Source organism: Cognatundibacterium oligocarboniphilum, assembly GCF_013377855.1.
Classification (GTDB): Bacteria; Pseudomonadota; Gammaproteobacteria; order Burkholderiales; family Burkholderiaceae_D; genus Undibacterium; species Undibacterium oligocarboniphilum.
In genome coordinates this window covers 519045-576715 of sequence record NZ_JABXYJ010000001.1, presented here as the reverse complement: position 1 = coordinate 576715, position 57671 = coordinate 519045, and the positions used below count along the sequence as shown (strand labels likewise).

Below are 57671 nucleotides of genomic sequence, written 5' to 3'. Positions count from 1 at the left end.
AGAGTAAAAAATGGCAATTATTGAAGTAAAAGTTCCTCAGCTGTCTGAATCTGTTGCAGAAGCGACTTTGCTGACCTGGCATAAAAAAGTCGGCGAGGCAGTAGCTCGTGACGAAAACCTGATTGACGTTGAGACAGATAAGGTTGTACTGGAATTGCCTGCACCGGATGCAGGTGTGATTACCCAGATTATCAAGGGTGACGGCAGCACAGTGGTTGCCGGTGAAGTGATTGCAATTCTGGATACAGCGGCGACAGCTGGTGCAGTTGCTGCAGCAGTTGCTTCCGCTCCGGCGGTCGCGGCTTCTGCTGATGCCAAGTATTCTGCTGGCGTGGCGATGCCTGCCGCAGCAAAAATTCTGGCAGAAAACGGTTTGTCCGCTGGTCAGGTGGATGGTTCCGGTAAAGATGGCCGCGTGACCAAAGGTGACGCATTGGCTGCCGTGGCTGGTAAAGCTGCACCAGCCGTAGCACCGCTGGCTGCGCCGGTCGCAGCGAAACCTGCTTTGCAGCAAGTTGCGGCACCAGCTATGGCCAGTTTGGGTGATCGCCCTGAAGAGCGTGTTCCTATGAGCCGTTTGCGTGCCCGTATCGCCGAACGCCTGGTGCAGTCTCAATCCACGAATGCCATTCTGACGACGTTTAACGAAGTCAACATGGCGCCGGTCATGGAGCTGCGCAACAAGTACAAGGATAAATTTGAAAAGGAACATGGCGTCAAGCTGGGCTTCATGTCTTTCTTCGTCAAGGCAGCAGTTGCAGCCCTGAAGAAATACCCGATCATCAATGCTTCCGTTGATGGTAATGACATCGTCTATCACGGTTACTTCGACATCGGTATCGCAGTTGGCTCACCACGTGGATTGGTGGTTCCTATCCTGCGTAATGCGGATCAGATGACGATCGCTGATATTGAAAAGAAAATCGTTGAATTTGGTGCTAAAGCCAAAGACGGTAAGCTGACACTCGAAGATCTGACTGGCGGTACTTTCTCGATTTCTAACGGCGGCACTTTCGGCTCCATGCTGTCTACGCCGATCATTAACCCACCGCAATCAGCGATTCTGGGTGTGCATGCGACGAAAGACCGTGCTGTGGTCGAGAATGGCCAGATCGTGATACGTCCTATGAACTACCTGGCGATGTCTTACGATCACCGTATCATCGACGGTCGCGAAGCTGTTCTCGGTCTGGTGGCGATGAAAGACGCGCTCGAAGATCCGGCCCGTCTCTTGCTGGATCTGTAATCAGCCATCATCATGAACATCGCTGACGAGATCAGGCGTCTGCACGAACTGCATCAGGCTGGCGCACTGACTGATGCAGAGTTCGCGCAAGCCAAGGCGAAGCTTCTGTCCGCAGAGGCAGAGGCTTCATCCACCCATAACGCTGCCTATTCAGGCCTGGATAGTTCGCTGGAACAATTAAATCGTTTTCGCCGTTCCACCACTGATTGCTGGCTCGGCGGAATTTGTGGCGGCCTGGGGAAATTCACAGGATTGGAATCCTGGATATGGCGCTTGCTGTTCGTTCTTTTTACTTGTTATTTCGGGGCGGGTCTGGTCATCTATGTGATGGCGTGGATTTTCGTACCGGAAGAGGAATAAGACAGAATAGACGTTTTGTCAGCTGATGTTCCCATCGCATCATCAGAATTAATCAGAAACAGGATAAGCTCATGAGCAAACAATTTGATGTCGTCGTGATCGGCGGCGGCCCTGGCGGCTATATCGCGGCGATCCGCGCTGCGCAACTCGGTTTTTCTACTGCATGTATTGATGCATGGACCAATGACAAAGGTGGTCCGGCACCGGGCGGCACTTGCACTAACGTCGGTTGCATTCCATCCAAAGCCTTGCTGCAATCGTCTGAACACTTCGAACACGCTGGTCATGCGTTTGCTGACCACGGTATTTCGGTATCTGGTCTTGGTATCGATGTGGCGAAAATGCTGGGCCGTAAAAATACCATTGTTAAACAAAATAATGACGGCATTCTTTTCCTCTTTAAAAAGAATAAAGTCACTTTCTTCCATGGTCACGGCTCTTTCGTCAAAGCGGATGCTGCTGGTTACGAAATCAAAGTCGCTGGTAAAACCGAAGAAACGATCACTGGCAAGCACATTATCGTAGCCACCGGTTCCAATGCGCGGGCATTGCCTGGTGCTCCGTTCGATGAGAAAGCCATTTTGTCCAACGAAGGCGCATTGAATATTGCTGAAACACCGAAAAAACTCGGCGTTATCGGTGCTGGCGTCATCGGTCTGGAAATGGGCAGCGTATGGCGTCGTCTTGGTGCTGAAGTCACCGTACTGGAAGCACTGCCGACTTTCCTCGGTGCAGTGGACGAACAAATTGCCAAAGAGGCGAAGAAGCTGTTCGATAAACAAGGTCTGAAAATCAATCTTGGCGTGAAGATCGGCGAGATCGTCAACAGTGGTAAAGACGTCACCGTCAATTACACAGATGATAAAGGTGCAGAACACAAGGCTGTTTTCGATAAACTGATCATTTCCATCGGCCGTACACCAAACACTAACGGTCTGAATGCCGGAGGTGTTGGCCTGACGCTGGACGAACGTGGTTTCATCGCTGTGGATGCCGATTGCAAAACCAATCTGCCTAACGTCTGGGCGGTTGGTGACGTCGTGCGCGGTCCTATGCTGGCACACAAGGCAGAAGAAGAGGGTGTTGCTGTTGCCGAGCGTATCGCCGGTCAGCATGGTCATGTTAACTTCAACACGATTCCGTGGGTGATCTACACTTCTCCGGAAATCGCATGGGTCGGTCGTACCGAGCAGCAATTGAAAGCGGATGGCGTTGCATATAAGGCGGGTACCTTCCCGTTCATGGCGAATGGCCGCGCACGTGCGCTGGGCGATACTTCCGGTATGGTGAAGTTCCTTGCTGATGCAAGTACTGATGAAATCCTCGGTGTGCATATTGTCGGCCCGATGGCTTCCGAGTTGATTTCTGAGGCGGTCGTGGCGATGGAATTCCGTGCTTCTTCGGAAGATATCGCCCGTATCTGCCATGCGCATCCTTCTTTGTCGGAAGCGACCAAAGAGGCGGCACTGGCAGTCGATAAACGTTCGCTGAATTTCTGAGCGACGCTCTGACCGATCAGGGATTCATGGACGGGTTAATACTCGTCCATTTTTTCTTGGGCAATGCCGGTGCTCCATAATGGAGATGGGTGCACAGACTGTTCCGGTGATCACCTTTTCCCAACCATGTTATCTGTGCTGGTTTTTTTAGCACAGGTGGCAGTGAGAAATACAAATGATGGATGTACAACAGTTTTATCAGGAGGCCCTGACCCAGCGCGGATTCAAGGCCGATGAGGCGCAAAAACGCGCTGTTGACCGCTTGCAACTCGCTTATGAGTCATGGGTTGCCTATAAAGGGAAGCGGGCGAATAAACTGACCAGATTGATTACCCGCCCCGAAGTGCCGCGTGGCGTCTATATGTGGGGCGGTGTTGGGCGAGGTAAATCTTTCCTGATGGATAGTTTTTATTCCGTCGTGCCGGTAGTAAGGAAAACCCGTTTGCATTTTCATGAGTTTATGCGCGGCGTTCACCGCCAGCTCGATGAACTTAAAGGTATGGCTGATCCGTTAGATGAAGTGGCGCGCCGCATCGCTAAAAAATACCGGCTGATCTGCTTCGACGAATTCCATGTCTCCGATGTGGCGGATGCGATGCTGTTGTATAACTTGCTGAAAGCTTTATTTGAAAATGGTGTGTCTTTTGTCATGACCTCCAATTATCAGCCCGATACTTTGTATCCGGAAGGTTTACATCGTGACCGTATGCTCCCCACGATCGCTCTCCTGAAAGAGAAGTTGGATGTTCTGAACGTGGATTCCGGTAATGATTATCGCAAGCGTGCGCTGGAGCAGGTACAGGTCTATCTGACGCCTTTGAGCGCGGAGACCGATAAGGCCTTGCGCGACACGTTTGCACGTGTGGCGGACACGAAGGATGAAGATCCGCATGTCGATATCGAAGGGCGAACTCTGAAGGCGTTACGTCGCGCCGGTGGCGTGATCTGGTTTGATTTCCATACTTTGTGTGGCGGACCGCGCTCGCAAAACGATTATCTGGAAATTACCAGCCGTTTTCACACCGTGATTTTGTCATCGGTACCGCGCATGTCTGCTGCCATGTCGTCAGAAGCCCGTCGCTTCACCTGGCTGATTGACGTTTTTTACGACAACAAGGTCAAACTGATCATGTCAGCGGAAGTGGCGCCGGAAGAATTGTATACTCAGGGTACTTTATCGAATGAATTCCACCGGACGGTTTCACGCATCATCGAGATGCAGTCCAGGGAATACATGGATGCCGATCAACGCCAGTTAGCCGATGCGATAGTCTGATGAAACTGAATTCCTTATTCATACGTGCTGTATGGTGCTGCGTTGCTGTTTATCCTGCACAGTGGTCGTATGCGGGAGAGCAGCCGGATGAGCTGAAAATCATTGCGGTTCAGGTACATGCGATGGACACACAATACCCCGTCAACAGCATTCATACCAACGAAGAAGCTGAAAGCATCGTCACGCAAAGTGAAGCTTTGCAGCAGCGTTTACAAAATTGGTATGTATCGGCTGAACGTCATTGCTATGATTTGTTTTTTGTAAATAATTGCCTGAAACAAATTAAAATCGACCGCCGGCAGTATTTGCCGACTCTGCAACGCATGGAAATCGAAGCGAAGGCCGTGCAGCGCCAGTTGCGGATCATTGCCCGCGATCAGGAGCTGGCACAGAAACAGACGAAATAAATCGCCCAAATTCACTATGATTTAAAAAAAGGGGGAGTATCTCCGGATTTCAGCCTTATTCCTTGAATAATGCTGGTTTTTTTTGGATACTCCCCCTTAGTATGTGGATGGATTTCTTCGGGTAAATCATCTGCCCAGTTTGCTCAGAGTGCTGCCAGACGATGTAATGCCTCGTGTAAAGTGGCGTCCTGCTTGGCAAAACAGAAGCGCACAATTCTCGACTCTTTTCCTTGTTGATAAAAAGCGGAAACCGGAATCGCCGCAACGCCGGCCTCAGTGGTCAGCCAGCGCGCAAAGTCCAGTTCCGACAGGGAGGAAATCGCACTGTAATCAACACTTTGGAAATAGGTTCCGGCGCATGGCAATAAGCGGAAACGAGTCTTTTGCAGACCTTGCCGGAATAAATCCCGTTTTTTCTGATAAAAACCAGACAGTTCCAGATAAGGAGCCGGATTTTGCATGTAATGCGTCAGTCCGGCCTGCATCGGAGTATTGACGGTAAAGACGTTGAACTGATGCACTTTGCGGAATTCCGCCATCAAAGCTGCCGGAGCAGCCACATAACCGACTTTCCAGCCTGTTACATGATAAGTTTTTCCAAAACTGGAAATAATATAGCTGCGCGCAGCCAGTTCCGGATAGCATGCCAGCGATTCATGACGCATACCGTCGAAAACCATGTGTTCGTACACTTCGTCAGAGGCAATCAGTAACCTGGTGCCGCGCACAATCTCGCAGAGTGCGCTGATATCTGCCGCTGTCATGACAAAGCCGGTCGGGTTGTGCGGTGAATTCAGCATCAGCAGACGGGTTTTGTCACTGATTTTGGCTTTAATCTGCTCCCAGGGAATGCTATAACCTTGCTCTCCCAGTTCCATACTGACCAGTACCGGAACGCCGCCTGCCAGACGGATCGAGGGAATGTAGCTGTCATAAGCCGGTTCAATCACAATGACTTCATCACCTGGATGGACACAGGCCAGCAGCGTGGTCAGGATGGCCTGGGTTGCTCCGGCTGTCACCGTGATTTCGGTGGCAGGGTCGTAGCGCTGGCCATACAGGCTGACGATCTTATCGCTGATCTGTTGTCGGAAAGCAGGCAACCCCGGCATAGGCGGATACTGGTTCAGACCTTCCTGCATGGCGCGCGTGACTGCTGCCGGCAAGGCCGGATCGCAGTCAAAATCGGGAAATCCCTGCCCCAGATTAACGGCTTTTTTCTCTACTGCCAATGCAGACATGACTGAGAAAATTGTGGTGCCGACTTCTGGTAATTTGGAAGAAGGAAGAAAGCTGACAGTCATAGTGGGTGCAGATTTATGTTCAGGCTGTGGTATCAGGGAGAACACTCCGGTGCAGGCACCGGAGTCGCCAGAAATGCTTATTTGGTACCGAACAGGCGATCACCCGCATCACCCAGACCGGGCACGATATAGCCGTGTTCATTCAGGCATTGGTCGATAGAAGCGGTAACGATCGGGACATCAGGATGGGCTTTCTGCATGACCTTGATGCCCTCTGGTGCTGCCAGCAGGCAGACAAACTTGATGCTTTTGGCGCCACCGCGTTTCAGGCGTTCGATCGCCGCCGCTGCAGAATTACCGGTTGCCAGCATCGGATCAACCACAATCACCAGACGCTCGGCAATGTCTTCAGGGACTTTGTAATAGTATTCGACAGGTTCCAGTGTTTCCGGGTTGCGGTACAGACCGATATGACCGACACGCGCATTGGGCAGCAGATCGAGCATGCCATCCAGAATACCGTTGCCGGCGCGCAATACAGAAATGACGCACAGTTTTTTGCCACTGATGGTCGGTGCGTCAATAGTCTGGATCGGCGTTTCAATCCGGGTAAATTCAATCGGTAAATCCCGCGTGACTTCATAAGCCAGCATCTGACTGATTTCCCGCAATAAACGCCGGAAATTATCTGTCGGCGTATCTTTGCTTCGCATCAGCGACAGTTTGTGCTGTATCAGCGGGTGTTTAATTTCAGTAACTAATTCGTTCAAGATCTTTCTCCGGCATATTGATGTGACCCGTATTTTACGTCCCTCAGGCGAGGATTGGGATGCCTGCTGATTCCGGAATGCAGAAATAAGGGGGTTTTCTGCCTTTGCTCGCAGGATTGTTTGATTTTCCTTCATCGATAATTCAGGTTAGGAAGTTCCGGAAGCGCCAGGCCAGTGTCTTCGGAGAACGACTCTCAAATTCAGGAGCAGGATATGGACAGTCATCAGTCAATGTTAAATCAGTTTTCTTTAGGGGGACTCACGCTGGACAGGGGTGTCGATCCTAAAGAAGATTACTCGTCCTCGTCTGATGTGCTGGAGTCGAATTCCCGTATCGATGTTAAAGGTATCCGCGAAGCGATCGCCCGGGTGGAAGCCGAAGCCAGGGCAACTGTCGCTTCAGAAACCCGCTTGAAAGCAGAAGCCCAGGCCAGAGCACTGGCTGAATCCCGCGCTCAGGCAGAAGCGGAAGCTGCCGAGCTGGCACAGAAAAAACTGGCATTGGAGCAAGATGCTGCCAACAGCATGCAGGCCCGTTTGCTGGCTGAAAAACAATCCCAGGCAGCCGCAGCCGCTCGAATCGCTGCCAATGAACAGGAAGCTCGCAATCTGCAGGAAAGGGCGCAGATGGAAAATCGGGCAAAAGAACAGTCAGAGTTGCGTCAGAAACTGGAGCAGGAAGCAAAAGCCCGCGCTGAAATGCAATGGAAGGCAGAATCAGACATTGCAGCCCGTGCTCAGGCCGAGGTTAAGCAACTGAGTCAACAGACGGAAACTGCTCGCAACTGGGCAGCAGAGCGTTTTGCTGCATCCGAGGGAGCGCGGCAGCAGGCCGTGGAGCGTGCCCGCGCTGACGCCCGCATCGCCGAACTGGCACGGGAACGCGAGAAACGCGAACGAGAGGCTCGTGAAACGGCGGAAATGCTGGCGAAAGTCCGTCACGAAACCTTACAGACTGCAAAAGAGCGGGAGCAGGCAGAAGCAATGGCACTTGAACTTGCCATTAATCGTGCGCCGGTTGAGGCGCGTGCCAAAGAAGATGCCTTGGCACGGGTTGCGATTGAACAGGAACAGGAAGCGATTGCTCAGGCGCGCATGGAGTCGGAACGCCGCGCAGCAGAGGCAATACAGTTGCGTTTGCAGGCCGAACAGGAGCTGCAGGTCGCTGCTGCAAAACGGGAACAGGCTGAAAAAGTCGCTACAGCAACAGCGCAGGCTCGTAAAGAAGCCGAAGAAAAAATCCGTGAAGCGACTGAGTCCCGTATCCGTGCCGAACGTGAGCTGCAGACGACGGCGATGAGTCGTATCGAAAGTGAGCAGCAGGCAGATGTTCAGGCACGAGTCCGTTTGCAGGCAGAAGCGGATGCGGCAGAAGAAGCTCGTCAGCGACGCATCGCAGAACAGGAAGCAACCGAAATAGCACGGCAGCGTGCTGTGGAAGAACAGCGCGCGGCCGCGCTGGCAAAAGAACGTTCCGAAATGGAACGTATTGCCGTACAGGCGGCACGTGAGCAGGCTGATGCAGAGCAGCAGGCATTGAGCGCTGGTGCTTTTCAGGCAGAGTTGCTGAAGCGTGCCAATGCTGCTGCGGAACTGAAGGTTAAAAAAGCACAGGAATTGCTGCGGGCTGAAAAAATGCGTGCCGAAGCTGAACAGAACGCAGTCCGAGCGCTCGAATTGAAATGCCAGGCGGAGCGCCAGCATGCCGAAGAGGTGGAGGCTCGCGCAAAGGCAGATCAGGAATATGCAGAATTGCTGCGAATGAAAGAAGCCGCCGAACGTGCAGCCAGAATTGCGCAGGAAACAGAATGTGCAGCTGAGAAAATTGCCCTGAAATCCGCGATTGAGCAAGCCGGTCTGCAGCAGAAAATGGCAGAGGCAACTGTCAAGAAAAGCCAGGATGTGAGTCAGTTATTGCGCGTTCAACAGCAACTGGCTGAGGATGAAGCAAAAACCATCGAACTGCTGGATGAAAAACTGGAACTGGAACGTCGTCGTGCAGAAAAAGTTCAGCTGGCGTTGAAAGCTGCTGAGGAAAAACTCGCTTTGGAACAAGCTGCCCAGAAGGAAGCTGAAGCCAGATTTCAGGCAGAAGAACAAATGAAAGCGCTTGCAGCTGCCAAAGAGTATGCCGAACGTGAACTGCGTCTGGCGCAGGAAGAAAAAGCAGCCGCAGAGCGTCAGGCATTGCAGCAAGCTCAATTGCAGAAGGACATGCAGCGTAAAGCTGCTGCACTGGCAGCACTGAAAGAAAAACAGGCATCTGAAATCGCAAAAGCTGAGCAGGTCAGGGCAGAGGCGGAAAAACAGGCAGCCCTCGCAGCGCAGGAAAAACTGGAAGCAGAAAAAGCGACTGCCGAGCAGGTGATTGCACGCGCACATGCAGACCGCCAGCATATGCAGATGCTGGAAAGCCGTCGTCAACAGGAGGCCGAAGTCCGTGCATCGCGCATGGCGTTGATACAGGCCGAACAGTTACGCCTGCAAAAAGTACAGGAGCATGCTGAATTGCAAAAGCAGGCTGCCAGTACAGCACAGATCAAAGTGACAGAAGCTGAAGAGTTGGGAAAAGTGTTGCGGCAGCGGGCCGAATCTGAAAAACGGGCACTGGCATTGGTTCAGCAAAAGCTGGAAGCGGAAAAGCAACTGACTGCTGAACTGCAGGCAAAAGCAGAAGCAGAACAGATGGAGCGTGATCAGCACTTGCAACGTGTGCAGGCTGAACAACTGCTGCGCACAGCTATTGAAGTACGTCTGGCGGAAGAGCAGAAACTGGCAGAACAACAAAAAATGCAGGCAGCGGCAGAGCAACAGGCGGCGCAGGCGGCGGCAGAGAGGGTCAGGGCCGCAACTCAGCTGACGCGTCTGGAACAGGAGAAGGTGCAGGCACAACAGCAGGCGGCGGCGGCGCTGGCACAGCAGGCAGAACTTCAGGAGCAGAAAGTAAAGGCCGATAAACTGGCCGCGGCGGCAGCAGCGGAATTACTCGCTGCCGAGCAGTCAGCCTGCGCTGCAGCGCAATCCAAAGCCATTGCCGAACAAGAACAGGCAAAGCTGGCCGCAGCACGTGCGCGTGCTGAAAAAGAAGCTGAAGCGTTGATGCAGGCCAGGCTGGAGGCAGAAAAAACTTTACATGCACAGGCAGAAAATTATGCTGCCAGCCAGCATAAAGCGCATCAGCTGGTAGTAGAAAAAAATCGGAAAATTGCCGAATTAGATCGCGTGCTACAACAGCGTTCCGCCGAAGAAGCCCAGTTGCTGGTGAGTACAGAAGCAAGATTGGAGGCTGAAAAAAATGCACAGGAACATTTGCAGAGCCGTTTAGTCAGTGAGCAGCAGGCAAGCGAGTTTGCAGAGGCGAATGCGCGTGCGCAGCAGATTGTCCGTCTCGCTGCCGAAGCAACGCTGGCCGCCGAAGAAGCACTGCATCAGGAACTAGCGGCCCATGCAGATGCGGCAAAACTGATGGAGACCCTGAGTATCCAGCGTCTGGAACAAGAGCAGCAGCTGGTTGTGGCGCAACAGGCGCGTATTCAGGCCGAGCAGGAATTAATGGCCGTGCTGACCGCGAAGCAGCAGGCGGAGCAGGCAGCGAAGGATGAGGCGGCTGCACGCATCCAGGCTGAACAGGAACAACTATTCTTGTTGCAGCAACGTGCGGCTGCAGAATCAGAGGCGAAACAGATCGCCGACCATCTGAATGCTGCTGAAAAGCAATGGCTGGCGCAGGCTGCGGAAGAAGCATTCATTAAGAGGGAAGCTGCCGCTGCGCTGGAACAGAAAACCGGTTTGCTGAAGGAATCTGTCCGTCTTGAACAGGAACGCCTGGAAACCGAGCAGCAGCTGAGTCAGGAGCTCAAGGCAAAACTGGCGGCAGAACAAACTTTGGAACTGGCTGCCCGGCAACGGCTGGAAGATGAGCAAAAATCGGCAGCATTGGCTATTTTGCGGGCAGAGGAAGAGCAGCGGGCGCAACAGGCTGCCGCACAGCAGGCTGAGATTGAGCAGGCATTGTTTGCCAAATCAGCCGAACATGCAGAAGCCCAAAAAATCGCCATGCAGGCAGCGGCAGATAAATTGCAGGAAGCTGAGGCGCTGGCGATGATGGAAAGCCGCCGTGCGGCGCTGGAACTGGAAGCGCTGAGTCTGCTGCGTCGGAAAGCAGTTGCTGAACAGCAGGCGCTTAGTGCGGCAGAACAACATCGGCTGGCTGAACGGGAATATCTGCAGGCAGCGGAATTACGTGCCCAGGCAGAGCAAAATGCCAGCGTTGCCATGCAAAAGAAAACTGCGGCAGAAAAAGAAGCGGCAGAACTGGCTGCATTGCAGGCGGCGACCCAGCAGGAAGCGGCGATCGCTGCACAGGCGCAGGCAGATGAAATGCTGACCGCACAAAGGCTGGAGGCACAAAATATTGAGCTGACTCAGCACCATATTGCGGCGCTGCAGTTGCAGCAACAGCAAGAGCAACAGGCCATAGAGATGAAGCAGCAGGCGTTGCTGGCAATTGATCAAAAAATGGAGGCGGAAGCATTGATTTTGCAGGCGTCCCGCGAACGCTTGCAGGCAGAACAGGCACTGGCAGCGCAGAGTGTTGCGCGTGCCCGACAAGAGCAAGAGGCCAGCGCACTGGAACAGCAAAAGCTGGCTCTGGAGCAGGAATTGTCCGCTGCACAGGAAGCGCGTGCAGAACAGGCAAAAATCGCGATTGCTGAACTACAAAACCGTTTGGCGATAGAACAGGAACAAACGACGCTTGAGACACAGCGGATCGCAGCAGAGCAAGCCCTGGCTAAAGACCTGGCTGCGCGTCTTCAGCTTGAGCAGTCTCTGCTGGAAGAGTTGCAGCGAAAAGAAGAAGCTGAAGCAGGATTTGCGGATCAGCTTTTGAAGCAACGGGCTGAAATTTTCGCCAGCCAACAGGCGCTGGAGCAGGCTCAGCAGACTGTATTGCGTATGTCTGCTGAAGAACAGGTTCAGCAGGAATCGAATGCCCGGTTGCAGCAACAGATTGAGCAACTTGCAGAACGCCAGTTGCAGCACAAGGCAGATGCAGATGAATTGAAAAAGAAACTGGAATCACAGGAAAGCGCGATCCAGTCTGAGACGGAGCAATTGCAGCAGCAGTTGGATGCGGAACACCGGGAAGCCGGAATCCTGGCTCAGGCATTGATGGCAAAACTGCGCAGCAATCAGTCCGACAGTGAATCCTGGCGTTTGCAGGCTCAGCAAATGCTGGCGATCGCACCAGTTGACGTTCCTGCTGAATTGGCGTCAGCGTCAATGGAAGAAGTCAAAGCGGCTGAGAAATTCCGTTTCCGTCTGCGTCCATCTGTGCTGGCAGGGCTGGTACTGTGCGCCGGAGCATCCGGTGCCATCGGGTGGACTCATGTGTCGGTTCATCTTCCGTTTGCCAGCGCAGTAGCCGCAACAGCGCCAGCGGTAACTGTTCATGCACCTGCGACATTGCCTGTCAGAGCCAGTGTCGGAGCGCCTGCATTGCAGATGAGTTATCAGTTGACGCAGATTGCACCTGGGGACAAGCGTCAGCCAGCTGTCCAGCCGCAACAGGCAGTTAAAGCAGAAACGGCACAGGATGCGGATAGAAAGACACGGTTACAGCTGGCGATGAATAACAGCAGATAAGTCGTCGCATCTGAACAAGTTCAGGCGAGTTGCTGATAGAAAAAATCCCGGCACTGACCGGGATTTCTATTTGGTTTTCATTTCAGGAAAGATCATGACTGCGACAAATCCTTTGCGTTCATGATTGTAGATTCTTAATCTGCCGCGGTGACGGCGAATAATACGGTCGACAATGGCCAGGCCCAGACCGGAACCATTGGCCTGACTCCTGGAGGCATCCGCCCGGGTGAATGGTTTCAGCAGGCGATTCAGGTCATCGCTCGGAGCGCCGTCGCCATAATCACGGAAGCTGATCAATACACCCTGTTTTTTTCCGCGGTTTTTGTGGCTGCACTGGATTTCCACCACGGTATTGAGTTTGTCCGGATTTTTTCCGTAGCGACATGCATTTTCAATCAGGTTACTGAACAGACGCCGTAGTTCCGTTGCATTTCCGGCCACGTATTGCTCTGGTGCGATCGAAGTACGGATATGCAGATAATTAACCCGTGCATATTCATGAATCACCTGCTGTAATAATTCACTGACATTGATCGGATCAAAGCGCAGGCTTTCGATCGGCTTGGCATAGTCCAGGAACTGATTAATGATGGCATCCATCTGGGACAGATCAGACTGCATGCCTTCCCGGGCGGACTCATCCAGATTTGCCAGTTCTACTTCGAGCTGCATGCGAGCGAGCGGGGTGCGCAAGTCGTGGGAAATCCCTGCGAGAATGATGGTACGGTCCGTGTCTATGCGTGCCAGATCTTCCACCATCTGATTAAAACTGGCGTTGGTTTCTCGAATTTCTTTGGGACCACGTTCTGGCAACGCTGGCGGCTCTTTGCCCTGAGCCAGAAGACGGGCAGCATTGCTGAGTCGCGACAATGGTTCGTTGATAAATTTGGAAATGGCTGCAGCGCCCAGCAAGGTGATCAGCAGAGTTGATGTGATCCAGCTGATGACGGGAAGTGTGCTGGGCGGATCCAGCTTGTCCTCATCGAGTTGCAGCCAGTAGGCATCCCCTTCAATGTCAATACTGATCCAGAATGCCTCAATACCATTAACGTTGCGGGCGAAGCGGGTTTCTTTACCCAACCTGGATTTTAGGAGATCACTGAATTCCGCCAAAAAAGCGCTTGAATCCAGCGCTTCCACCACATCGCTGTCTTTTAAGGTATAGATTCGTATACCTTGATTATGGGCGAATTCAAGCAGCAGTTCTTTACGTTTTTCGGGAGCAGCATGGGTTAATGCTGCGCGGGTGATATTGGCAATAGATACGATCTGCGAGGTCAGCTGTTCTGCGCGCGGCGTGCGTTCCAGGGTTCTGAAACTGATAAACCATATCGTCATGCTCGACATGACCAGCATGGCAAGTAAAAAGAACGTGCGCCAGAAGAGGCCGCTGCGCAGCCATTCAAGACTGTTCAGATAAGAGCGCATACGGAAATCCGGAAGGCTTATTCTTTCGCTCCGTCAGGAATGAAAACATAACCTAAACCCCAGACGGTCTGGATATAGAGGGGATTTGACGGATCCGGTTCAATCAGTTTTCTTAATCGTGAAATCTGAACATCCAGACTGCGGTCAAAAACCTCATACTCCCGGCCTCTGGCAAGTTCCATCAGTTTTTCGCGGGACAGCGGCTGACGTGCATGGCGTGCAAAAACTTTAAGAACGGAAAATTCACCGGTTGTCAGGGAAATTGTTTCGTTTTTCTTTTTCAGCGTACGGGTTCCCAGATCGAGCACGAAGTCGCCAAATGAAAATGTCTGCGGTCCGTCGGATGGCGCACCCGGTAATTCGTCCGGCACTTTTCTGCGTAATACGGCATTGATGCGGGCAACCAGTTCACGTGGATTAAACGGTTTGGGCAGGTAGTCGTCTGCCCCCATTTCAAGGCCGATAATCCGGTCAACTTCCTCGCCTTTTGCCGTGAGCATGATGATCGGCGTGCGGTCTCCGGCACCCCGCAGGCGGCGGCAAATAGCGAGACCGTCTTCACCGGGTAGCATCAGATCAAGCACCAGCATGTCGTAACGTTCACGCATCCAGAACTTATTCATGGTTTGTGCATTTTCTGCACCAACAACATAAAAACCTTGTTCGGTCAGATAGCGTCGCAGCAGCTCACGCAGCCGTAAATCGTCATCAACGACCAGAATTTTTGCCTTAGGCGGGCTGCTGGGAGCAGCAGTGGTATCAGTGTTTGATTGGAGAGTGTTCATAATATTGATGGTACTGGCATCGTTGCAGCTTGGAAACCTGTTAAAGGCTTGACTTACAAAGTGTTACACACTTTACTCAAGGGGAAAATTAACTTCTGACGAGCTCCATTACACTGAGCAGGCTTATCCGCTGCTATTGTCCTTCGGCGGAGACTCATCATCCTTGAATTTAAAACGAGAGCGGAAATGCTTCAAGCGGCAATGCTCTTTCTCAGATAATACTATCAATTTTTGATCGCCTTAATGAACAATACTGCTGTCAAGGTCTTCGCCGCTGGCATCATTCTGTTATGTCAGATAAATGCGATTGCTGGTGATGGTGTATTCCGGATAGCCAGTTTCTGGCCAAATGCCCTATCTCAGGGGAAAAATGGGCATTCCGATCCCCAGAAAAGAGCCGTAGTGCGCGACCCGCATCTGTCCAGACCAGCCGGTTTTGCCAAAAAGGATGAAATTGATAAACAGTGTCATCAAGGAGATGCTGCCACGATGCCTGGTTGTTCCCGATTGCAGGAAGTGAAGAAAAATAAACTGAATCCGGACGAGCGTCGCGCAATGCGACAGCAGATTCAGGACATGGAGCGTGAAATTCAGTCTGGGAAAAAATAATGCACGGTGTGATGAGGTCGCTGAATAGCATCAGCGACGGTGTTGTTTCATAATTTTCTGCTGTTCGCGCTGCCAGTCCCGTTCTTTTTCCGCATCTCGCTTGTCGTGCTGCTTTTTGCCTTTTGCCAATCCGATCTGGCATTTGACCCTGCCTTTGCTGAAATGCATATTCAGCGGCACCATCGTATAGCCTGAACGTTCAACTTTTCCGATCAGCTTACTGATTTCAGCGGCGTGCAATAACAGTTTCCGGGTACGGACGGAATCCGGGTGAATGTGGGTTGACGCGGTTGGTAATGCGCCGATGTGCGCGCCAAACAGATAAATTTCCCCGTTACGAACGATGACATAGGCTTCTTTCAGTTGCAGACGTCCGGCACGGATTGCCTTGACTTCCCAGCCTTCCAATACAATGCCGGCTTCGAATTGTTCTTCGATAAAGTAATCGTGAAATGCTTTTTTGTTATCGGCGATGCTCATTTATGAGGGGATGTAGATTGGTCGATCAGTCTCGAAATTGGTAAAGGTAATTTCGGTCTGACAATGACTCGGTTAAAATGCGGACTTGGAATTTTACCAAATGGTTTATCTCAATGGCAGTTGTGCATAAGACAGTTTTTATCGGATACAGCGCAGCGCAGATGTTCGCGCTGGTTGACCGGGTGGAGGATTATCCTCTTTTTTTGCCTTGGTGCGGGGATGTGACTGTGGCGGAACGTTCGGAAAATCATCTGACGGCAACACTGAACATTAATTATCACGGTATCAAACAAAGCTTTACAACCCGTAATGTGAACCAGGCACCGCATTCAATGCAGATGCATCTGGTCGAGGGACCGTTCAGGCATCTGAGTGGCAACTGGAAATTTACAGAGTTACGCGCGGATGCATGCAAAATTGAATTCGATCTGAATTACGAGTTTTCCAGCAAATTACTTGAGCACTTAATTGGGCCTGTCTTCAGCAAAATTGCCAATAGCTTTGTGGATTCTTTTTGCGCACGTGCGGAGACAACTTATGCCTGAAATTGCAGTGCAGGTTTGTTATGCCTCTGTAGAAGGTATTTGTATGCTGAATGTTCGTCTGCCGGCAGGCACCACTGTTTATGATGCGATACAGGAGAGTGGTGTAGTCCGGACTTTTCCTGAAATTGATATCAGCATATTGAAAGTTGGTGTTTTCGGGAAATTAAAAGAGTTATCGACCGTTTTGCATGAGGGGGACAGGGTGGAAATTTATCGCCCTTTGTTAGCCGACCCGATGGAAGCCCGGCGTCGGCGTGCCAGAAAGCATCGTCAGGAAAAAATCTGATTACTCAAAGGTATATTTATTTGCAATCAGAGAGTGCTTTTTTAATATCAGCAACTTCTTTTTCCCGCTGACTATCTGTCAGGTAACTGCGCTCCCCGTTTTTATCGGCCGTGGTGACGCGCACACCGGAGTCCAGTATTTTCTGATAATTTTTTGCACGCTCGCAATTATTGGCTTTGTCTGCATTGGCCTGCTGTTCGTCGGTTGCTTTTTTATCTTTGATTGCCTGCTCTGCGCGACGTTTATTGAAATCCTGATTTTTTTCCGCTGTGGTCATTGGTTTTGCGGGTGCGGAGGCAGCATCCTGTGCGTTGCTGCTGTCAGTTTCTGTTTTTGAAATCGGTGTACCCCCTTTGATGATGCGGTTCTTAGGGACGGATACCGGCGGGGGAGTATCTGAAAATTGTTTGTTTCCTTTTTCATCAACCCACACATATTGGGCATTGGCTGCAGGGCAGGCGAGCATTCCAAGCATGATCAGTGCGGCGATCCGGTAAGTGAGCATATAAGTTCTCGAAAGAAAATGAATAAATAAGAGTTTTACATGCAGAGAGACGAGTTCGCAAGTTTTCTGTATAATTCGCTTTTGCGCCTATAGGAAATACTATGCGTTTACTTCAAAAAGCACTCACGTTCGATGACGTGCTGCTCGTCCCAGCGTATTCGAATATTCTCCCAAAAGACACCTCCCTCGCGACGAAGCTGACGCGAAATATCCATCTGAGCATACCTCTGGTATCTGCCGCCATGGATACCGTGACCGAAGCACGACTGGCTATTGCTATGGCACAGGAAGGCGGGATCGGCATTATCCACAAAAATCTGACTGCCAAGGAGCAGGCTCGCGAAGTCGCGAAGGTCAAACGTTTTGAGTCTGGTGTGCTGCGTGATCCGATCACGATTCCACCGAGCATGAAAATCCGTGAAGTGATCGCTTTGTCGCAGCAGTATGGCATCAGTGGTTTTCCGGTTGTGGAAGGCAAAACCGTGGTTGGTATTATCACTAACCGTGATCTGCGCTTTGAGGAAGAGCTGGATGCGGAAGCCCGCGCCAAGATGACACCACGTGAAAAGCTGGTTTGTGTGAATGAAACGGCTGATCTGGCAGAAGCTAAGCGTCTGATGAATAAACACCGTCTTGAGCGCGTGCTGGTGGTCAATGATGCGTTTGAATTACGTGGTCTGATTACTGTGAAAGACATCCAGAAATCAACCGAGCATCCTTTTGCATCTAAAGATGATCAGGGAAAGCTGCGCGTCGGCGCAGCCGTCGGCGTTGGTCCTGACAATGAAGAACGCATTGATTTGCTGGCAAAAGCTGGCGTAGATGTGATTGTGGTCGATACTGCACACGGCCATTCTAAAGGCGTGCTGGATCGTGTCCGTTGGGTAAAAGATAATTATCCGCACATCGAAGTCATCGGCGGAAATATCGCAACAGCCGCAGCAGCGTTGGCCTTGGTTGAGCACGGTGCGGATGCGGTGAAAGTCGGTATCGGCCCTGGCTCGATCTGTACCACGCGCATTGTTGCCGGCGTCGGCGTGCCGCAGATTTCTGCCATTGCCAATGTCGCGAATGCCCTCAAGGGCACAGGCGTACCATGTATCGCAGACGGCGGTGTGCGTTTTTCCGGCGATGTGTCCAAAGCGCTGGCAGCCGGCGCATCGACTGTCATGATGGGCAGCATGTTTGCCGGTACCGAAGAGGCACCGGGCGAAGTGATTCTTTTCCAGGGTCGCAGCTATAAATCTTATCGTGGTATGGGCAGCCTGGGTGCGATGGCGGACGGCTCTGCTGACCGTTATTTCCAGGATTCTGCGAATAATGCCGATAAACTGGTTCCCGAAGGTATTGAGGGACGTGTGCCTTATAAAGGCAGTGTTCTGGCAATCCTGTATCAACTGGTTGGCGGTGTCAGGTCTTCGATGGGGTATTGCGGTTGTGCATCGATTGATGATTTACATACCAAGGCTGAATTTGTAGAAATCACTTCTGCCGGTATGCGTGAATCTCACGTACATGATGTTCAGATCACGAAGGAAGCACCTAATTACCGGGCTGACTGATTCTTAAACAATTTGTCCGGAGCGCTTTATGCCCATGAGTATGGCGGATTTGGGATCAACAACATTGCAGGCCAATTCTGGTTTTGATCGGATTCTGGCAGAGAAAATGGAAACCAAAGTCGCCCGCTTTGAGCGTCTGGGCATCAAGTTGTTTTCTGTCGCAAATTGTTTTCTGACTTTTGGTTCAGTGACTGGACGTTCGGGGTTGAGTGAACACTCGATCACGGAAATGGAGGCCGTATTTTCCGATGAGCATCCTCTGACGGATACATTTGTTGTCATTCCCGACTTGCTGGCCGATCCACGCGATGGCACACATAAACACGTCACCGGAGCACCTTTTATCCGGTTTTACGCTTCGTTTCCCATTCTGGGGCAGGATGGTTCGTTGCTTGGATGTTTTCGCTTGCTGGACTACCAACCACGAACGCTGGACGAAGAGCAGCATTTGTTACTGTCTGATCTGGCGACAGCGATAGAGCATGAGCTGGCGCTGAATGTGATTTGTCATAACCAGCTTGAACTGGTGAAGCAAAATCGCCGCCTGAAACGGGATTCTCTGATTGACCCATTGCTGGGAACCTGGAATAAGGTTGCGATTGTCAGATCGCTCGGTATTGAGATGGAGCGTTGCGTCAGATCGGATAAACCCTTGTCGCTGCTGTATTTGCTGCCGGATCAGATGGCTGGAATGCGGCAGCAGCACGGACAGATCACATCAGATCAGTTGTTGGTGCGGATGGTGAGCCGGGTACGTTCCTGTATACGACCATTTGATGCCTTGGGGCGCTTCGGTAATGATCAGTTACTGGTTGTTTTACCCGGTGCGTCCCGCTTGGTAGCCACGGCAGTGGCTGAACGGATACGTTTGTCGATCATGACGCATCCGGAGAAGGTTGAGAGTGAAGAAACTGCTGTCACAGTTTGTATCGGCGTGGTTTCTTCGGATATTTTCCCGGACGTCGATCCGGAAACATTAATCAGCTTAGCTGAAAAAGCCCTGCTTTCTGCAAAGAATGCGGGAAACAATACTGTTGTTCAGGCAATGCCCGGCCAACCTGACATGATGATTTGATTTATGCATTCAAAAATTCTAATCCTAGATTTCGGCTCCCAGGTCACTCAACTGATCGCCCGTCGCGTGCGCGATGCAGGAGTTTTTTCCGAAGTTCATCCTTACGACATCAGCGATGAATTTATCCGCAATTACGGCGCTGCCGGTATCATTTTGTCGGGTGGTCCGAGCAGTGTGACTGAGGGCGATACTCCGCGTGCGCCGATGGCGGTATTCGAAGCAGGTATACCGGTGCTGGGTATTTGTTACGGTATGCAAACCATGGCAGAGCAGCTTGGCGGTAAAGTGGAAAACGGACTGGTGCGTGAGTTTGGTTACGCCGAAGTCCGTGCCCATAGCCATACAGCTTTATTGAATGGTATCAATGACTTTGTGACGCCGGAAGGTCATGGCATGCTGAAGGTCTGGATGAGTCATGGTGATAAAGTCAATGAGATGCCGCCCGGCTTTAAACTGATGGCATCTACAGACAATTGTCCAATTGCCGCGATGGCTGACGAAGAGCGCCGTTTCTACGCCGTCCAGTTCCATCCGGAAGTCACGCATACGCTGCAGGGCGAAGCAATTATCGGCCGTTTTGTGCATGAAATCTGTGGCTGCAAGTCGGACTGGAATATGCCGGATTACATCGCAGAAGCTGTTGCCGCAATTCGTGCGCAGGTTGGTAGCGACGAAGTCATTCTTGGTTTGTCCGGTGGTGTCGATAGCAGCGTTGCTGCGGCGCTGATCCATCGTGCGATCGGAGATCAACTGACTTGCGTGTTTGTCGATCACGGCTTGCTGCGGCTCAACGAAGGCAAGATGGTGATGGATATGTTCGCCAAAAATCTTGGCGTCAAAGTCATTCATGTTGATGCGACTGCTCAATTCATGGGGCATTTGGCCGGAGTTACTGAGCCTGAAACCAAACGCAAGATCATTGGCCGTGAATTCGTTGAGGTGTTCCAGGCAGAATCAGCGAAATTAAGCAACGCTAAATGGTTGGCGCAAGGCACGATTTATCCCGACGTGATCGAAAGTGCGGGCAAAGGGAAAAAAGGTTCGCATACGATCAAGAGTCATCACAATGTCGGCGGCTTACCAGATACGCTGAACCTGAAATTACTGGAACCTTTGCGCGAATTGTTCAAAGATGAAGTGCGTAAACTCGGCGTTGCTTTAGGTCTGCCACACGGTATGGTGTATCGCCATCCGTTCCCGGGGCCGGGTCTTGGTGTGCGTATTCTCGGCGAAGTGAAAAGGGAATTTGCTGATCTGTTGCGTAAAGCCGATACGATTTTCATTGAGGAATTACGGGCTAATTTCGTTGATCCGCACGCCGAAAAACCAGTCAGCTGGTACGACGCAACAAGTCAGGCATTCGCGGTTTTCCTGCCGGTGAAATCGGTGGGTGTGATGGGCGATGGTCGTACTTATGATTACGTCGTGGCATTGCGCGCAGTGCAGACGCAGGATTTCATGACCGCACACTGGGCACATTTGCCACATGAGTTGTTGGGCAAGGTTTCCAACCGGATTATTAATGAAGTACGTGGCATCAACCGCGTGGTTTACGATATCTCCGGCAAACCACCGGCAACGATAGAATGGGAATGATCCCGCGTCTGGCATCAGCAGGCAGCTGATGGCACTAAAACACCCGTAAGCCCGCGTCACTGCGGGCTTTTTTGCTTTTTGGTCTGGCATTGGCTGGCATCTTCAAGCACCGGCAAGTACGCTTTTCTTACGGTATGGCGGGTGACGCTATCTGTTTCAATATCATGAGCAACACCAGATACCATGCCATGATCTTTATGGCTGTGCATGGCATTGAAAGTTCTTAACTTATTGATTTGTAAGTGGAAAAATCTTTTTTTTCTCACTAATTTTGATCATGGTATTTTGAGCCTGGATAGGACGAATGCCATGCTGACTGATACCAAACTGCGCAACATCAGGCCGCAGGACAAGCTCTACAAAGTCAACGACCGCGACGGCCTCTATGTGGCCGTCACACCGGCCGGAGCGATCTCGTTCCGCTACAACTACTCGATTAACTGCAGGCAGGAAGTCATCACCTTCGGTCGCTATGGTATCGGGGGTAGATCTGTCAATTTAGCAGGCTTGAATACGAGGAGTTTGAGCGCGGTTCAGCCCTCGAAAACAGGTAGTACAGGCATGCGGTTTTCTCCAGAATGAGTTGGGCATGGGAAAATTCGATAGATCCGAAAACTGCTACCATGGCAGTGGCGGCCTGCAACAGAGTGCAGCGTTAAGGATCAGTGCGCTCTGTCATAATAAAATTCCTGTTTTGAAAGAGCTTCAATGGTGCAGCCAGGGATACAGAGCCAACCCGATCAGGGCAGCGCCCGCCACAATGAAGGGTTCTTGCAGCTTCTTATATTTCCACAAAATGACAATCGTGACGAGCGCCATCAAGGCCGTCGGAATGTCCATGATGGAGCGTTTGGCAATGACGATAACTGACCCTGTGATGGCGCCCACAGCTGCCGCCGTCACGCCGTCCACGAAGGCGACGATGGCCGGTAGCTTTCCGTATTTCTTGAAATACGGGGCCGGGATGATGGTGAACAGATAGCATGGCAAAAAGGTGCCGAGCGCCGCCACGCAAGCACCGGGAAAGTCTGCGACCAGGTAACCGATAAAGCCCACCGTTATGACCACCGGGCCAGGGGTGATCATAGCTACGGCAACGGCATCTACGAATTGCTTTTCATTCAGCCAATGGTGTTCCGTCACCACCCCGCCGTAAAGGAATGGAACGATGGCCAGGCCTGAACCAAAAACGAAGGCGCCAGCCTTGGCGAAGAACACACCGATTTGCATTAGCAAGGACCAGTCAAGCGAGGCCAGGAGTCCGCTTGTTTGTGCGAGATCAATCGACGTGACGGCTGCCAGGCCATCACCGCCCCAGCGTTTGGGTGGCGCACGCCATAGCCAGTTTGCCACCCCGGCAACCAGAAATAACCAGGCGATTTCAGATTCGGTGATGACGGTCGCGGCAGCCAACACCAGGAAGATTGTCCACAGCAGTTTGTCCTTCCCCACGCTTTTAATAGTCAGCTTGTGAGCACTGATCGCAATGATGCCAATGACTGTAGCGCCAACGCCGTAGAACACGGACTGCATCCAGGTCAATCCGCCAAAGCGGCTGTAGGCCCAACCGAGAGCTACCACCATGAAAAAAGAAGGTAATACAAAAGCCAATCCCACCAGTGTTGCGCCCATAGTGCGGTAATGCACGTAGCCGAGGTAAATCGCCGTCTGTGCGGCCATCGGGCCGGGGGCAAGTTGCGCTAATGCCAGACCCTCTTTGTAGTCCGCCTCGGTAATCCAGCCGCGTTGTTCCACCAGATCGCGTCGCATGTAACCGACCAAGGCAACCGGGCCACCGAAGCCCAGTGTTCCCAAGCGCAAGAAATACAAAATGAGTTGCCACAAGGTGTAGGGTGGTTTTACGGCCAATGCGGATGTTTCGCCTTCTGACTTGGTTACGTCAATCATGTTTGGGTTTCCGTTTGTGGTTCTGTATCTAACTGGAAGGTGGTCAGCAGCCCGTCAAATACAGTACTGGCGGTGGCCAATAGCTGATCGTCATGGGTAATAGCTTCTCGCAGGCCTGCAAGAACGCTTTCAATCCCTGTTGCTTCGGGGGGCTGTAAACCGCCTATGTCGAGGTAATGTACGAGTGCCCCCATCCGAGTGAGTGCGGCTTGTTCTAGTCCAAAGCTCGCTACGAGCACTTCAAAGGTGACACGGGCGCCGACATGACTGAACGTCGCACCGTCAAAGTCGAAACCGAGAGCATCAGCGGGACAATTGCTGGGAGTGTCTAGCCACAGTAAGCTTGCTTGTGGGTCGATGAAGCGTCGAATCAGCCATGCACTGGCGAGGCGGTCAACCCATGGGCGGCAGCGCGTAGCCCATGTTCGGCCTTGGTAGTCACCGATGAACAATCGGGAAAGCGCTCCTTCGATCGCCTGCGGTTCATCAGGTGCCAGCGTGCGTGCGCAAGCCAGTTCAAGTTCCTGCAGGGCAGCGCCGACCTGACGTTGTGCTTCGCCAGGGAAAAAATCGATTTCTATGAGGTTGCCAAATGTCTTGCGGAGCTTTCGTGTTTGCTTGAGCGTATCTTGTACCGTGTCTGTAGACATGGTATCGCGAGCTTTTGTGATATCGATCAGCAGTGTTGCGTAGTCCTCGCTGCGGTCAAACAGATCAATGAAATATGAGTCGGCTGGCTCCTCTATACGCAACACCAAAGCCGTGCCGCCGCCATCTCTAACGTCCGTCGCAAGTCTATTCAATGTGGTGCGGCAGGTCTCTCGCTCGGGCATCAAATAGACGCCGTCGCGCAACACGGCAGCACCGGATGCCTTAAGTACCCGCCACGCACGCATGCGCACAGTGGCGTTTTCCGTGGGGAGGCTGGTGATGAGGGATAGCCAATTATTCATGAAATTAACTCTACAATAATGTAGAGTTAATTTCAAATTTATTTTTAAAAATCACTTCACCCAAAGCGTGTTACTAGCAGTCGCCGGCAGGCGACGTGGTGTGGAACTCGTGCAGTGCCACCATATCTGCACGATTTCACAAAATTGGCTAAGTCACTGCCACGTATGTACTTACGGATTTTCTTGGTTGCCTTCGCATGGGTGCCGTGATTTTCATTGCATGTTCAGGAATTTTTTTCTGAGTTCGAGCCAATCGAAATTTGGTCTATCTTTGCTGATGAATGCGGGGATATCCTGTCTGGTAACCTAGGGGCATGACAAGTGGCAAGCAGATCTTAAGTCCTTGATTTCACAAGATTTTTGCTATTATGTTTTTGAGTTGCCTGATATGGTTTCGGAACGATGTCGTGATCAGAATTCGATAGGTGAGGCAAGGAGGATCCGATTGTATTCGGGGTGACGGGAAAACGCAGGCAGTAACGATTATGTGATACAGGTGATGTATTTAAATCTCCCTTGAAATGGTTGGTGATTTGCATAACGTATTGATTTGTAATATAATTTTCTGTTTACCTCGTTGTTTTGCAGGTTGAGTTTTCAGCGGATGCCTCAACTCCGGTAAAGTAAGTTACAAATGGATTGAAATGGATTGGGAATTGTTCAAAACGAATCAATGAATGATCACGGTATTTTTTTGTGGGATCAGGCTCATCGCTGGTAGTTATATTGATGATCTGTTCATCAACGGTGGGGCTCATAATATTTTTGTCATTGATCCTTGTTCGGTCAGGTAATCTGGTGCGTTGCTGGCACAATGCATTGAAAGGAAATGCGGATGTCTCTCCTGATGATGAAATCCCTGTTTAGCTATAAAGCTTGGGCCAATGTTGAATTGTTTGATGTGCTGGAAACACTCAGGCAAGAAGATGGGCTGCGTACCGCGATCCGCACGATGAATCACATCTATGTCGTGGATAGGATCTTCCGTGCTCATTTACTGAATCAGCCGCATGGCCATGATGCGACGAATACTAAGTCGACCCCGGCTTTGGTAACATTGCGTGACGCGGTAGCGGAAACGGATTCGTGGTTTCTTGAATACGTCGACACGCTGAGTGATGCTGCACTGGTGGAACGGGTACGCTTCTCCTTCACTGATGGGGATGCCGGTGTCATGTCGCGTGAAGAAATGCTGATGCACGTGATTGTTCACGGAGGCTATCACAGGGGAAATGTCGGGCAGATATTAAAGGTCGCCGCAATTGCGCCACCGCGTGATTTACTGACAAGGTTCTTGCACGTGACGGAGCCAGAACGGCGAGACTGAATGTATGTATTTTCATGGTATCGCTCAATCTGGATTTATATGTTATTGAATGTCTTCAAGTTTTTGCTTAACCGATCATTGAACAGGAATCAGAAGTGACGTATAGCGTCAAAGAAATTTTTTACACTTTGCAGGGCGAGGGTAATCATGCCGGTCGTCCCGCGGTGTTTTGCCGTTTTTCCGGTTGCAATTTATGGACTGGCAGGGAAGAAGATCGTACCTCAGCTATTTGCCAGTTTTGTGATACCGATTTCGTTGGTACTGATGGTGTCAGTGGTGGAAAATTTAAAGCGGCGCAAGATCTGGCGGCGACAATTAATGCGCTTTGGCCAGCATCGTATACTGCCAGTAAATATGTGGTGTTCACAGGCGGTGAGCCGTTGTTGCAACTCGATACGGCCTTGATCGATGCCGTGCACGCTGTGGGCTTTGAAATTGCGATTGAGACCAATGGTACGCTACCTGTGCCTGATGGCGTGGACTGGATATGCGTGAGTCCGAAAATGGGCGCGGAACTGGTTGTTCGCAATGGAAATGAGATTAAGGTCGTGATTCCGCAAATCGGGCAGGACATGGCGACATACACCAATCTTGATTTTGAACATTACTTCGTGCAAGCGATGGATGGTCCATTCAGAGATGATAATCTGCGTCGCGCAATTGAATTCTGCAAACAGCATCCACAGTGGAAGCTGAGTTTGCAGACACATAAACTTCTACAAATTCCTTAAGTTTTTCATGTTAACGATTACCCGAAAAATGGAATTCGATGCTGGCCATCGTATTCCCGATCACAGCAGCCAGTGTCGTAATTTGCACGGTCACCGCTACACTCTGCAAATCACGCTGACCGGCGAGGTGGTGCAGCAGGACGGCGAATCCGACAATGGCATGATTATGGATTTTGGTGATATCAAGTTATTGGCGAGTCAGTATCTGGTGAATCTCTGGGATCATTCCTTCATTGTGTATGAGAAGGATTACATCATTAAAAATTTCCTGGAAAAATTACCAGGGCATAAAACCGTCGTCATTGATCGAGTACCGACGGTCGAAAATCTGGCGAAAATCGCTTTCGATATTTTAAAAGAGGTGTACCACGACAGGTTTGGCCGCAGTCTGCGTCTGACCAAAGTCACCTTATATGAAACGCCGAATTGCTGGGCAGAGATTGACGGCTGATTTTTACTGCACAAATCAGCCATGGCCGACATGAATGAATTTTCTTTGTCTCTGGATTCCGACCGGGAATTTATGCAAATCGCCTGCGAACAGGCGAGACTGGCGTGGACTCTGGGAGAGGTACCGGTTGGTGCGGTGATTGTGAGAGATGGTGTCGTGATTGCGACAGGCCATAATCGTCCGATCGCCAATCATGATCCTACGGCGCATGCAGAAATCATGGCTTTGCGCGCCGCTGCAGCATTGCTGGGAAATTATCGTTTACCCGGATGTGAGTTGTTTGTGACACTGGAGCCTTGCATCATGTGTGCCGGTGCGATGATGCATGCCCGGCTTTCCCGGGTTATTTTTGGTGCCAGTGATCCGAAAACCGGTGTGGCTGGTTCCGTCATGAATATTTTTGGGCAATCTCAACTCAATCACCATACCCGGGTAACTACGGGGGTGATGGCAACAGAGTGCTCTGCTTTGCTCAGAGATTTTTTTGCAGAACGCCGGTTGCTGGCGCAACAGAAAAAAAACGGTATCACCATGCTGTCAGATATGCCCTGATTTTCCCCGATTTCGATTGATATGACATTACATCTTCCACTTCTGAAGCAGCCGCTTGATATCGCCGTGGTGGCGCCAAGCGGTGCACCGTTAAATGAAGCCGCGGTAGTGCAGGGGCTGGACTTATTGCGGCAGCAGGGATTCAGGGTACATAGTTACTATGAACCTGAACATAAATATCAGCGCTTTGGCGCAACAGACGAAGTGCGGGTACGTCAGCTTCATGCGGCAGCATCTGATCCACAGATACGGGTTGTGATGGCTTTGCGAGGCAGTTATGGTTTTTCCCGCTTGCTGCCTTATCTTGATCTGGATTTGCTGGCGCAGAGCAGAAAGATATTCACCGGGTACAGTGATTTCACCTTGATGCACCAGTTGTTGCTTCAACGGGGAGTCTGCAGCATTGCGGGGCCGATGTTGTGCGACGATTACACGCGCGACAATCCTGATGAATACACGTTAAAACAGTTCGCCGATTGTCTGTCTTCCAGCCGGCATCAGGTGGAATTTGCTTCTGACATGGCGCCGGAGCTTGATGTGCAGGGGGTGTTATGGGGTGGGAACCTGGCGATGCTGGCACATGTTGTCGGCACCCCTTATGCGGCGGCGCCGGAGAATGGAATTCTATTTTTGGAAGATATCGGCGAGCACCCGTACCGGGTTGAACGGATGTTATTACAACTCCATTACGCGGGAATACTGAAAAAACAAAAAGCCATTTTGTTAGGGAATTTTTCTGGTTATCGTCTGGCCGAGCATGATAATGGCTATGACTTTGCGGCGCTGCTGGCTTATCTGCGCAGTCTCATGCCTTGTCCTGTCCTGACGGGCTTACCATTTGGGCATACACGCGAACGTGCCACACTGGTTGTTGGCAGCCAGGCCAGACTGACGGCGAAAGAAGGTATCGTTAGTCTGGAGATGTGTTATCAATGGTAACGATGCATGTGGTGTAGTGCATACTTCAAAAACGCCAATCAATTATAAAGAAAGCCGCCCATCGGGCGGCTTTCTTATTGGACGATGCTATCGCTGGTGCAGGTTTCAGTCTGCAGCATAAATATCATTGTCTTTGGTTTCACGGATAAACAGTGCGCCGATAACGAATGTCGCCAGCGCAATGATGATTGGATACCACAAGCCATAGTAGATGTCGCCCTTGAATGCAACCAGCGCGAATGCAGTGGTTGGCAGCAGACCACCGAACCAGCCATTGCCGATGTGGTATGGCAGGGACATGGAGGTGTAGCGGATACGGGTTGGGAACATTTCCACCAGCATTGCCGCGATCGGACCGTAGACCATGGTGACGTAGATCACCAGTATCACCAGCAGAACCAGAACCATAGGCTGATTAATCTGCTTAGGGTCTGCCTTGGCAGGATAACCGGCAGCTTTGATGGCATCCGCCAGCTCTTTGGAGAATGCCTTATCTTTTGCTGCTGCTTCTTCTTTTGGTAAACCGGTTGCATTGAAAGAAGTGATGACTTTTTCACCGACTTTGACTGTCGTTACAGTACCGGCGGGCGCAACTTCATTGGAGTAGTTGACCGATGCTGCCGCTAGTTTGGCTTTAACGATGTCGCAGGAGGAAGTGAATTTCTTGGTGCCAGTCGGATTGAACTGGAACTGGCAATCTGCAGGATCAGCAGTCACCACAACCGGTGCATTCTTCAGTGCGTTTTCCAGTGCCGGATTAGCATAGTGTGTCAGCGCATTGAAAATCGGGAAGTAAGTCACTGCAGCGATCAGACAGCCTGCCAGAATAATCGGTTTGCGGCCGATTTTATCGGACAGCGAGCCAAACACGATGAAAAACGGTGTGCCGATAACCAGTGATGCAGCGATCAGCAGATTGGCTGTTGCGCCATCCACTTTCAGGGTTTGCTGCAGGAAGAACAATGCGTAGAACTGACCGGTGTACCAGACAACGGCTTGACCTGCTGTCAGGCCAATCAGCGCCAGAATAACGATCTTCAGGTTTTTCCATTGGCCGAAAGATTCGGTCAGCGGTGCTTTGGATGTCTTTCCTTCTGCCTTCATTTTGGCGAATGCAGGAGATTCATTCATGGACAAACGAATCCACACAGAAATCGCCAGCAGGAAGACGGAAACCAGGAATGGTACGCGCCAGCCCCAGGCAGCAAATTCGTCTTCACCGATAGCGGAACGTGTGCTCAGAATCACGATCAGGGACAGAAACAGCCCCAGTGTTGCTGTCGTTTGAATCCAGGCAGTGTAAGCGCCGCGCTTATCATGCGGAGCGTGCTCTGCCACATACGTTGCTGCGCCACCATATTCACCGCCCAGTGCGAGACCTTGCAGAATCCGCAACGAGATCAGGATGATCGGAGAAATGATTCCCCAACTGGCATAACCTGGCAGCATGCCAACGCAGAAAGTCGAACCACCCATGATCAGGATCGTGACCAGGAAAGTATATTTGCGGCCAATCATGTCACCGAGGCGACCAAAAACCAGCGCGCCGAAAGGACGCACAATAAAGCCCGCAGCAAATGCCAGCAGAGCAAAAATAAAGGCGGTATTCGGATCAGTGCCGGCAAAAAATTGTTTTGCAATGATGGCTGCCAGAGAGCCGTATAGATAAAAGTCGTACCATTCAAAAACGGTTCCGAGGGAGGACGCAAAAATTACTTTGCGTTCTTCCGCAGTCATTCCGCTTGACGTTGCAATCGGTGCTGTCGCCATGCTTGTCTCCTGATTATGTTTTAAAGTGTGTTGGCAAAGCGTGTCAGTATGAGGAATAGTTGTTCTGACATTTTTTGCACAACTTGAGTGTGTGTGCTGAACCTTACAACATGCTTTCTTGAAACTTACAGAAACTTACGGATTTGTCGGTCTTATTCGATAAAGCAACGATTTCTCATGAGATTTAAAAATTTGCGAACGGTCGTACTAAATTATGCTATTCTGCTTTTCGGGTCATACGTATGGCAGGGTATGCAGGCAAGCAGAGGCAGGTATCTGCAGAATCCGAATTGTCGTTTTATGTTTGCCGATGACAACTGATGTTGCTGAGAAAAAGCGTTTTAGTCGTATTTTGAAGTATTCAGATACCCCAGGTATTTCAAGTATTCCAATTCATCCACAGGAGACACCACATGAATGATGCAGTTATCGTTTCTACCGCCCGTACCGGTTTAGCAAAGTCCTGGAAAGGCGCTTTCAATATGACGCATGGCGCCACGATGGGTGGCCATGTTCTGGCTGCTGCGATTGAGCGTGCCGGAATTGAAGCTGCTGAAGTCGAGGATGTCATCATGGGATGTGCCACGCCGGAAGGTGCAACCGGCAGCAATATCGCTCGTCAGATCGCATTGCGTGCCGGATGCCCGGTCACCACAGCAGGCATGACTGTTAATCGTTTCTGCTCCTCCGGTTTGCAGACTATTGCGTTGGCGGCACAGCGGATTATTGCCGGTGAAGGCGATATCTATGCGGCGGGTGGTGTGGAATCTATTTCCTGCGTTCAGAACGAAGCCAACAAGCACATGATCGTCGAGCCTTGGCTGAAACAGCACAAGCCGGAAGTCTACTGGCCGATGTTGCAGACGGCAGAAACAGTCGCCAAACGTTATGGCATTCCACGTGAACGTCAGGATGAGTACGGTGTGCAGAGCCAGTTGCGGGCAGCCGCAGCGCAGGCAGCGGGGCTGTTCAATGCTGAAATCGTACCAATGACAACCGTAATGGGCGTAGCGGATAAGGCAACCGGTATGTTGGTCAGCAAAGAAGTGACCATTTCCGCTGATGAGGGCATCCGCGCCGATACCACGCTCGAAGGCGTGTCTAAAATTCGTAGCGCGATTCCTGGCGGTGTGATCTCTGCAGGCAATGCCAGCCAGTTTTCTGACGGTGCATCAGTCGCTGTCGTGATGAACAGCAAACTGGCTGAAGCAAAAGGCTTGCAGCCGCTGGGTATTTTCCGTGGATTTGCGATTGCCGGTTGCGAACCGGATGAAATGGGGATCGGCCCGGTGTTTGCAATTCCCAAACTGTTAAAAAAGACTGGCCTCAAAGTAGAGGATATCGGCTTGTGGGAATTGAATGAAGCGTTTGCAGTGCAGGTGCTGTATTGCGCAGACAAGCTCGGCATTCCGATGGATCGTCTGAATGTGAATGGTGGTGCGATTGCAGTGGGGCATCCGTACGGTGTATCCGGTGCGCGTCTGACTGGCCATGCGCTGATCGAAGGAAAGCGCCGTGGTGCAAAATACGTGGTGGTGACCATGTGTATCGGCGGCGGCCAGGGTGCTGCTGGTCTGTTTGAAGTTGTTTGACGTACACTCTCGCCAGTTTCATGCGATCGGATGATCTGATCGCATGAAACGCGTCTGGTTTCTTTCAACTCTTTCTGTGTGCTGCCATGCAATCCAAAATCCTTTCCCGTCGTGATCTTGAGTTTTTGCTCTATGAATGGCTGAATGTCGAATCTTTGAATCAACGTCCACGGTTTTCTGAACACAGTCGCGAAACTTTTAATGCAGCACTCGATACCTGCGAGCAGATTGCCACCGATTTATTTGCTCCCCATAACAAAAAGAACGATCAGAATGAACCGCACTTTGACGGTGAAAAGGTGCATATCATCCCTGAGGTGAAAACGGCGCTGAATGCGTTTTGTGAAGCCGGATTGCTGGCAGCCGGACAGGATTTTGATGTCGGCGGCATGCAGTTGCCGTGTGTGGTTGAAAAAGCCGGTTTTGCCTACTTTAAAGGTGCCAATGTCGGCACGGCATCCTATCCTTTCCTGACGATCGGCAATGCCAACACATTGATGAAATGCGGTACCCCGGAACAGATCGAGATTTTTGTCAAACCGATGCTGGAGGGGCGTTTTTTTGGCACGATGTGTCTGTCAGAACCGCAGGCGGGCTCCAGCCTGTCGGATATCGTTAGCCGTGCTGAACCTCAACCGGACGGTACTTACCGGCTGACTGGCAACAAGATGTGGATTTCTGCAGGCGAGCACGAATTATCCGAAAACATTGTGCATCTGGTGTTGGCCAAAGTGCCGGATGAACAAGGCAAGCTGATACCCGGCGTGAAGGGGATCAGTCTGTTTATCGTACCGAAATTCCTGGTTAATCCTGACGGTTCGCTGGGCGAACGCAATGATGTGGTGCTGGCCGGTCTGAACCATAAAATGGGATACCGCGGAACGACTAACTGTTTGCTGAATTTTGGTGAAGGCAAGTTCCGGCCGGACGGAAAGGCCGGGGCGGTCGGGTATCTGGTCGGCACGTTGCATCGCGGACTCGCCAATATGTTCCACATGATGAATGAGGCGCGTATCGGTGTCGGACTTGGTGCGGTCATGCTGGGATATACCGGCTATCTGCATGCGCTTGACTATGCGCGCAATCGTCCGCAAGGGCGTGCTCCTCTGAATAAGGATCCAGCAGCACCGCAATTACCGATCATCCAGCATACTGACGTTAAACGCATGTTGCTGGCGCAAAAGTCGTATGTGGAAGGGGGGCTGGCGTTGAATCTGTATTGCGCCCGACTGGTGGATGATGAACGTACCGGCGAGACGCCTGAGGTGCGTCGCCACGCCAGTCTGCTGCTGGAAATCCTGACACCGATTGCCAAATCGTGGCCATCGCAATGGTGTCTGGAGGCGAACAATCTGGCGATTCAGGTGCATGGCGGTTATGGTTATACCCGCGAATACAACGTCGAGCAGTTTTACCGTGATAATCGCCTCAATCCCATCCATGAAGGGACGCATGGCATTCAGGGCCTCGATTTACTGGGGCGGAAAGTCGTGATGGAAAACGGCATCGCGCTCGAAATGCTGGGTGAAGTCATGCACAAAGCCATGTTGCAAGCAGCGCATCATCCTGAACTGGCGGAATACAGCAAATCGCTGGCGCGCGTATTGCAGCGTATCGCACAGATCACCAAGCAATTGCATGGCTGCGGTGACATGAATAAGACGCTGGCGAATGCATCCCTGTATCTGGAGGTGTTCGGACACGCAGTTATTGCCTGGATCTGGCTGGAACAAGCTTTGTTAAGCCTGCATAAACAGGATGCGCATGATGCTGATTTCTATGCCGGTAAATTGCACGCATGCAAATATTTCTTTCACTGGGAGCTGCCAAAAGTACATCCGCAGCTCGATTTGCTGGCCAGCATAGACAGCACGACTTACGAGATGCAGGATCAATGGTTTTGATCTGAATATACTGAGAGGGAGTATATATTTTTGTTCATTAAAAATAAGGACGTCAGCCTTGTTTTTTCAGATACTCCCTATTTTTTATCAATTTCGGCGCCGGTAAACAATGACTGCACAATGCAGCAAGCCGGTGACAACAGACACGACATCAGACGTGACAACAACGGAGACGACAATGAGTACAGCACGCACGGTTCAGGAATTATTCAGCTTAAAAGGTAAAACCGCATTGATTACCGGTGGTTCACGCGGGCTTGGTCTGCAGATGGCCGAAGCGCTGGGCGAGCAGGGTGCACGCATTGTGCTGTCCTCACGCAAGCAGTCTGATCTGGATGAGGCGGTTGCCCATCTGCAAAGCCGGGGCATTGATGCCAGTGCGATTGCAGCTGATCTGTCAAAAGAAAGCGCAGTCACACCGCTGGTTGACGAAGCGCTGAAGCGGCTTGGTCATATCGATATCCTCATCAACAATGCCGGTGCAACCTGGGGGGCGCCGGCAGAAGATCATCCGCTGGATGCGTGGGATAAGGTGATGAATCTGAACATCCGCAGTATTTTCATGCTGTCGCAGGCTGTCGGTAAGCGCAGCATGATTCCACGTCGTTCCGGTCGCATCATAAATGTGGCCTCAATTGCCGGGTTGTCCGGTAATGCGCCGGGCACCATGCAGACCATTGCCTACAATACGTCTAAGGCAGCTGTGATCAATTTTACCCGCACCCTGGCTGGAGAATGGGGCGTGCATGGCATCAATGTGAATGCGATCGCTCCCGGCTTTTTCCCTTCCAAAATGACTAAAGGGATTCTGGAGCATCTGGGGGAAGAAAAACTGGCAAAAGAATCTCCGTTGCAACGTATTGGCGATGATGAGGACCTGAAAGGTATCACTCTGTTGTTTGCCTCCGATGCCGGTAAACACATCACAGGGCAGACCCTGGCCGTTGATGGTGGTGTTTCTGCTGTCTGAGGATCATTATGACTCAGACCAGAGACAATATAGACATTCCGCAGCCTAGCGCGACTCTGAACCCATTCCTGCATGATCTGGGTGTGGAGTTTCTGCGCATGGAAAATGGTGAGGCAACCATTTCACTGGATCTGACCGCGCGCCACATGAACAGCTGGCAAATCACGCATGGCGGTGTCCTCATGACGATGCTGGACGTCGCCATGGCGATGGCAGGGCGCTCGCTGCATGCCGATCTCAAAGGTGTGGTGACGGTTGAAATGAAAACCAGTTTCCTGCAGCCCGGCGGCGTTGCCGGTGGGCGGATTGAAGCGCGCGGAAAAGCCTTTCATGAATCGACCACCATGTGTTTTTGCGAGGGCGAAATCTGGAATGGCGACAGACTGATCGCCAAGGCGATGGGCACGTTTAAATATTTACGTCGACTGAAATCCGGGGAGAACATGAAAAAGCTGTATGGCAGTGACTGAATGCAGGTAGTGCTGGCAATGTAATCACAATAATGATGATGGAGACAACATGCAGCAAACTTTACGCCGCCTTATTCTGACAACCGTTTTGGTGGGAGTGAGTATGAATCATGCCATGGCACAGACCAGCCTTCCCGATCCGGCTTCAACTGATCCTGAAAAGCTGGGATGGATGCAGGGTTTCCCTCCGCCACCCGACAAACTGATTCAATTTGCCAATGGCAGCAATTATCAGTTTCCGCGCACCCGCTGGTCGTTCTCACACGGTCGCGAACTGGGGCCAACCATGAATGTCTGGCATGGTAATGGCCCGGTGTCCGCATTGCCAGCTGCCTACCGTGATATTGAGCAACTGCATTTTACTGACGAGCATAATGCGGACATGACCTGGGCGGGCATGCTGCAGAACACTTATACAGACAGTGTTCTGGTCATGCACAAGGGTAAAGTGATTTATGAAAAATACTTTGGCATCAGCAAACCGTATTTGCCGCATATTGCGATGTCCGTTACCAAATCATTCGTCGGCACATTGGCAACGATCTTGGCAGAAGAGGGCAAACTGGACCCGTCTGCCCTTGTCACTCAGTATGTGCCGGAATTAAAAGACGGCGCTTATGGAGATGCCACTGTGCGCCAGGTCATGGATATGACGATCGGCGTCAAATATTCTGAAGTCTACGCCGATCCGAAAGCGGAAATCTGGGATTATGCGCGTGCCGGCGGCTTGCTGCCAGTTGCCCCCACTTATGACGGACCACGGAGTTTTTACGACTTCCTGGTCAAGCTGAAAAAGGAAGGCGAACATGGTGAGGCGTTTGCCTATAAGACTGTGAATGCGGAGGTTCTGGGCTGGATTGTGCGCCGCGCTTCCGGACAATCGTTGTCTGATCTGTTGTCTGAGCGGATCTGGCAAAAACTCGGCATGGAAAATGACGCGTATTTTTCTGTCGATCGCCTGGGAACCGAGCAGGGCGGTGGTGGCCTGAACCTGACGCTGCGGGATATGGCCCGCTTTGGTGAAATGATGCGTTTGAACGGCAAGTGGAATGGACAACAGGTCATTCCTGCAGCGGTCGTGCAGGATATCCGCAAAGGTGCGGATCCTGCCAAGTTTGCGAAGGCCGGATATGTCACTTTACCCGGCTACTCTTACCACAATATGTGGTGGATAGGACATAACGCACACCAGACCTTCGAGGCACGCGGTATACATGGTCAGCGCATTTATATTGACCCGGTGGCTGAGATGGTGGTCGTCAAATTTTCCTCACACCCGCTGGCCGCCAACCCGGTCACCGATCCTGTTACCTACCGTGCATTTTCCGCACTGGCCAATTATCTGATGAAGTGAATAATATGATGACTACTACATATCAACGTATCGTGCTGGCTTCCCGTCCTCATGGGCAGGTCACGCCTGACAATTTTCGCCTGGAGACTTTGCCGCTTCCTGAAATCCGGGAAGGGGAAATCCTGATCCGTAACCGCTTTCTGTCGCTTGACCCCTACATGCGTGGCCGGATGGAAGAAAGTAAAAGTTATGCAGCACCACAGCCTTTAAATGAAACCATGATTGGCGGTACCGTTGGCGAAGTCATCGCCAGTAAGCATGCCCGTTTCCAGACAGGTGATCAGGTGTTGGGCATGTTTGGCTGGTCAGAAATCGGCGTTTCTGACGGTAGCTTGCTGAGAAAGCTCGATACCAGCCGGATTCCCTTGTCCGCTTATCTGGGCGCAGTCGGTATGCCGGGCCTGACTGCATGGTATGGCCTGACTCAGATCATGTCACCGAAAGCGGGCGAAACCGTGGTGGTGTCGGCTGCCAGCGGTGCTGTCGGCAGCGTCGTCGGCCAGCTTGCCAGACAACGTGGATGTCGCGTGGTCGGCATCGCTGGCGGTGCGGAGAAGTGTACTTATGTCGTGGAGGAGCTTGGTTTTGATGCCTGCATCGACTATAAGGCCGGTCAGCTGGAGGCGGATCTGGCAGCAGCAACGCCGGATGGAATTGACGCTATTTTTGAAAATGTCGGCGGTGAAATTTTTGATGCCTGTCTGGCGCGGATGAATCCATTTGGCCGGATTGCCTTATGCGGCATGATTTCCGGTTATAACGGCGAGCCAGTCAGTATTCGCAACGCCCGGGTATTTCTGACCATGCGTCTGAAAATGCAGGGTTTCATCGTGTCCGAACATATGGATTTATGGCCACAAGGCTTGCAGGAACTGGGTACGCTGGTTGCATCAGGAAAACTGAAATTCAGGGAATCCGTTGCCGAGGGACTGGCGAGTGCGCCGGACGCATTCATTGGCCTGCTCAAAGGAAAAAATTTTGGAAAGCAGCTCGTCAGACTGAGCTGAAACAGCACAGATATCAAACACAAAAATTAATCAGGAGACCAAATGAAAGTATTTAAAGACCGGGTTGCCGTTATCACAGGTGCTGCCAGTGGATTTGGCCGTGAATTCGCACTGATCGGCGCAAGACTCGGAATGAAACTGGTACTGGCCGATGTACAGCAGGATGCGCTGGAACATACCCGCAACGAACTGGCGCAGCAGGGTGCCGACGTGATTGCTCTGCGTTGTGATGTGCGCCATGCCGAGCAGGTGCAGGCATTGGCAGATGCTGCAATGGACAAATTCGGTGCGGTGCATCTGGTATTTAATAATGCCGGTGTCGGTTCAGGCGGACTGGTGTGGGAAAACACACAGGCAGACTGGGAATGGGTGTTGGGTGTGAATCTGTGGGGTGTGATTCATGGTGTACGGATCTTTACCAACCTGATGCTGGAATGCGCCAAAAAAGATCCGCACTATGAAGGTCATATAGTTAATACGGCTTCCATGGCAGGCATGCTGAATGCGCCGACTATGGGTGTATATAACGTGTCCAAACACGCGGTGGTCTCTTTGTCCGAATCGCTGTATCAGGATTTGCAGCTGGTTGAGGCGCCGATTGGCGCTTCTGTGCTCTGTCCGTATTTCGTGCCGACTGGCATTTCGCAGTCTCACCGGAATCGCCCTGAAGATGTGCCGGGTGCGGCACCGACAGCCAGCCAGCGTGCAGCGCAAGCCATGTCAGATAAAGCGGTTAGCTCTGGCAAGGTGACAGCACAGGAAGTGGCTGAAAATACCTTCAAGGCGGTTGCGAACGGACAGTTTTATATTTTCTCGCATCCGGGGGCGCTGAGTAATGTGCAGGAACGGATGGAGGATATCGTTTTGCAGCGTAATCCGGGTGATCCCTACAAGGCGACGCCGCATATCCGTGAGATGCTGCGCGCAAAATTGAAAGCATAAGCGCCATGTCGCAATCCGTTTTCCGGTAAAACCCTCATGATCAGGAGTCACAGGATGTCAGTCAGTATTCAGCAAAATCAGTTTGCCGTATTGGATAATGGCACGCGTTTGCACTATGCCAGCGCGGGAGACGTGGGGAAGCCATTGATATTGTTTGTGCATGGCTTTCCTGAATTCTGGGGCGAATGGTCCGCGCAGTTGCCGGAATTCGGACAGGATCATTTTGCGGTAGCTCCTGACCTGCGGGGGTTCAATCTGTCGGATATGCCGGCAGAACTGGGTGCCTATAAAGCCAGGCATATCGTTGATGATTTGCGTCTGCTGATACAGCAGCTCGGATATCAGAAAGCAGTTGTGGTTGCGCATGACTGGGGCGGTGCGGTCTGCTGGAATATGGCTATTGCATTACCTGAAATGATCGAAAAACTGATCATCATTAATTCGCCGCATCCTTATCTGTTCATGCAGGCACTGCTGAATGATCCTGCGCAAAGAGCCGCCAGCGAGTATATGAACTGGCTGCGCCAGCCAGGCTCAGAAGAAGCGCTGGGAAAAAATGATTTTGCGCTGATGGACGGTTTTTTTAACGGAATGGGGCAGGGCGAGGCGCACTGGTTTGATGCGGACACACGAGCTGCTTACCATGCTTGCTGGGCAAGGGGATTGTCTGGCGGTGTGAATTATTATCGGGCCTCGCCTTTGCATCCGCCGACAGCGAACCATCAGGGACCGCAACAACTGGCGTTGAATCCTGACGACTTCCGCGTCAGGGTTCCCACGCGTGTGATCTGGGGTGAAAACGACAAAGCCCTACCGAAATCCTTACTGAACGGGATGGAGGATTTTGTGCCGGATCTGCGCATTACCCGAATCGCAGAAGGTTCGCATTGGGTGATTCACGAGCAGCCTGAGAGAATTAATGGTCTGATCAGGCAATATCTGAGTGAATGAGCTGTGATGAAAAAATCCGACTTTGTTTTTTTTCACCCGCTGCGGGTGCGTTGGGCAGAAGTGGATATGCAGGCGATTGTGTTCAACGGGCATTACCTGACGTATTTTGATGTGGCATTCACCGAATACTGGCGTGCGACCGGTCTTCCGAATGCGGCGGAGCAGGCAAAGACCGGCAGAGAATTGTTTGCCAGAAAAGCAGGTATTGAATATATCGCTCCGGCCAGGTTCGATGATTTGCTGGATATCGGGGTCCGTTGCGAGCGGATCGGAAATTCATCGATGCAGTTCAGTATCGGTATTTTCAAGGAAGATACACATCTGGTCAGCGGAAATCTGACTTACGTATATGCTGACACAGCGCTCAGAAAGGGAACGCCGGTTCCTGAGCACTGGCGTGCGATAATTCAGGCTTTCGACCAAACCAACACTCCGGATTGATTCATGAAGACTGCTTCCATCGTTTTAGGAGACTGGGCTACTCTGCAAAAGGATGCGCAGACTGTCCGTTATGCCGTGTTCGTGGAGGAACAGAAAATTCCTGCCGAGCTTGAATGGGATATCAACGACACCGTATGTCTGCATGCCGTTGCGTATGATGAGCAACAACAGGCAATCGGTACCGGGCGTCTGTTGCCGGACGGGCATATTGGCCGTATGGCGGTGTTGGCTAAGGCTCGCGGTGCCGGCGTGGGCGCTGCCATCTTAAGGCAGCTGATGCAGCAGGCAAAACAACGCGGTGATGCCTGTGTCCGTCTGAATGCACAGCAAAGTGCAGAGCATTTTTATCTCAAAGAAGGCTTTATCCGTGATGGCGACCTCTTCATGGAGGCGGGGATTCCGCATATCCATATGCAATATCACTTTGACTGAAACAGATTATTAGTATTTTTTATTCCGCTCACGAGTTAGACATCAGAAATAAATCCTCAGAAAAATTGCCTTGTTGTTAAAAATCATCTAAATTAAAACAGATATCAATCGAGACCGGGCAATATTAGGCACGGTGAATATTGAAATATTGCCGATCAAGGCTACCGGTGAAAACTCGCGCTCGGTACTCCGAATATTGAAGGTGATACTGTTTAGCAATGCATCACGCGACATGATGTGCATCCAGACTGAAAGGTCAGTGCGATGTCAGATGTGAAAAGATATGTAGATATTTTTAACGGCGATGCCGACGGTCTATGCGCACTTCACCAGTTGCGCATGGCGTTTCCGGTTGAAGCAATTCTCGTTACCGGTGTGAAACGTGACATTGCCTTACTGGAGCGGGTACAGGCTGCAAAGGGGGATCAGCTGACTGTGCTTGATATTTCGCTGGATGCCAACTGCGAGGCGCTCCGGCGACATCTGGCAGCTGGTGCCGAAGTGTTGTATTTTGATCATCATACGGCCCGACATGCATTTAATCATCCGTATCTGGAACGTCACTGGAGTAATGCCGGTGATGTTTGTACCAGTATTCTGGTCAGCCAGTATTTGCAGGATCGTTATATCGTATGGGCGATAGTGGCTGCATTTGGCGATAATCTGCAGTCGGTTGCCCGCGGGCTGGCCAGCAGACATGGTCTGAATGAGGCCGACAGCAATGTCCTGCAGGAGTTAGGGCAACTGCTGAATTACAATTCCTATGGCGAACGGGTTGAAGATCTGCACATTCATCCTGCAGCGCTGTATCAGGAGTTGCATCGTTATAGCGATCCTTTTGCGTTTATCCATGAATCTTCTTATTTTCTTGCATTGCAATATGCGTATTCACTGGAGTCTGCCAGTGTTGCGGAATTGCGTCCCTACGCCATTGGTCGGAAATGTGCAATCTATATTTTGCCCGATACCCTCTGGTCGCACCGTCTCTCAGGTGTGCTGGCAAATAATTTGATACAGAATGAACCTTTCCGTTCGTTTGCGGTACTCACACCGCAAAAAGAGCAGGGATATCTGGTCAGCGTGCGCTCTGCGGAACCAGATAGGAAACCGGCAAGCAGTTTGTGTCTCGGTTTTGACGAAGGAGGTGGGCGAAGCGCGGCTGCTGGTATCAATCATCTCGATGAACAATTGAGAGATGTATTTTGCAGGAGATTTCTGGATTACTTTGAGGCTGCCTAGTCAATTGACAGACTGTGGCAGTGTAATTACAAGAGTCACATAGTTCCGGTTTGCTTCAGATTAACGCTACAAGTACACCTGCCGATAAAACCAGCGTTCCCGCAATACGTTCCGTGATGACGGCATATTCCTTTTGCGTCGCCCAGTGACTTGCCTTACTGGCGAGCATGCCGTAACCCAGAAGAATAAAAAATTCAGGAATAATGGAGCATCCTGCCAGAATCAGCATTTGCAGCCCAACCGGCTGTTGTGGATCAATAAATTGGGGCAGGATAGCGACGAACATCAGCAGTGTTTTTGGATTGGTCAATTGCAGGCTCAGTGCACTAAGAAAGATTCGTATGCCGTTGTTTGCTTTCTGATCGATTCGTGACAAGGTAATCGGTGATGGTTTGCCGAAAATAGCAGACAATCCCAGATAAACCAGATAGGCAGCACCAAGATATTTGATGCCCATGAAGACGGCAGGTGAGGTCAGGATCAGACTGCCAATTCCAGTCGCTGAAATTGCAAAATAGATGGCGTTGCCAGTCAGAATTCCTAGCGTGACAAACAGGGAGTTGCGCCAGCCTCTCGCAATACCATAGGCAACTACCATCATCACTGCTGGCCCCGGAGACAGGGACAGTGCGGCTTCTGTGGCGGTAAACAGCAACCAGCTTTCCAGATTCATACTCATTCGGCTCAGTTTTTCAGGAAAGTGCGCAAAGTATCCAGAACAGCGTCTGGCTGTTCCGCCATCAGGGAATGACCACACTGATCCAGCAATACGGTCTGACAGTGCCTGATTAGCTGACTTAGTGTTTTAGTGGCTTTGACAGGCGTCATCATGTCTTTTTTTCCTGACAGAAAGAGACAGGGACAATTGACAGACTGCGCGGCTGCTTCTCCATTGGAATAGGCATTGCAGGCGGAGAAATCATTGTAAAAAACCTGTGTCGGATTTAGTGCAGAAATTCGTTGCATGAGGCGTTTGCTGCCCCCCAGCACCGAAAAACCTGGGCCGGGACAGGATGGCTTATGGGCAATGGATGAGTGTGACCAGATATTAACCATATCAATGGCCAGTTGTTCATTGTCACGCGAAGTCGCTAACAAGGTATCTGATACTTTCATTGGATAGGCCGATCCGAGCAAAGCCAGATGGGTAATCCTCTCAGGGATACGGTGACAGGTTTCCAAAGCAATCAGCGATCCCATGCTGTGTCCTATCAGTGCGGCCTGCCGGATACCTGCGCTGTTGAGCAAGGCAATGATCCAGTCCGCCATTGCTTCAACTGACGCTAATGCAAGACCCTGACTGCGGCCGTGTCCAGGTAAATCGACCGCCAGCACGTTATAGCCGTGATTGGCAAAGTAGCGCGACTGTAGCCCCCAGACCGAGTGATCATTCTGGGCACCATGAATGAATACAACGGTCTGTAAATCTGGGTTCAGTGATTTGCTGCCGGTATAACTGTAAGCAATTTGTCCGTGAATCGTCATTTGCATCTCAGGCCCCTTTCTGTGCGGCTTTCAGCGCTTTGCTCAGGTCTTCGATCAGATCGTCCGCATTCTCAAGTCCGACTGACAGACGCATCGTGCCCTCAGTAATACCTGAAGCGGCGAGTTGTTCCGGCGGGACGCGGAAATGTGTGGTCGATGCAGGATGAATAACCAGTGATTTGGCATCGCCCACATTGGCGAGATGGGAAAAAACGCTGAGTGACTCGACAAAGCGACGTCCTGCAGCACGGTCACCTTTCAGATTAAAGGAAAATACCGCACCGCAGCCGTTGGGCAACAAGGTCTTTGTCAGTGCATAATCAGGGTGGCTTTCTAGTTCTGGATAAGCAACAGAGGCAACGGCTGGATGGCTTAAGAGAAATTCCACGATCTTGCGCGTATTGCTGATGTGCCTGTCCATTCGTAAGCCCAAGGTTTCTACACCCTGAAGAATGGTGAATGCGTTATAGGGACTCATACAGGCGCCGAAATCGCGCAGGCCTTCGCGTCTGGCGCGCAGCGCAAAAGCACTGACGGTGGATTCTTCGGTGAACACCATGCCATGGAAGCCATCATAAGGTTCGCACAACTCGGCAAAACGGCCGGTTTTTTCATAAGCCTGCTGCCAGTCAAATGTACCGCCATCGACCAGCAGGCCACCAATTGCTGTTCCGTGACCACACAGGAATTTGGTGGCGGAATGAAATACCAGATCAGCCCCGTGCTCAAACGGGCGCAGCAGATACGGCGTGGTAAACGTCGAGTCCACCATCAGCGGCAGGGAGTGTTGATGGGCGATCTCAGCAACAGCGGGTATATTCAACACATCCAGCCCGGGGTTTCCCAGTGTTTCCGCAAACAGGACCTTGGTTTCGGGACGGATAGCCTGCTGCCAGGCATTCAGGTCGCGCGGGTCGACAAAAGTCGTTTCTATACCAAATCGCCGCATCGTATACGCCAGCAGATTGTGCGAGCCGCCATACAGCGCGCGCGATGCGACAATATGTGAGCCTGCGCCGGCAATAGTTGCCAGACCGAGATGCAGCGCTGCCTGGCCACTGGCGACAGCGATACCCGCTACACCGCCTTCAAGCGCGGCAATCCGCTCTTCCAGTACAGCGTTGGTCGGATTGGAAATACGCGAGTAAACATGGCCTGCGCGTTCCATGTTAAACAGGGAAGCCGCGTGGTCGGAGTCTTTAAAGCTGAATGAGGAAGTCAGATAGATCGGCGTGGCTCTGGCACCGGTCGCCGGATCAGGCGCAGCGCCAGCATGTAGCGCGAGTGTGTCAAAACCGGGATAACGGGGGGCGCTCATCGTATTCAGTCTCCATATTGTGATGCAGCAATGCTACCATCAACGCAACAAAATGAAATTGTGTTTTGATCCGGAAAATAAGGAACTTGCTGGATTTTTTACATGGCTTGCGATACATTGAAAACAGTTTCAAATCATACCGGTCTCAGGAGGGGGCGCTCATGAAAGTTTCCGAAATACTTCAGGTTAAAGGCAATATCCTTTTTACCATCACGCCAGACACTGCCATTGCAGACGCAGTCAGCGTGATGGAAGAAAAAGATATAGGTTCCCTGGTTGTGATGGAATACGGAGATCTGGCAGGCATACTGACATTCCGTGAAGTGATCCGTGCAATTCATAAAAACAATGGCTCACTGGGAGCCGGCACCGTTCGCAAATACATGGATGATCACCCGATTACTGTGACCCCCGAAACAGAAGTCAATGAAGTGCGACGGATGATGCTGGAAAAACATTCCCGTTATTTACCAGTGATGGATGCAAAGACTCTGCTGGGCGTAATTTCTTTCTACGACGTTGCCAAAGCAGTGCTGGAAGCACAGAGTTTTGAAAACAAGATGCTGAAAGCCTACATCCGCGACTGGCCTGTGGAAGAAAGCGAAGAATAAATGCTGATGGCCCGCTAATGCCCTGAAACGCCCGCACCCAGGTTGCGGGCGTTTTTATTTTTCTGAAAGGAATCATATGAATATTGCTGTAATCGGTGCCGGATTATCCGGTCTGACAGTCGCACGACAGTTGCAGGCGCAGGGGCATCACATCACTGTGTATGAAAAGAGTGCCGATGTCAGCGGTCGCATGGCCAGCAGGCAGACTGAGCTGGGGGCTTTTGATCATGGTGCGCAATATATGACCGGTACCAGCGAACGCTTTAAAAAGGAAATTGCCGACTGGAAGAAAATGGGCTGGATTACAGCCTGGAATCCGCGGCTGGTTATGCTGGAACAGGGCGCGGCGAAACCGGCAGGACGCAGTGCACACCGTTACGTCGCGCTTCCTTCCATGAATGGCCTGGGCAGACAACTGGCGCACGGTCTGGATATCCGCAAAGAGCAAAGAGTCGTGGCGCTGGAAAAATGGGAAGACCGCTGGTTATTGAAACTGGCGTCACCAGAAGTCGCCATTCCTGCATCTGCCGGTCCGTTTGATGCTGTCGTGCTGGCCTTGCCTGCGGATCAGGCGTTTACCTTGCTGGCGATTGCACCCAGGCTGCAGCAGCAGATTCGGCCGGTCAATATGGCGCCATGCTGGGCACTGATGCTGGGATTTCAGGATTCGCTGGAATTGCCGTTTGATGCAGCATGGGTGGAGCATTCGCGCTTGAACTGGATTGCCAGGGATACCTCCAAGCCCGGTCACCGGCTTGGCGACCGCTGGATATTGCATGCAACACCCGGCTGGAGCCGGGAGCATCTGGAAGATGACCCTGAACGTGTCCGCGATAAATTATCGAAAGCCTTTCATGAAGCAACCGATTCCTGGGTGCAGCCGATTTATGCGGTAACGCATCTGTGGCGTTTTGCACAGGCGGAACATCCGCTGGATATGGATTGTTTGTGGAATGCCAGTCTGGGCATCGGGATTTGCGGTGACTGGTTTTCTAACGGACTGGAGGGCGCTGGTCGTATCGAAAATGCGTTTCTGAGCGGTCTGGCGCTGTCGAAAGAAATAACGTCGTGACTCAGCAGCATTCTGATGTTGAGCCAGTTGTGAGGCCGTCACTACGCCCCGCATCAGTTTTTCGGCTGTTCTGATCGCTGCGCTGTTGCCTGTTACAGATTGTGGCGTTTACAGGCAACAGCGCAGCGACTTATTTTTCTCCGGTCTGCAGGCGCCACAATGCAGCGTAAGCACCGTGCAGTTGCAATAGCTGCTCATGCGTTCCGCTTTCGACGATGCTGCCGGATTCCAGCACATGAATACAATCGGCCTGGCGGACGGTTGACAGGCGATGTGCAATCACAATGGTAGTGCGATTGCGGCTGACAACCTCCAGGCTGCGTTGGATGGCGGCCTCGGTTTCGTTATCGATCGCGCTGGTCGCTTCATCCAGTATCAGGATCGGCGGATTTTTCAGGATGGCGCGTGCCAGCGCAAGACGCTGGCGCTGACCGCCGGACAGTTTTTGTCCCCGTTCACCGATGCGGGTGGCAAAGCCGAGCGGGAGTTTTTGAATGAACTCCATGGCTTCTGCCGCGCGGGCGGCATCTGCAATCGCCTGCTCACTGATGTTTTCGAGTCCGTAGGCAATGTTGTCGGCGATCGTGCCGTCAGTCAGGAAACTGTCTTGCGCCACGTAGCCAATCACACGTCGTAAGTCTTGCAGCTTCAGCATATCAGTTGCCTGGCCATCAAGCAGGATATGGCCTGATTGCGGGGTATAAAAACGCAATAGCAGTTTCACCAGCGTCGATTTTCCCGAGCCGGTAGAGCCAACGAATGCCACTGTTTTACCTGCCGGAATATGTAGGTTGATGTGCGCCAGCGTGGTCTGCTCTCCGTAGGCAAAACTGACTTGCTCAAAGCGAAGATCACCCCTGACGGTAGCCTGTGGCAGATGCGCGCCCTCGTAGTGAATGTTGATTGGTGTATCTAGCAGGTTCATGGCACGGTCAATGGCTGACATGGAGCGTTGATACATATCCGCCACCTCAGCCAGACCTGTCATCGGCCATAACAGGCGTTGCGTCAGATAAACCAGTACTGAATATGCGCCGACTGCCAGCTCATCATGCAGCGTCAGCCAGCCGCCGTAGACCAGTGTCGCGGTAAAGCCTGCCAGAATCGCCATGCGAATTACCGGGGTAATGGCAGCGCTGACTGCAATTGCCCGCGCGTTGGCCTGGCGATAAGTATTGCTGGCTTCGGCAATATGCTTTTTCTCAAAATCTTCGGTGGCAAACGCTTTGATCGTGGCCAGCCCGAGCAGATTATTGTTCAGACGGGCGCTGACGTCGCCAGCGGCTTCGCGGACTTCGGCGTAACGCGGCGCCAGCCGTTTCTGGAACCAGAATGCGCCGAACAGAATTACCGGTACCGGCAGCAGGGAAATGATCGCCAACGAAGGTTGCAGCACAAAGAAGACCGCGCTGACCATGACGGAGGAGCAGATCACCTGAATGATCTGATTCGCTCCACCGTTCAGAAAACGTTCCATCTGATTGATGTCTTCATTCAGCACCGACATCAGATTGCCGGTACGCTGATTTTCAAAATACGCCATCTCCAGTTTTTGTACGTGGTCGTATGTGTCCAGCCGTAAATCATGTTGCAGATTCTGCGCCAGCTTGCGCCATTTCAGTGACAGTAAATATTCAAACCAGGATTCGCCCATCCATATAAACGCATTGACGACGCCGAGAAACACCAACTGATGCCAGGTTTCCGTCATGCCGAAGCTGCCCAGCACACGTTTGGCGAGAAAGCTTTTTTCGCCGTTAACAACGATATCGACGGCCACGCCGATCAGCACTTCCGGCAGCACATCAAAAAATTTATTCAGTATTGAATACAGTGTTGCCAGCCGCAGATCAGTTTTATAAGTACTGGCATAACGCAATAATTTTTTAAGAGGATGTATGGCTGACATGATGTTTGACTCAATCAGATGGTAAAAAAAAGAGACTGCATCATACAGTCCCTTCTCGTTATGTAACGTTTCGCTATGGCGTCGAAGATCAGTCTTCGCGGCGCAGATGCGGGAACAGAATCACGTCACGGATATTCGGCGAATCAGTAATCAACATCATCAGACGGTCGATGCCGATACCGCAACCGCCGGTTGGCGGCAAGCCGTATTCGAGTGCACGGATGTAATCAGCGTCGTAGTACATCGCCTCTTCATCACCCGCATCTTTTGCTGCAACCTGCGCCTGGAAGCGTGCGGCCTGATCTTCGGCGTCGTTCAATTCCGAGAAACCATTCGCGATTTCACGACCGGTCATGAACAACTCGAAGCGCTCAGTGATGCCGGGAACAGTATCAGAAGCACGCGCCAGTGGCGACACTTCGACAGGGTAGTCGATGATGTACGTCGGATTCCATAATTGTGCTTCGGCAGTTTCTTCAAACAGTGCCAGTTGCAAGGCACCAAGTCCAGCAGCAGCAAACGGTTTGACGCCGAACTTCAGCAATTCAGCTTTGATGAATTCAGCATCATGCAATTGTTCTTGCGTGTATTGCGGTGCGTATTTATTGATCGCACCGACGATGGTCAGGCGCTCGAATGGTTTTGACAGGTCAAGTTCTTTGCCCTGATAGGTCAGCACTGCCGTGCCGTGCGCATCTTCCGCAGCTTTGCGGATGACTTGTTCAGTGAAGTCCATCAGCCATTTGTAATCGACATAGGCTGCGTAGAATTCCATCATCGTGAATTCAGGATTGTGGCGTGGTGACACACCCTCGTTACGGAAATTGCGGTTGACTTCAAACACGCGATTGAAGCCGCCGACGACCAGTCGCTTCAGATACAGTTCAGGCGCGATACGCAGATACATTTCCATGTCCAGCGCATTGTGATGCGTGATGAAAGGTTTGGCTGCTGCACCGCCCGGAATGACATGCAGCATCGGTGTTTCGACTTCCATGAATTCATGGCTGGCCATGAAGTTACGGATCGATGTCATTGCCGCAGTACGCGCTTTGAAGGTGCGGCGCGTGTCTTCACTCATAATCAGATCAACATAGCGCTGACGGTATTTGGTTTCCTGATTCGCCAGACCGTGGAATTTATCTGGCAGAGGGCGCAGCGACTTAGTCAATAAGCGTAATGTCGTGACTTTAACGGTCAGTTCGTCTGTCTTGGTTTTAAATAGTACGCCTTCAACACCAAGGATGTCGCCCAGATCGTAATGGCGGAAGGCTTCCATCGCCTCCTCACCTGTTTTATCCAGAGTGACATACAACTGAATGCGGCCATCTGCTTTGTTGCCAGACGCATCCTGCAAAGTTGCGAAAGCAGCTTTTTTACCTGCTTCACGCTTGAGCATCATGCGGCCGGCAACGCTGACTTCGACATTCATTGCTTCCAGTTCTTCACGGTCTATCGTGCCGTACTGTTCTTGTAAGCTGGCGGCTTTATGTTGCGGACGGAAGTCGTTAGGGAAGGCGATGCCTTTGGTGCGGATCGCGTCGAGCTTGGCACGGCGCTCCGCGATGATGGAGTTTTCATCGGCCGGTAATTCGCTGGCAGCGGTTTGGTTATTCAGTTCTGACATAAGATTTCTCTCAGATTTCTCTCAGTTGTCCGGGCAGCCTGCCCGCCTGTTGGATGTATGTGACGCAATTTCAGATATAAGAGATTGCGTCTCTGTACTTGCTTGTCGCAGCCCGCTTAAACACCTTGCTTCAGCGAGGCGGCGATGAATTCATCCAGATCGCCATCGAGCACGGCTTTGGTATTGCCTGTTTCAAACCCGGTACGCAAATCCTTGATACGCGACTGATCCAGCACGTAAGAACGGATCTGATGACCCCAGCCGACATCGGTTTTGGAATCTTCCAGATTTTGCTTTTCGCTCATGCGTTTGCGTAATTCGAGTTCAAACAATTTTGCTTTCAGCATTTCCCAGGCTTCGGCACGGTTACGATGCTGGCTGCGGTCATTCTGACATTGCACCACAATGCCGGACGGGCCGTGGGTCAGACGTACCGCGGAGTCTGTTTTATTAATATGCTGACCACCGGCACCAGAAGCGCGGTAAGTATCAGTGCGCACATCGGCCGGGTTGATGTCGATCTCAAATGATTCATCGACTTCCGGATATACAAACAGGCTGGAGAACGAGGTATGACGGCCATTGTTGGAGTCGAAAGGCGATTTACGCACCAGACGGTGCACACCCGTTTCGGTGCGCAGGAAACCGTAAGCGTAGTCACCCTCTACTTTCAGCGTAGCGGTCTTGATGCCGGCCACGTCGCCATCGGATTGCTCAAGAATTTCAACCTTGAAGCCTTTACGTTCGCAATAACGCAGATATTGTCGCAACAGCATCGACGCCCAATCCTGCGCTTCAGTGCCGCCAGCGCCAGCCTGGATATCGATAAAGCAGTTGTTCGGATCCATCGGATTGTTGAACATGCGGCGGAATTCCATGCCTTCGACCAGTTCACGCAAATGCTGCACGTCGGTTTCGATAGATTCCAGCGTATCGTCGTCGTTTTCTTCTTTCGCCATCGCGAACAGATCGTTCGCATCGCGCAAACCGGATTCGGCTTCAGTCAGCGTGTTGACAACGGCTTCCAGCGATTTTTTTTCTTTGCCGAGATCCTGCGCGCGCTTGGGATCGTTCCAGACCGACGGGTCTTCTAATTCGGCGTTAACTTGTTCGAGTTTCTCTGACTTGATATCGAAGTCAAAGATACCTCCGGAGTTCGGCTTCGCGGACGGTCAGGTCGGCGAGCAGGGAGGAGAGGCTATTGAGGCGTTCGGCTTCCATAATGGGTCATTTTAAATGCAGTAAAACCTTGCATTATACCCCGATCGATCTTATACAAGGCGGTTTGAACTGTATTTTGCCCAGATATTCCAGGGACAAGAGGGGGGAGCTACCAAAAGTGAAACTGATGGCAGGCAATCCTGATTACCAGACCGAGGTGGTGACGGTTGGTTTGTTGCCGCGATGGCTTTCCATCCATTTGCTCAGATGGGCTTTGAAGCAGTCCGGGCAGATATGATATTGGATTAGCTGTGACTGACCGCCGTTGGGGAAAGATTCTTCTTCCTCCATTGAGATGGTGGTGAGAATTTTTTCATGCTCTTTTTTACCCCAGTTTTCATCCCAGTGTGATTCCGCACCACAGACATCGCAGGTGAGCTTGTCAAAAACTTCCTCGGTATGCTCAAGGATTAATACAGTCTTCATGTGCTTCATACGTCCTCCGTAAATGTGAATGACAGATGCAAGGCCCAATCTTAGAGCGATTAATGCATTTTACCGTAGCTGATACGGTGCGGATACCGGAGATCAAAAAGCTGTGTGGCAAGCACAGTTTTTGATCTTGCAGGGCGGGGGATTGCTTGATTCAGCCGGTATGAATTAGCGGCTACGGCTTCTGGCTGAAGCTGATTTTGCTTTCGGAACTTTGTACGACAGACCTGTTGCTGAAACGCCGGACGAATTGGTTTTGCTGCTTACCATAGGGTTTCTGGCCGGCTGAGGTTTTTTTCCATACGTGTTGACCTTTGGTGCTGCAATCCGGCGACCATTCATGATGCCACTTTCACCTGGCGCAACAGGGATAACCGGTTGGCGCGGCGGAATCAGATGCCGCGGACCATTGCCAATGAGATCGCGTCGCCCCATGCGGAGCAAGCCTTCATGCAGTATTTCCCAATTTTCCGGTGCGTGATAGCGTAACAGTGCCTTATGAAATTTCCGGATTTTTCCGGAACGGGCGGTTTCCACTGCTTCGGAATCTTCCGTGACTTTCTTCAGCGGGTTTTTACGGGAATGGTACATCGTCGTTGCCAGCGCCATCGGCGTCGGCATGAAGGTCTGTACCTGATCCAGCCGGAAATCCTTTTCCTTCAGCCACAATGCCAGGTTGACCATGTCGTCGTCCGTTGTACCGGGATGCGCCGCAATGAAGTAGGGGATCAGGTACTGTTCCTTGCCGGCTTCCTTCGAATAACGGTCAAACATCGCTTTGAATTCATCGTAGGTGCCGATGCCGGGTTTCATCATTTTCGACAGCGTATTTTGCTCGGTATGTTCTGGCGCAATTTTCAACAGGCCGCCGACATGGTGGGTGACCAATTCTTTCACGTATTCCGGCGAGCGCACCGCCAGGTCATAACGCAGACCCGAACTGATCAGGATTTTTTTGATTCCCGGAATAGCACGTGCTTTGCGGTAGATGGAAATCAGTTTGCTGTGGTCGGTGCCCAGATTGTTGCAGATCGTCGGATAAACGCAGGAAAGCCGACGACAGGATTCTTCGATTTTTTTATCTTTGCATGCCAGCCGGTACATATTGGCTGTGGGGCCGCCAAGATCAGAGATGGTGCCGGTGAAGCCTTTGACTTTATCGCGGATATCTTCAATTTCACGCAGGATGGATGGTTCTGAGCGGCTTTGAATAATCCGTCCCTCATGTTCTGTGATTGAACAGAAAGTGCAGCCGCCAAAACAGCCGCGCATAATGTTGATAGAGAAACGGATCATTTCCCAGGCAGGGATGCGTGCATTGCCATACGAAGGATGCGGCGCACGCGCGTAAGCACGGTCATAGACGCCATCCATTTCATCCATTGCCAGTGGTAAGGGTGGTGGGTTCAGCCAGACATCTCTGTTGTCGTGCATCTGCACCAGCGCTTTGGCATTGCCGGGGTTGGCCTCCAGGTGAAACACTCGTGAGGCATGGGCGTACATGACCGGATTGTCTTTGACTTCCTCGAAAGAGGGGAGTCGTATGACGCTCTTGTGCTGTTTATTTTTTAGCATCAGCTGACGTTCTTCGCGGCTCATGATGCGGATCGCCTGCTGCTGTACCACGTCTGCTTTTTCATCTATTGCGGGTGTGGTGTCGGTCGTGCATTTGGCTTCTTTTTCCGGAGCCATGGCATACGGGTCGGTATGCATGTCAATCCGGCCCGGCGTATCGATTTTGACGGAATTGATTTCTGTCCATTCCACATCCGGCAGCCAGCCACGTGGCACCATGAAGGCGGTACCGCGCAGATTCCGGATATTTTTGATTGGCTCACCGGCAGCCAGTCTGTGCGTCAGGTCGATCAGTGCGCGTTCGGCATTGCCAAACAACAGAATGTCTGCCTTGGAATCCGGTAACACTGAGCGGCGGACTTTATCTGACCAATAATCATAATGTGCAATACGGCGCAGACTGGCTTCAATACTGCCGATGACGACATTGGTTTCCGGGAAAGCTTCACGGGCGCGCTGCGCATAAACGGTCAGAGCCCGGTCGGGTCGCTTGTCTTTTTCACCGTTTGCCGTGTAGGCATCTTCCGAACGGATTTTACGGTCAGCAGTGTACTTGTTGACCATGGAATCCATATTGCCGGCAGTGACACCGAAATACAGATTCGGTTTACCAAGAGCGCGGAAAGCGTCTGCTGAATGCCAGTCGGGCTGGCTGATGATGCCGACACGGAAGCCGTGATGTTCCAGCAGGCGGCCGATCAATGCCATGCCAAAACTGGGATGGTCAATGTAGGCATCTCCGGTAATCAAGATTACATCGCAACTGTCCCAGCCCAAGGCATCCATTTCTGCACGGGACATAGGTAAAAACGACGCGGTATGCTCACCGCCGACATCCGGGCGGTAACGCGGGAAAGAAAATAAATTTTTAGGCTGAGGATTCATGGGCGCGATTGTACCGGAAAGCCGCTTATCCTGCCGCAGAGTGACTGAAATTATGCTGAATAATCAATTGCTTGCGTGCACTAGGAGGTTCTTAATAACAGATCTGCCTCACAATTTTTGTGGCGGGGTATCCATTTCAGTTCAAGATTGGGTAAAGTCTGCATCAGATGCTGTGCTTGTTCCCGGTAATGGGTGAGTAATGCCGATTTTCCATTATCTTTATTCAGAGCATCGTAGATCACTACCTGGCTATCACCTCTGATCAGGATGGATTTCGTGGCTTGCGGATCAATGGTCTCCATTAGCAGTTTCAATGTCATGATCAGTGCCTGATACTCAGCATCGCTGCTGTCGCCATGTCCGATCGTTGAGGTATGCTGAAATTCCTCGCCATCTGAGCTGCGCAAGATACAGGCAATCTTGCAGACGCCCGGATTAGGTTTGGCTGAACCGTCAAACCATGCGAGCCAGTCAGTTTTCGCGCCATCGGTCAAGGTATCGGACATATTACGAATCAAATGAGGGTCCCGGAAAAATTCTGAATTCATACCGCTATTTTAATCGCGTAGGCACACCGGAGGTTTTTCGGATGATGCAGAACAGGTATAGTGCGTTTTTTATTTTTGTCACCTAAAAATTGATATTGCGCACATTATTTTTAATCTTTGATATCAAAAAATGAACAACTCAGTGATTCCCTTTATTGCCGCACCTGATTATGCTCATACTGACGCGTGGCTCTCTGCTCTGCAGGTCGCGATGCCTGAATTCAGGATTGCATCTGTCGATGCATTAACGCCTGAAGAAAAGCAGACATTGACTGTTGCCATTGTCGCTAATCCTGATCCTGCCGTTTTACAACAATTACCCAAACTTGTCTGGGTGCATAGTGTCTGGGCAGGTGTTGAGCGACTGCTGATGGATCTCGGGCACACTGAATTGAAAATTGTCAGGCTGATCGATCCCCAACTGGCCGATACCATGGCGGAAGCCGTGCTGGCATGGACCTTGTACCTGCATCGTGACATGCCACGTTACGCCCGCCAACAAAAGGTGGCGCAATGGCTGTCCCATGAATACATCCCGCCGCAACGTAAGACAGTCAGTCTGCTGGGACTGGGTGCATTGGGCAAAGCAGCTGCTGCGCGTTTGCAGCTGGCTGGTTTTCAGGTATGCGGCTGGAGCCGTCATCCTAAAGCATTGGATGCCATCACCTGTTTTCATGGTGAGGAGGGATTGATCCACATGCTGAACAGAACCGACATCCTGATTTGCCTGCTTCCATTAACAGCAGAAACCAGACATTTGTTGAATCTCAAAACACTGCAACAACTGCCTCAGAGAGCTTCGCTGATCAATTTTGGTCGCGGCCTGATTGTGCACGATGAAAATTTACGCATAATGTTAGATTCCAATCATATACAACATGCAGTGCTGGATGTGTTCGAGCATGAGCCATTACCTGCAGACAGTTGGCATTGGCATCATCCGGGAATCACCGTATTGCCGCATTGCTCTGCGCCGACAGACCGGCAAACCGCTTCAGCGATCGTTGCAGCGCATCTGCGCAGTTATATGCAGTCCGGAGCGATACCTGACAGCGTGAATGTCGCGCAGGGGTATTGAGCGCTGGTAAGCGCTGGCGAAATTGGACTGTATGCACTATAATCTTTCGCTCAGTGTCGGGGCGTAGCGCAGCCTGGTAGCGTACTTGCATGGGGTGCAAGGGGTCGGAGGTTCGAATCCTCTCGCCCCGACCAATAAAATTACGAACTTACAAATAACGACAAAGGAAATAAATATTCTGATCGTTATTTTGTGCACTAACCCTGCACTAAAAAATCAAAGCCACGTATTACCGTGGCTTTTTTATCGCCTAATGTCTCAAGTTACTTAGATAAGCATTTAGTTCATGCTCAATCCAACGAGTCTGCTTTGTCGATAATTTAATTGGCTCATGAACGCCACCACTGATTCTCCTTATGCACCCCCAGCTGTTCTACGTTATCTCGATTGAACAAGACTCGCATCAAGATTTAGGCTGAATGAACCACGAGAAGTTTACATGGCTCGAAAGGAATGATATGCGAGCCATGGGTGGTTGAGTACCATGCAAACGGAATCTTTTGGAAAACCGCCATCTTCAACGAGAATATGTATTCCCTTTGCCTGCTAGCTGTATCTGTGTTACGATCCATCCGCTTTTAGCAGTTTGCTTATCTCTCTCTTAGCTGTAATTTGACTCGGTTTACAGTTGCCTCAACACTGTATTGCCACCCCATCTAGCCGCATTGACACGGATGGTGGTCACAACAATCTCTAGAATAAGCCCCTCATACGCACGGCCAATTTGCGCTGATTACGTGCCCCCACATTTCAGCAACTTGCATGAATTTGCTGGCGGCGAATTATCTCTGCATTAAACCTGCAGGCAGAAATCACATGACATCAATGACTCAACACGCCTTTACTTATGGCAAATATTTAATTACGCCGCTCACGCGACAACGTGAAAACGGAAGATTCACCTCCGTAGTCTCTATCCGATGCGGGCGGGGAAGTGAGACCCGCGACAAAATTTATACATTTATTCATCAATTCAAATCCCAGGAAACGGCGTTAATGTATGCCGCGTCCAAGGGGCGTGAATGGCTTGACCTTAAAAACCTGCCTACCTAAATCAATTCATCACAACCACAAAAGGAAAACCAATGGCAAAAGAAGAGCTTATCGAAATGGAAGGCAAAGTCGACGAGGTGCTCCCGGATTCTCGATTTCGTATTACGTTTGAAAATGGTCATACTTTGATCGCGTATACCAGTGGAAAGATGAGAAAACATTTTATTCGAATTCTGGCGGGTGATCGGGTGACGGTAGAGCTTTCACCCTATGATTTGACGAAAGGTCGCGTGAGCTTTCGGCATCTGGAGACGCGAACACCACGTTCAACTAATCAAATTCGACGATCGTAATGTAATTTGACTTTGAGCCAACACGGTAGGTGTACAACCAGTTCATGGAAACGATTCCTGACTGACTTTTCCTAAAGCGAACGGAACGCCCATTACCATCACTGAGCACCTCGGTGCTTTTGGTAGGTTTATATTTCTCGATTTTTGTTGTTGTTAATGCTGGCATATCAACCCTGGAAAATTCTTACCGTTTGCAGCCCAACGATGAGGCGTTTATTTGGTAAAAGCTTGGTAAGAAAAAATCAGTGGATTGCAGTTTACAGCATTGGACGTCATTAGACGTCAAATATACATAACTCGTTGAATTAAAACAGTAATTTTAATAACATTGAATTTTACTGGATGTTATTGGACATCAAATTAAGTGCATTGGGTGCAAGGGGTAGGAAGTTCGAATCTTCTCGCCCCGACCAATAAAATCAAGGACTTACAAATTTATATTTGTAAGTCCTTTTTGTTTTAAAGAGCATCAACCACCACAATGGTGCTTGCCTGCGTATCAGACCTTAGTCAGTCTGAATATCGGCGTTTGCATCGTTGTGTATAAAACCGGCGTCATCCAGAGCGAAAGCTTTGGCAGGCAAGGTACGCGGATTAACGGATGTTACACTCCACTGAGTTGTGCCTTTGGCATCGGTGATTAAAAGTGGCAAATGCCATTGCGTGCTCCAGCAGATGTTGCTGGTTACATTATCGCGATTCAATGCGTACCAACGGCAAGCTGACAATGATTTGTCATTATTAGGTGCCGTTTTCAGCGTTGTCAGTTGATATGCCCCGGTGGGCCGGGTAAGTGCGTGTGACATGCTGAACCAATCAGTGAAGTGGCCGATGCGATACAGATTGGTGCGATCAATGTCAGTGCGTATTTTTCGTGACAAATCAAGTACAACCATTCGCCACTCGGCCTGATTGGATGATTTGAAAATATGCGTCTCTAATTTGTCATCGGTCCGCCGTTTCAGGCGCTGATCGCGGTCGCGCCATACCTCTATCTGGTGCTGTTTGCCGTCGACAAAATAGGTGGCGCGATAATTCAACTGGCGGGTTTCGCCTTTGGCGTTGAAAGTCTTATCGAAATCCAGGTCGGCGGCCTGCGTATTGGCCGCCGCCATGATCCCGGCCAGAAGTAAAGCCCGGGTATTGATCATTTTAATTCCGTACTGGCTGGGCGTAATCGAAGTAACGATAGGTCTTGCCATCTACCGTCAGGTCTTTCACCATCAGATTGATCGAGTAGCTGCCATTGCTCAATGCTGTGTCGATAGTTGCGCCAGTCAGGTCACTTGGTACTTTAAACAGCAAGCCTGTT

At 51.2% G+C, this 57671-nt stretch carries 54 protein-coding genes, 1 tRNA gene and 1 pseudogene (1 of these 56 only partly in view); 35 read left to right on the top strand and 21 right to left on the bottom strand.

Annotated elements, in window-relative coordinates; genetic code table 11:
- The first annotated feature begins 10 nt into the window (after positions 1-10).
- From odhB to HV832_RS02705, 5 genes are all read left to right on the top strand, one after another.
- Positions 11-1246, top strand: coding sequence for a 2-oxoglutarate dehydrogenase complex dihydrolipoyllysine-residue succinyltransferase (odhB, locus tag HV832_RS02725; RefSeq protein ID WP_176801987.1), 1236 nt, complete (start codon positions 11-13; stop codon positions 1244-1246).
- Between the two features lie 12 nt (positions 1247-1258).
- On the top strand, positions 1259-1606 hold the full coding sequence (locus tag HV832_RS02720) for a PspC domain-containing protein (protein ID WP_176801986.1): 348 nt from the start codon (positions 1259-1261) through the stop codon (positions 1604-1606).
- Positions 1607-1677: 71 nt separating this feature from the next.
- Positions 1678-3105, top strand: a complete 1428-nt coding sequence (lpdA, locus tag HV832_RS02715; protein ID WP_176801985.1) for a dihydrolipoyl dehydrogenase — start codon at positions 1678-1680, stop codon at positions 3103-3105.
- Between the two features lie 178 nt (positions 3106-3283).
- Positions 3284-4381 carry a cell division protein ZapE gene (gene zapE / locus HV832_RS02710; protein ID WP_176802107.1) on the top strand — a complete coding sequence of 366 codons (1098 nt, stop codon included), beginning with the start codon at positions 3284-3286 and terminating at the stop codon, positions 4379-4381.
- On the top strand, positions 4381-4788 hold the full coding sequence (locus HV832_RS02705) for a hypothetical protein (protein ID WP_176801984.1): 408 nt from the start codon (positions 4381-4383) through the stop codon (positions 4786-4788). Before zapE ends, HV832_RS02705 begins: the two co-directional genes overlap by 1 nt.
- A gap of 143 nt (positions 4789-4931) precedes the next feature.
- Here the strand turns inward: HV832_RS02705 and HV832_RS02700 are convergent, their stop codons facing one another.
- A complete protein-coding gene (locus tag HV832_RS02700) occupies positions 4932-6092 on the bottom strand; it encodes a pyridoxal phosphate-dependent aminotransferase (protein ID WP_176801983.1) in 1161 nt (386 codons plus the stop codon).
- 77 nt (positions 6093-6169) lie between these two features.
- On the bottom strand, positions 6170-6802 hold the full coding sequence (gene upp, locus HV832_RS02695) for a uracil phosphoribosyltransferase (RefSeq protein ID WP_223827117.1): 633 nt from the start codon (positions 6800-6802) through the stop codon (positions 6170-6172).
- 213 nt (positions 6803-7015) lie between these two features.
- On the opposite strand from upp, the gene HV832_RS02690 reads away from it, so the two are divergent.
- Positions 7016-12448, top strand: a complete 5433-nt coding sequence (locus HV832_RS02690) for a hypothetical protein (RefSeq protein WP_176801981.1) — start codon at positions 7016-7018, stop codon at positions 12446-12448.
- A 66-nt stretch (positions 12449-12514) separates the two neighbouring features.
- On the opposite strand, the gene HV832_RS02685 is transcribed toward HV832_RS02690, so the two are convergent.
- Positions 12515-13876 carry an ATP-binding protein gene (locus tag HV832_RS02685; RefSeq protein WP_176801980.1) on the bottom strand — a complete coding sequence of 454 codons (1362 nt, stop codon included), beginning with the start codon at positions 13874-13876 and terminating at the stop codon, positions 12515-12517.
- Between the two features lie 17 nt (positions 13877-13893).
- The gene (gene ompR / locus HV832_RS02680) at positions 13894-14661 is read right to left on the bottom strand and encodes an osmolarity response regulator transcription factor OmpR (RefSeq protein WP_176801979.1); all 768 of its coding nucleotides are present in this window, start codon (positions 14659-14661) and stop codon (positions 13894-13896) included.
- A gap of 243 nt (positions 14662-14904) precedes the next feature.
- On the opposite strand from ompR, the gene HV832_RS02675 reads away from it, so the two are divergent.
- Positions 14905-15270: a hypothetical protein gene (locus HV832_RS02675; protein WP_176801978.1), complete on the top strand. Its 366-nt coding sequence runs from the start codon at positions 14905-14907 to the stop codon at positions 15268-15270.
- A 30-nt stretch (positions 15271-15300) separates the two neighbouring features.
- Here HV832_RS02675 and smpB read toward each other — a convergent pair whose 3' ends face one another.
- Positions 15301-15750, bottom strand: a complete 450-nt coding sequence (gene smpB, locus HV832_RS02670; protein WP_176801977.1) for an SsrA-binding protein SmpB — start codon at positions 15748-15750, stop codon at positions 15301-15303.
- A 113-nt stretch (positions 15751-15863) separates the two neighbouring features.
- Between smpB and HV832_RS02665 the strand changes: the two genes are divergently transcribed.
- Positions 15864-16295: a type II toxin-antitoxin system RatA family toxin gene (locus HV832_RS02665; protein WP_176801976.1), complete on the top strand. Its 432-nt coding sequence runs from the start codon at positions 15864-15866 to the stop codon at positions 16293-16295.
- Positions 16288-16581, top strand: a complete 294-nt coding sequence (locus HV832_RS02660; RefSeq protein ID WP_176801975.1) for an RnfH family protein — start codon at positions 16288-16290, stop codon at positions 16579-16581. Before HV832_RS02665 ends, HV832_RS02660 begins: the two co-directional genes overlap by 8 nt.
- Positions 16582-16597: 16 nt before the next feature.
- On the opposite strand, the gene HV832_RS02655 is transcribed toward HV832_RS02660, so the two are convergent.
- Positions 16598-17086, bottom strand: a complete 489-nt coding sequence (locus HV832_RS02655) for a DUF4124 domain-containing protein (RefSeq protein ID WP_176801974.1) — start codon at positions 17084-17086, stop codon at positions 16598-16600.
- 101 nt (positions 17087-17187) lie between these two features.
- Between HV832_RS02655 and guaB the strand changes: the two genes are divergently transcribed.
- The 3 genes from guaB to guaA are packed head-to-tail and all read left to right on the top strand — an operon-like array spanning position 17188 to position 21319.
- Positions 17188-18648: an IMP dehydrogenase gene (gene guaB, locus HV832_RS02650; protein WP_176801973.1), complete on the top strand. Its 1461-nt coding sequence runs from the start codon at positions 17188-17190 to the stop codon at positions 18646-18648.
- A gap of 28 nt (positions 18649-18676) precedes the next feature.
- Positions 18677-19723 carry a GGDEF domain-containing protein gene (locus HV832_RS02645; protein WP_176801972.1) on the top strand — a complete coding sequence of 349 codons (1047 nt, stop codon included), beginning with the start codon at positions 18677-18679 and terminating at the stop codon, positions 19721-19723.
- Positions 19724-19726: 3 nt separating this feature from the next.
- Entirely contained in the window at positions 19727-21319 is a 1593-nt protein-coding gene (guaA, locus tag HV832_RS02640; protein WP_176801971.1) for a glutamine-hydrolyzing GMP synthase, read from the top strand.
- Between the two features lie 56 nt (positions 21320-21375).
- Here guaA and HV832_RS02635 read toward each other — a convergent pair whose 3' ends face one another.
- Positions 21376-21528, bottom strand: coding sequence for a hypothetical protein (locus HV832_RS02635; protein ID WP_176801970.1), 153 nt, complete (start codon positions 21526-21528; stop codon positions 21376-21378).
- Positions 21529-21628: 100 nt separating this feature from the next.
- Between HV832_RS02635 and HV832_RS17150 the strand changes: the two are divergent.
- A pseudogene (locus HV832_RS17150) lies at positions 21629-21805 on the top strand (Arm DNA-binding domain-containing protein); the annotation flags it as partial.
- A gap of 219 nt (positions 21806-22024) precedes the next feature.
- Here HV832_RS17150 and HV832_RS02625 read toward each other — a convergent pair.
- Both HV832_RS02625 and HV832_RS02620 read right to left on the bottom strand, forming a co-directional pair.
- Entirely contained in the window at positions 22025-23227 is a 1203-nt protein-coding gene (locus HV832_RS02625; RefSeq protein ID WP_176801969.1) for a chromate transporter, read from the bottom strand.
- Positions 23224-24180, bottom strand: a complete 957-nt coding sequence (locus HV832_RS02620; RefSeq protein WP_176801968.1) for a chromate resistance protein ChrB domain-containing protein — start codon at positions 24178-24180, stop codon at positions 23224-23226. The genes HV832_RS02625 and HV832_RS02620 overlap by 4 nt, the downstream gene beginning before the upstream one ends.
- A gap of 835 nt (positions 24181-25015) precedes the next feature.
- Between HV832_RS02620 and HV832_RS02615 the strand changes: the two genes are divergently transcribed.
- The 5 genes from HV832_RS02615 to HV832_RS02595 all read left to right on the top strand — a co-directional run bounded on the left by HV832_RS02615 (position 25016) and on the right by HV832_RS02595 (position 28180).
- Positions 25016-25507, top strand: coding sequence for a DinB family protein (locus HV832_RS02615; protein WP_176801967.1), 492 nt, complete (start codon positions 25016-25018; stop codon positions 25505-25507).
- A 95-nt stretch (positions 25508-25602) separates the two neighbouring features.
- On the top strand, positions 25603-26238 hold the full coding sequence (queE, locus tag HV832_RS02610) for a 7-carboxy-7-deazaguanine synthase (RefSeq protein ID WP_176801966.1): 636 nt from the start codon (positions 25603-25605) through the stop codon (positions 26236-26238).
- A 7-nt stretch (positions 26239-26245) separates the two neighbouring features.
- A complete protein-coding gene (queD, locus tag HV832_RS02605) occupies positions 26246-26689 on the top strand; it encodes a 6-carboxytetrahydropterin synthase QueD (RefSeq protein ID WP_176801965.1) in 444 nt (147 codons plus the stop codon).
- Between the two features lie 30 nt (positions 26690-26719).
- A complete protein-coding gene (gene tadA, locus HV832_RS02600; protein ID WP_176801964.1) occupies positions 26720-27241 on the top strand; it encodes a tRNA adenosine(34) deaminase TadA in 522 nt (173 codons plus the stop codon).
- A 21-nt stretch (positions 27242-27262) separates the two neighbouring features.
- Positions 27263-28180: an LD-carboxypeptidase gene (locus HV832_RS02595; RefSeq protein WP_176801963.1), complete on the top strand. Its 918-nt coding sequence runs from the start codon at positions 27263-27265 to the stop codon at positions 28178-28180.
- Between the two features lie 105 nt (positions 28181-28285).
- Here HV832_RS02595 and HV832_RS02590 read toward each other — a convergent pair whose 3' ends face one another.
- Entirely contained in the window at positions 28286-29950 is a 1665-nt protein-coding gene (locus HV832_RS02590) for an MFS transporter (RefSeq protein WP_176801962.1), read from the bottom strand.
- A gap of 413 nt (positions 29951-30363) precedes the next feature.
- Here HV832_RS02590 and HV832_RS02585 point away from each other — a divergent pair, with 413 nt between their 5' ends.
- From HV832_RS02585 to HV832_RS02540, 11 genes are all read left to right on the top strand, one after another.
- Positions 30364-31542 (top strand): acetyl-CoA C-acyltransferase, encoded by a 1179-nt coding sequence (locus HV832_RS02585; RefSeq protein WP_176801961.1) that lies wholly within the window; start codon positions 30364-30366, stop codon positions 31540-31542.
- A gap of 86 nt (positions 31543-31628) precedes the next feature.
- Positions 31629-33446: an acyl-CoA dehydrogenase gene (locus HV832_RS02580; RefSeq protein WP_176801960.1), complete on the top strand. Its 1818-nt coding sequence runs from the start codon at positions 31629-31631 to the stop codon at positions 33444-33446.
- Positions 33447-33624: 178 nt separating this feature from the next.
- The gene (locus HV832_RS02575; protein WP_176801959.1) at positions 33625-34416 is read left to right on the top strand and encodes an SDR family oxidoreductase; all 792 of its coding nucleotides are present in this window, start codon (positions 33625-33627) and stop codon (positions 34414-34416) included.
- Positions 34417-34424: 8 nt separating this feature from the next.
- Entirely contained in the window at positions 34425-34886 is a 462-nt protein-coding gene (locus HV832_RS02570) for a PaaI family thioesterase (protein WP_176801958.1), read from the top strand.
- Between the two features lie 103 nt (positions 34887-34989).
- Positions 34990-36240, top strand: a complete 1251-nt coding sequence (locus HV832_RS02565) for a serine hydrolase domain-containing protein (protein WP_223827150.1) — start codon at positions 34990-34992, stop codon at positions 36238-36240.
- Positions 36241-36248: 8 nt separating this feature from the next.
- The gene (locus tag HV832_RS02560) at positions 36249-37247 is read left to right on the top strand and encodes an NADP-dependent oxidoreductase (RefSeq protein ID WP_176802105.1); all 999 of its coding nucleotides are present in this window, start codon (positions 36249-36251) and stop codon (positions 37245-37247) included.
- Between the two features lie 42 nt (positions 37248-37289).
- Entirely contained in the window at positions 37290-38189 is a 900-nt protein-coding gene (locus HV832_RS02555) for an SDR family oxidoreductase (protein ID WP_176801956.1), read from the top strand.
- Between the two features lie 54 nt (positions 38190-38243).
- Complete coding sequence (locus tag HV832_RS02550; protein WP_176801955.1) at positions 38244-39140, top strand: alpha/beta fold hydrolase; 897 nt, start codon at positions 38244-38246, stop codon at positions 39138-39140.
- A gap of 6 nt (positions 39141-39146) precedes the next feature.
- On the top strand, positions 39147-39581 hold the full coding sequence (locus HV832_RS17210; RefSeq protein WP_223827116.1) for an acyl-CoA thioesterase: 435 nt from the start codon (positions 39147-39149) through the stop codon (positions 39579-39581).
- A 3-nt stretch (positions 39582-39584) separates the two neighbouring features.
- A complete protein-coding gene (locus HV832_RS17205; protein WP_223827115.1) occupies positions 39585-40013 on the top strand; it encodes a GNAT family N-acetyltransferase in 429 nt (142 codons plus the stop codon).
- A 264-nt stretch (positions 40014-40277) separates the two neighbouring features.
- Positions 40278-41252 carry a hypothetical protein gene (locus HV832_RS02540; RefSeq protein ID WP_218131930.1) on the top strand — a complete coding sequence of 325 codons (975 nt, stop codon included), beginning with the start codon at positions 40278-40280 and terminating at the stop codon, positions 41250-41252.
- Between the two features lie 55 nt (positions 41253-41307).
- Here the strand turns inward: HV832_RS02540 and HV832_RS02535 are convergent, their stop codons facing one another.
- Genes HV832_RS02535 through HV832_RS02525 form a run of 3 tightly spaced genes read right to left on the bottom strand, consistent with a single transcriptional unit; the run spans position 41308 to position 44055 of the window.
- Positions 41308-41931: a LysE family translocator gene (locus HV832_RS02535; protein WP_176801954.1), complete on the bottom strand. Its 624-nt coding sequence runs from the start codon at positions 41929-41931 to the stop codon at positions 41308-41310.
- Positions 41932-41936: 5 nt separating this feature from the next.
- Complete coding sequence (locus HV832_RS02530; protein ID WP_176801953.1) at positions 41937-42743, bottom strand: alpha/beta fold hydrolase; 807 nt, start codon at positions 42741-42743, stop codon at positions 41937-41939.
- 1 nt (position 42744) lies between these two features.
- Complete coding sequence (locus tag HV832_RS02525; RefSeq protein ID WP_176801952.1) at positions 42745-44055, bottom strand: O-acetylhomoserine aminocarboxypropyltransferase; 1311 nt, start codon at positions 44053-44055, stop codon at positions 42745-42747.
- 161 nt (positions 44056-44216) lie between these two features.
- Here HV832_RS02525 and HV832_RS02520 point away from each other — a divergent pair, with 161 nt between their 5' ends.
- Both HV832_RS02520 and HV832_RS02515 read left to right on the top strand, forming a co-directional pair.
- Positions 44217-44666: a CBS domain-containing protein gene (locus tag HV832_RS02520; RefSeq protein ID WP_176801951.1), complete on the top strand. Its 450-nt coding sequence runs from the start codon at positions 44217-44219 to the stop codon at positions 44664-44666.
- A 76-nt stretch (positions 44667-44742) separates the two neighbouring features.
- Positions 44743-45738, top strand: coding sequence for an NAD(P)/FAD-dependent oxidoreductase (locus tag HV832_RS02515; RefSeq protein ID WP_176801950.1), 996 nt, complete (start codon positions 44743-44745; stop codon positions 45736-45738).
- Positions 45739-45868: 130 nt separating this feature from the next.
- On the opposite strand, the gene HV832_RS02510 is transcribed toward HV832_RS02515, so the two are convergent.
- From HV832_RS02510 to HV832_RS02485, 6 genes are all read right to left on the bottom strand, one after another.
- Positions 45869-47647, bottom strand: a complete 1779-nt coding sequence (locus HV832_RS02510) for an ABC transporter ATP-binding protein (protein WP_218131929.1) — start codon at positions 47645-47647, stop codon at positions 45869-45871.
- 88 nt (positions 47648-47735) lie between these two features.
- Entirely contained in the window at positions 47736-49274 is a 1539-nt protein-coding gene (gene lysS / locus HV832_RS02505; protein ID WP_176801949.1) for a lysine--tRNA ligase, read from the bottom strand.
- Positions 49275-49390: 116 nt separating this feature from the next.
- Positions 49391-50495 (bottom strand): peptide chain release factor 2 gene (gene prfB, locus HV832_RS02500; RefSeq protein ID WP_176801948.1). Its coding sequence is split into 2 segments (ribosomal slippage): positions 49391-50413 and positions 50415-50495, totalling 1104 coding nucleotides; the frame shifts between segments, so codons are not numbered across the junction.
- A 144-nt stretch (positions 50496-50639) separates the two neighbouring features.
- Positions 50640-50921, bottom strand: a complete 282-nt coding sequence (locus HV832_RS02495) for a hypothetical protein (RefSeq protein ID WP_176801947.1) — start codon at positions 50919-50921, stop codon at positions 50640-50642.
- A 174-nt stretch (positions 50922-51095) separates the two neighbouring features.
- Positions 51096-53303 carry a YgiQ family radical SAM protein gene (locus HV832_RS02490; RefSeq protein WP_218131947.1) on the bottom strand — a complete coding sequence of 736 codons (2208 nt, stop codon included), beginning with the start codon at positions 53301-53303 and terminating at the stop codon, positions 51096-51098.
- A 164-nt stretch (positions 53304-53467) separates the two neighbouring features.
- Positions 53468-53893 (bottom strand): ribonuclease HI family protein, encoded by a 426-nt coding sequence (locus tag HV832_RS02485; protein ID WP_176801945.1) that lies wholly within the window; start codon positions 53891-53893, stop codon positions 53468-53470.
- A 172-nt stretch (positions 53894-54065) separates the two neighbouring features.
- Here HV832_RS02485 and HV832_RS02480 point away from each other — a divergent pair, with 172 nt between their 5' ends.
- From HV832_RS02480 to infA, 4 genes are all read left to right on the top strand, one after another.
- A complete protein-coding gene (locus HV832_RS02480; RefSeq protein WP_176801944.1) occupies positions 54066-55013 on the top strand; it encodes a 2-hydroxyacid dehydrogenase in 948 nt (315 codons plus the stop codon).
- Positions 55014-55070: 57 nt separating this feature from the next.
- A tRNA-Pro gene (locus tag HV832_RS02475) sits at positions 55071-55147 on the top strand.
- Positions 55148-55775: 628 nt separating this feature from the next.
- Positions 55776-56066, top strand: coding sequence for a hypothetical protein (locus tag HV832_RS02470; protein ID WP_223827114.1), 291 nt, complete (start codon positions 55776-55778; stop codon positions 56064-56066).
- A 32-nt stretch (positions 56067-56098) separates the two neighbouring features.
- On the top strand, positions 56099-56359 hold the full coding sequence (gene infA, locus HV832_RS02465; RefSeq protein WP_176801943.1) for a translation initiation factor IF-1: 261 nt from the start codon (positions 56099-56101) through the stop codon (positions 56357-56359).
- A gap of 506 nt (positions 56360-56865) precedes the next feature.
- Here the strand turns inward: infA and HV832_RS02460 are convergent.
- Positions 56866-57510: a hypothetical protein gene (locus HV832_RS02460; protein WP_176801942.1), complete on the bottom strand. Its 645-nt coding sequence runs from the start codon at positions 57508-57510 to the stop codon at positions 56866-56868.
- A gap of 1 nt (position 57511) precedes the next feature.
- Positions 57512-57671, bottom strand: partial view of an alkaline phosphatase family protein gene (locus tag HV832_RS02455; protein ID WP_223827113.1) — the final stretch only. The gene runs 1943 nt beyond the window's last position; 160 of the gene's 2103 nt are visible here — the last part of the coding sequence; its start codon lies off the right edge, out of view; it ends in the stop codon at positions 57512-57514.

Bases quoted from the DNA above. Each gene is read 5' to 3' on its own strand.
- HV832_RS02685 (WP_176801980.1), bottom strand. From the start codon at position 13,876: ATGCGCTCTTATCTGAACAGTCTTGAATGGCTGCGCAGCGGCCTCTTC.
- HV832_RS02550 (WP_176801955.1), top strand. From the start codon at position 38,244: ATGTCAGTCAGTATTCAGCAAAATCAGTTTGCCGTATTGGATAATGGC.
- guaA (WP_176801971.1), top strand. From the start codon at position 19,727: ATGCATTCAAAAATTCTAATCCTAGATTTCGGCTCCCAGGTCACTCAA.
- HV832_RS02575 (WP_176801959.1), top strand. From the start codon at position 33,625: ATGAGTACAGCACGCACGGTTCAGGAATTATTCAGCTTAAAAGGTAAA.
- queD (WP_176801965.1), top strand. From the start codon at position 26,246: ATGTTAACGATTACCCGAAAAATGGAATTCGATGCTGGCCATCGTATT.
- smpB (WP_176801977.1), bottom strand. From the start codon at position 15,750: ATGAGCATCGCCGATAACAAAAAAGCATTTCACGATTACTTTATCGAA.
- HV832_RS02525 (WP_176801952.1), bottom strand. From the start codon at position 44,055: ATGAGCGCCCCCCGTTATCCCGGTTTTGACACACTCGCGCTACATGCT.
- lpdA (WP_176801985.1), top strand. From the start codon at position 1,678: ATGAGCAAACAATTTGATGTCGTCGTGATCGGCGGCGGCCCTGGCGGC.
- lysS (WP_176801949.1), bottom strand. From the start codon at position 49,274: ATGTCAGAACTGAATAACCAAACCGCTGCCAGCGAATTACCGGCCGAT.
- HV832_RS02570 (WP_176801958.1), top strand. From the start codon at position 34,425: ATGACTCAGACCAGAGACAATATAGACATTCCGCAGCCTAGCGCGACT.
- HV832_RS02655 (WP_176801974.1), bottom strand. From the start codon at position 17,086: ATGCTCACTTACCGGATCGCCGCACTGATCATGCTTGGAATGCTCGCC.
- HV832_RS02595 (WP_176801963.1), top strand. From the start codon at position 27,263: ATGACATTACATCTTCCACTTCTGAAGCAGCCGCTTGATATCGCCGTG.
- HV832_RS02580 (WP_176801960.1), top strand. From the start codon at position 31,629: ATGCAATCCAAAATCCTTTCCCGTCGTGATCTTGAGTTTTTGCTCTAT.
- HV832_RS02535 (WP_176801954.1), bottom strand. From the start codon at position 41,931: ATGAGTATGAATCTGGAAAGCTGGTTGCTGTTTACCGCCACAGAAGCC.
- HV832_RS02585 (WP_176801961.1), top strand. From the start codon at position 30,364: ATGAATGATGCAGTTATCGTTTCTACCGCCCGTACCGGTTTAGCAAAG.
- HV832_RS02675 (WP_176801978.1), top strand. From the start codon at position 14,905: ATGAACAATACTGCTGTCAAGGTCTTCGCCGCTGGCATCATTCTGTTA.
- HV832_RS02520 (WP_176801951.1), top strand. From the start codon at position 44,217: ATGAAAGTTTCCGAAATACTTCAGGTTAAAGGCAATATCCTTTTTACC.
- HV832_RS17210 (WP_223827116.1), top strand. From the start codon at position 39,147: ATGAAAAAATCCGACTTTGTTTTTTTTCACCCGCTGCGGGTGCGTTGG.
- HV832_RS02515 (WP_176801950.1), top strand. From the start codon at position 44,743: ATGAATATTGCTGTAATCGGTGCCGGATTATCCGGTCTGACAGTCGCA.
- zapE (WP_176802107.1), top strand. From the start codon at position 3,284: ATGGATGTACAACAGTTTTATCAGGAGGCCCTGACCCAGCGCGGATTC.
- HV832_RS17205 (WP_223827115.1), top strand. From the start codon at position 39,585: ATGAAGACTGCTTCCATCGTTTTAGGAGACTGGGCTACTCTGCAAAAG.
- HV832_RS02635 (WP_176801970.1), bottom strand. From the start codon at position 21,528: ATGCACAGCCATAAAGATCATGGCATGGTATCTGGTGTTGCTCATGAT.
- HV832_RS02705 (WP_176801984.1), top strand. From the start codon at position 4,381: ATGAAACTGAATTCCTTATTCATACGTGCTGTATGGTGCTGCGTTGCT.
- tadA (WP_176801964.1), top strand. From the start codon at position 26,720: ATGAATGAATTTTCTTTGTCTCTGGATTCCGACCGGGAATTTATGCAA.
- HV832_RS02530 (WP_176801953.1), bottom strand. From the start codon at position 42,743: ATGCAAATGACGATTCACGGACAAATTGCTTACAGTTATACCGGCAGC.
- HV832_RS02560 (WP_176802105.1), top strand. From the start codon at position 36,249: ATGACTACTACATATCAACGTATCGTGCTGGCTTCCCGTCCTCATGGG.
- HV832_RS02555 (WP_176801956.1), top strand. From the start codon at position 37,290: ATGAAAGTATTTAAAGACCGGGTTGCCGTTATCACAGGTGCTGCCAGT.
- HV832_RS02510 (WP_218131929.1), bottom strand. From the start codon at position 47,647: ATGTCAGCCATACATCCTCTTAAAAAATTATTGCGTTATGCCAGTACT.
- HV832_RS02495 (WP_176801947.1), bottom strand. From the start codon at position 50,921: ATGAAGACTGTATTAATCCTTGAGCATACCGAGGAAGTTTTTGACAAG.
- HV832_RS02645 (WP_176801972.1), top strand. From the start codon at position 18,677: ATGCCCATGAGTATGGCGGATTTGGGATCAACAACATTGCAGGCCAAT.
- HV832_RS02460 (WP_176801942.1), bottom strand. From the start codon at position 57,510: ATGATCAATACCCGGGCTTTACTTCTGGCCGGGATCATGGCGGCGGCC.
- infA (WP_176801943.1), top strand. From the start codon at position 56,099: ATGGCAAAAGAAGAGCTTATCGAAATGGAAGGCAAAGTCGACGAGGTG.
- HV832_RS02540 (WP_218131930.1), top strand. From the start codon at position 40,278: ATGTCAGATGTGAAAAGATATGTAGATATTTTTAACGGCGATGCCGAC.
- HV832_RS02485 (WP_176801945.1), bottom strand. From the start codon at position 53,893: ATGTCCGATACCTTGACCGATGGCGCGAAAACTGACTGGCTCGCATGG.
- HV832_RS02665 (WP_176801976.1), top strand. From the start codon at position 15,864: ATGGCAGTTGTGCATAAGACAGTTTTTATCGGATACAGCGCAGCGCAG.
- HV832_RS02700 (WP_176801983.1), bottom strand. From the start codon at position 6,092: ATGACTGTCAGCTTTCTTCCTTCTTCCAAATTACCAGAAGTCGGCACC.
- HV832_RS02625 (WP_176801969.1), bottom strand. From the start codon at position 23,227: ATGATTGACGTAACCAAGTCAGAAGGCGAAACATCCGCATTGGCCGTA.
- HV832_RS02660 (WP_176801975.1), top strand. From the start codon at position 16,288: ATGCCTGAAATTGCAGTGCAGGTTTGTTATGCCTCTGTAGAAGGTATT.
- HV832_RS02615 (WP_176801967.1), top strand. From the start codon at position 25,016: ATGTCTCTCCTGATGATGAAATCCCTGTTTAGCTATAAAGCTTGGGCC.
- HV832_RS02470 (WP_223827114.1), top strand. From the start codon at position 55,776: ATGAATTTGCTGGCGGCGAATTATCTCTGCATTAAACCTGCAGGCAGA.
- HV832_RS02490 (WP_218131947.1), bottom strand. From the start codon at position 53,303: ATGTCCCGTGCAGAAATGGATGCCTTGGGCTGGGACAGTTGCGATGTA.
- ompR (WP_176801979.1), bottom strand. From the start codon at position 14,661: ATGAACACTCTCCAATCAAACACTGATACCACTGCTGCTCCCAGCAGC.
- HV832_RS02590 (WP_176801962.1), bottom strand. From the start codon at position 29,950: ATGGCGACAGCACCGATTGCAACGTCAAGCGGAATGACTGCGGAAGAA.
- HV832_RS02690 (WP_176801981.1), top strand. From the start codon at position 7,016: ATGGACAGTCATCAGTCAATGTTAAATCAGTTTTCTTTAGGGGGACTC.
- HV832_RS02720 (WP_176801986.1), top strand. From the start codon at position 1,259: ATGAACATCGCTGACGAGATCAGGCGTCTGCACGAACTGCATCAGGCT.
- odhB (WP_176801987.1), top strand. From the start codon at position 11: ATGGCAATTATTGAAGTAAAAGTTCCTCAGCTGTCTGAATCTGTTGCA.
- HV832_RS02620 (WP_176801968.1), bottom strand. From the start codon at position 24,180: ATGAATAATTGGCTATCCCTCATCACCAGCCTCCCCACGGAAAACGCC.
- HV832_RS02480 (WP_176801944.1), top strand. From the start codon at position 54,066: ATGAACAACTCAGTGATTCCCTTTATTGCCGCACCTGATTATGCTCAT.
- guaB (WP_176801973.1), top strand. From the start codon at position 17,188: ATGCGTTTACTTCAAAAAGCACTCACGTTCGATGACGTGCTGCTCGTC.
- HV832_RS02565 (WP_223827150.1), top strand. From the start codon at position 34,990: ATGAATCATGCCATGGCACAGACCAGCCTTCCCGATCCGGCTTCAACT.